The organism is Pantoea sp. C1E2 (genome assembly GCF_056491465.1).
This window is the reverse complement of the sequence record NZ_JBSZHT010000002.1, coordinates 3500017-3557687: the sequence shown is the minus strand read 5'-3', so window position 1 is coordinate 3557687 and position 57671 is coordinate 3500017. Positions and strand designations below refer to the sequence as shown.

Below are 57671 nucleotides of genomic sequence, written 5' to 3'. Positions count from 1 at the left end.
CCGAACAGCAACAAGCGGATTTTCTGCATGACTATCATCAGGCATTAATGCCTGCGTATCCCCCACGCAGCAACGGCCAGGTTCTGTTAGCTTTCCCACGCTTATTTATGGTCGCAGTGAGAACGCGTTAAAATCGCTGGAAGCGGATGCGCAAAATGGTGCGTCAGAGGTTGAAAAGGGCGCTCTGTTGCACCATTTATGGTTAACGCGCAGCGCCAAAACAGGAGAAGGCGATGAACGACCAACAGTTGCAGCAGCTCAGCCAGCGTATTGGTGAACAGCTGAAAAAACGCGAGGCAACGGTGACCGCGGCGGAATCCTGCACCGGTGGCTGGATTGCCAAAGTGTTTACCGATATCAGTGGCAGCTCAGCCTGGTTTGAGCGGGGTTTCGTGACCTACAGCAACGAAGCTAAACAACAGATGGTGAGTGTACAGGCTGATACTCTGGCCCAGCATGGCGCGGTGAGTGAGCAAACCGTGCGTGAGATGGCGCGGGGTGCCTGCAATGCCGCCGCCGCTGAGTTTGGCATTGCCGTGAGCGGTATTGCGGGGCCAGATGGCGGTTCGGCAGAAAAGCCGGTGGGTACTGTGTGGTTTGCCATTGCCGGACCTGGCGATCGTGTTCTGGCGCAGCGGCAGATCTTTGCCGGAGACCGTGACGCGGTGCGTCGGCAATCTGTCGCCTGGGCGCTGCAAACACTGCTTGATGAATTTCTGACAAATTAAACTTGATACTGTATGGTCATACAGTATAATTACCGGCAACAGAACGAGCAGGCACATAATGATGTCGGCTTACCCAGCATGATTAGGAGTGGAAATGGCGATTGACGAGAACAAACAGAAAGCTTTAGCAGCCGCGCTGGGCCAGATTGAGAAACAATTTGGTAAAGGCTCGATCATGCGCCTGGGTGAAGACCGTTCGATGGATGTAGAAACCATCTCGACCGGTTCACTGTCACTGGATATCGCGTTGGGTGCCGGCGGTTTGCCAATGGGCCGTATCGTTGAGATTTACGGACCAGAATCATCCGGTAAAACTACGCTAACACTGCAGGTGATTGCCGCAGCGCAGCGTAAAGGTAAAACCTGTGCCTTTATCGATGCGGAACACGCGCTTGACCCGGTGTATGCCAAAAAACTCGGCGTAGATATCGACAATCTGCTGTGTTCGCAGCCGGATACCGGTGAGCAAGCGCTGGAGATCTGTGATGCGTTAGCACGCTCGGGTGCCGTTGATGTGATCATCGTTGACTCCGTGGCGGCACTGACGCCGAAAGCGGAAATCGAAGGTGAAATCGGTGATTCGCACATGGGTCTGGCTGCACGTATGATGAGCCAGGCGATGCGTAAGTTAGCGGGCAACCTGAAGCAGTCAAACACGCTGCTGATCTTCATCAACCAGATTCGTATGAAAATTGGTGTGATGTTTGGTAACCCAGAAACCACCACCGGTGGTAACGCGCTGAAATTCTACGCTTCTGTTCGTCTTGATATCCGCCGTATCGGTGCGATTAAAGAGGGCGATGAAGTGGTCGGTAGCGAAACCCGCGTCAAAGTGGTGAAGAACAAAATCGCTGCACCGTTTAAGCAGGCTGAATTCCAGATCATGTATGGCGAAGGGATCAATACCTTCGGCGAGCTGGTGGATCTCGGCGTGAAGCACAAACTGGTTGAGAAAGCCGGTGCGTGGTACAGCTACAACGGCGATAAAATTGGTCAAGGTAAAGCGAACTCGACCAACTTCCTTAAAGAGAATCCAGCGATTGCCAACGAGATCGATAAGAAGTTGCGTGATCTGCTGCTGACGGGAGCGACAGCGACAGCAGGAGCCGCTGCAGCACAAACCCCTGCTGGTGACTACCAGGAAGCTAGCGAAACTAACGAAGATTTCTAAGATACCCAACGGGAGCAGCGATGCTCCCGTTTGCTTTTCCCTGTCAACACTTCCCCTGCTCGTCTTCTTGCTTTACCCTGCGCAACAGTCAGAACAAGGTACAACTCATGTCATCATCACCTTCTGCGGCTTCGGTGCCGACATTTTCTCGTTTGCTGGATCGTGCCATGCGTGTGTTATCACAGCGTGACCACAGTCGTGACGAATTGAAACGTAAGCTGCAACTCTCAAGTCAGCGAGCAGCTTATCTGAAGCAAGAAGAAAACGTGCCGATACCGGATGAGTTGCTGGAAAAGGTGCTCGACTGGTGCCAGGAAAGCGGCTGGCTGAACGATCAGCGCTTTACCGAACGTTTTATCCAAAGCCGGGCGCGCAAAGGATATGGTTCACAACGCGTGCGCATGGAGTTGCAACAGAAGGGCATCAGCCGCGATGAGATCAATCAGGCAATGATGGATACTGACGTGGACTGGAGCCAGTGCGCGGCTGATTTGGCTAAGCGTAAATTTGGTGAACCTCTGCCACAAACCTGGGCTGAGAAAAGCAAGGTACAGCGCTTTTTAATGTCTAAAGGCTTTATGATGGAAGATATTCAGGCAGTTTTCAGAAATATTGACGACTGAAAGGCGATGGGATTTTACTTCCCACTGAAGAAAATTTATCTTATTCCCACTTTTTGTTCCTCAATCAGCGGTAAACCTGCAGATGTGGTTTGCCCGCGAAAGGGAACGTTCGTTAGCGTGATTCCAGGAATTATATGAGCAAGAGCACTGCTGAGATCCGTCAAGCGTTTCTCGACTTTTTTCATAGCAAGGGACATCAGGTTGTAGCCAGCAGCTCCCTCGTACCGAATAACGACCCAACGTTGCTGTTTACCAATGCGGGAATGGTGCAGTTTAAAGACGTTTTCCTCGGTCAGGATAAACGCGATTATGCACGCGCAACCACGTCTCAGCGTTGCGTGCGCGCCGGTGGCAAGCACAACGATCTTGAGAACGTTGGCTACACCGCTCGTCACCACACCTTCTTTGAAATGCTGGGTAACTTCAGCTTTGGCGACTACTTCAAGAAAGAAGCAATTGCTTATGCCTGGGAACTGCTGACGGGTGAGCAGTGGTTCAAGCTGCCAAAAGAGCGTTTGTGGGTCACGGTTTATGAAACCGATGATGAAGCTTTCGAAATCTGGGCTAACGATGTTGGTGTACCGCGCGAACGCATCATCCGCATCGGCGATAACAAAGGCAGCGCCTACGCATCTGACAACTTCTGGCAGATGGGTGATACCGGCCCTTGCGGTCCATGCACCGAAATTTTCTACGATCACGGCGACCATATCTGGGGTGGCCCGCCGGGTAGCCCGGAAGAAGATGGCGATCGCTACATTGAGATCTGGAACATCGTTTTCATGCAGTTCAACCGTCAGGCCGACGGCACCATGGAACCTTTGCCGAAGCCTTCTGTTGATACCGGTATGGGCCTGGAGCGCATCGCCGCGGTACTGCAGCACGTTAACTCCAACTATGAAATCGATCTGTTTGCCAGGCTGATCAAGGCTGTTGCCCAGGTTACCGGTGCAACCGACCTCAACAATAAATCGTTGCGCGTCATCGCTGACCACATCCGTTCCTGTGCATTCCTGATCGCTGATGGTGTCATCCCATCGAATGAAAACCGTGGCTACGTGCTGCGCCGCATCATTCGTCGCGCAGTGCGTCATGGCAATATGGTGGGCGCTAAAGAGGCCTTCTTCTACAAGCTGGTCGCGCCATTGATTGATGTCATGGGCGATGCCGGTGAAGACCTGAAACGCCAGCAGAAGCATGTTGAAAATGCTCTGAAAAATGAAGAAGAGCAGTTCGCTAAGACGCTGGAACGCGGCCTGGCATTGCTGGATGAAGAGTTGGCCAATCTGCAAGGCGATACGCTGGATGGTGAAACGGTCTTCCGTCTGTATGACACCTTCGGTTTCCCGGCGGATTTGACTGCCGATGTCTGCCGCGAGCGCAATCTGAAGATTGACGAAGCGGGCTTTGAAACGGCCATGGAACAGCAGCGTCAGCGCGCACGTGAGGCCAGTGGCTTCGGTGCTGACTACAACAGCGTAATTCGCTTTGATGCTGCCACTGATTTTAAAGGTTATGAGCAACTGCAGGCTGAAGGCACCGTGCAGGCGCTTTTTGTTGACGGCAAGCAGGTCGAGCAGGTTGCTGCTGGTCAGGATGCGGTAGTGATTCTGGATCAGACTCCTTTCTATGGTGAGTCGGGTGGTCAGGTAGGCGATACCGGTGTGTTAACTGGGCAGAATGCTGAATTCAGCGTCCAGGATACACAGAAGTATGGCAAAGCCTTTGGTCATATCGGTAAGCTCAACAGCGGTGAGCTGCGTGTTGGTGACCGCCTCAATGCGCAAGTGGACGAAGAGCGTCGTGCACGTATCATCCTGAACCACTCGGCAACGCATCTGATGCATGAAGCGTTACGTGAAGTATTAGGCGATCACGTGGGCCAGAAAGGCTCGCTCAACAACGATAAATACCTGCGCTTCGACTTCTCTCATACTGAAGCGATGAAGCCAGAGCAGATTCGTACCGTTGAGGATATCGTTAATACCCAGATTCGTCGCAATTTACTCATTCAGACCGAAGTGATGGATCTGGATGAAGCGAAAGCGCGTGGCGCAACAGCGTTGTTTGGTGAGAAATATGAACAGCGTGTGCGCGTGGTCAGCATGGGCGAATACTCCGTTGAGCTGTGTGGCGGTACACACGCTGCGCGCACCGGTGACATCGGTCTGTTCCGCATTCAGTCTGAATCCGGTACGGCGGCAGGTGTGCGCCGTATTGAAGCGCTGACGGGTGAGGGCGCGATTGCTCAACTGCATGCACAAAGCGATCAGATATCTGAAATTGCTCAGGTGGTTAAAGCCAACAGCAGTAATCTGAATGAGAAGGTGCGCGGTCTGGTTGATCATGTTCGTGCGCTGGAAAAAGAACTGCAGCAGCTGCGCGATCAGCAAGCGGCGCAAGAAAGTGCCTCGCTCAGCAGTCAAGCGGTGGACGTGAAGGGCACCAAACTGCTGGTCAGCGAGCTCAGCAACGTTGAGCCGAAGATGCTGCGTACCATGATGGATGATCTTAAAAATCAGCTCGGCTCGGCCATCATTGTGCTGGCAACCGTTGCGGACGGTAAGGTTTCCCTGATTGCTGGTGTGACCAAAGACCTGACCGACCGTGTCAAAGCGGGTGAGTTGGTTGGCGAACTGGCCGCTCAGGTTGGCGGTAAAGGCGGTGGCCGTCCTGATATGGCTCAGGCGGGCGGCACAAACCCTGAGGCCCTGTCTGGTGCACTGGCTGGTGTGCCGGAGTGGGTGAGTAACCGACTGTAACGAATTAAAACTCAGCATCGTGAGCAGCGCCAGAATCCCCGTGTTCTGGCGCTTTTTAACGCGGTGTGCACCCGATAATGACAAAGTCCGGTTGATGTAGTGTATTTCGGCTAAACTAACTATCAGCAGAATGTATTGGCGTGGCGATGCACAATGGTGTATTTGTCATAGACATTGTTCAGCGTTATATGATGGATATGGCCGGGAGACCGAACAGGCCCGACTCTTTTAATCTTTCAAGGAGCAAAGAATGCTTATTCTAACTCGTCGAGTTGGTGAAACCCTCATGATTGGCGATGAGGTGACTGTAACGGTGCTGGGTGTTAAAGGTAACCAGGTCCGTATTGGCGTTAATGCGCCTAAAGAAGTTTCGGTGCATCGCGAAGAAATCTATCAGCGTATCCAGGCCGAAAAAACTCAGCAAACGAGTTACTAACGGATTCAGCGCCTCGCATCCAGCGAGGCGCTACCGCTTTTCTTCCCGCATTTCTCTTTTCTCCCTGCTTTGATCCCATTTTCTTTCTTCCCATTTTGCTAACTGCAACGTGCTTTCTCTGTTGATTAATCACTCTTTTTGTCGGTAAAACATCCTAATTGCGCGTCATTTGTGCAATCAAATCGATATCCGGAAAAAGTCGGGAAAAATTGTTTGACTTATAAGTGCGGGAAAGTAATATGTGCGCCACGCAGTGCCGATGAGCAGAAACAAGTTCAGAAGCACGGTTCGGAAGAACGCGTATGGTGAGGTGGCCGAGAGGCTGAAGGCGCTCCCCTGCTAAGGGAGTATGCGGTCAAAAGCTGCATCCGGGGTTCGAATCCCCGCCTCACCGCCATTTCCGATGCATCCATAGCTCAGCTGGATAGAGTACTCGGCTACGAACCGAGCGGTCGGAGGTTCGAATCCTCCTGGATGCACCATTCGGAAAACTGAAGTAAGAGTGAACGAGCAGTTCCTTTCATGGTGAGTTGTCAGCACCCTGCGTTGTACAAGAATTAACTCGATGCATCCATAGCTCAGCTGGATAGAGTACTCGGCTACGAACCGAGCGGTCGGAGGTTCGAATCCTCCTGGATGCACCATTCTTCGTATCATTCCCAGGTTGATTGCAGTAAGTCCATCGTAAGAAAATCTCTCAATGCATCCATAGCTCAGCTGGATAGAGTACTCGGCTACGAACCGAGCGGTCGGAGGTTCGAATCCTCCTGGATGCACCATTCTGCTTTCCGCACGCTACTCTCAGTGTGTTTCATTAGTCATATCAGTCAGACCCCAATGCATCCATAGCTCAGCTGGATAGAGTACTCGGCTACGAACCGAGCGGTCGGAGGTTCGAATCCTCCTGGATGCACCATCTCCTGTTCAAAACAATCAACGCCTGCTTTCTGAATTTACCTCCCATTTTTCTGCATCACGCAAAAACCACTTATATAACCGCCATTTATCCCCGGCATCGCCACCTGACCTTTTTCCGAAAACAAAAATAGCTAATGCTTTCAAAGCATTTGCTGTTAAGCACACCTGGCGACAACCTAAGCGCATTACGCTAAAGTAATGGCTCATTTTGTGGTGCTCGATGGAGTGACAATGTACGACCAATATGACGCCCTGATTTTCGATATGGACGGCACGATCCTGGATACTGAGCCGACACATCGAAAAGCCTGGCAGCAGGTGCTGAGCAGCTACGGTTTCACCATGGATGAGAAAAAAATGGTGAGCTTTAATGGCGCACCCACCTGGCAGCTGGCGCAGTACATTCTTGAGCAGAACAACGCTGAGCACGATCCACATCTGCTGGCCGCAGAGAAAACTGAGGCGCTTAAAGCGATGTTGCTGGATGACGTGCGCCCGTTACCGTTAATGGACGTGGTGAAAGCGTATCACGGTCGTCGACCAATGGCGGTGGGCACGGGCAGTGAACACAGCCTGGCAAAGGCTCTGCTGGAAGCGTTGGGTGTCTATCATCTGTTTGATGCCGTGGTCGGTGCGGATGATGTGCAGCGCCATAAACCTCAACCCGAGACCTTTTTACGCTGCGCCGAATTAATGGGCGTGGCACCTGAACGCTGTGTGGTGTTTGAAGATGCTGACTTTGGTGTTCAGGCGGCGCAAGCCGCGGGCATGGATGTGGTTGATGTCCGTTTACTGTGAATGAATTCCTGACCTATGGATCGTTATTCGGCAGTAGCTTTCTGAGTGCCACCCTGCTTCCGGGAAGTTCAGAGGCTGTGCTGATTGCTTTGCTGATCGCCCAAAAGGGTTCGATCTATGGATTGTTATTGGCCGCATCAGTGGGAAACACGCTGGGTGGCCTGACCAACATTATTCTTGGTCGCCTCATGCCGCCAAAAGGGCAGGGGCGATGGCATGACACAGCAATGACGTGGTTACATCGATTGGGACCTGCAGCACTGCTATTAAGCTGGCTGCCGGTAGTGGGCGACCTGCTTTGCGTGCTTGCAGGCTGGTTGCGCTTTGCCTGGCTGCCCTCGGTGCTGTTCCTCGCCATCGGTAAAACGCTGCGTTATATCGTTATCGCGACCGCCACATTACAAACAATGCAATGGTGGCATTGATTCGCACAGATTCGAGGCTACGGTTAACATTATGCTGAACAAAAATAAATTATTCGCACAGCGGGAGGTTAATGTGATCCCGGACGTATCAAAAGCACTTTCCTGGTTGGAAGCGCATCCCGACGCGTTAAAGGGTATCGGCCGTGGCATTGAACGCGAGACGTTGCGCGTCAATCCGAATGGCCACCTGGCAACGACCGGGCATCCTGAATCTCTGGGTTCAGCGCTAAAGCACAGTTGGATCACCACCGATTTTGCCGAAACGCTGCTGGAGTTCATCACACCTGTCGATCAAAGTATTGATCGTTCACTGGCATTCCTGCGTGATATTCACCGCCACACGGCGCGTGAGTTGGGTCAGGAACGCATGTGGCCGTTCAGTATGCCAGGTTATGTTGATGATGTTGATAGCATCGAGCTGGCGCAATATGGCAGCTCTAACATCGGCAAGATGAAAACGCTCTACCGTCAGGGGCTGAAAAATCGCTATAGCGCACTGATGCAGATTATATCTGGCGTGCACTATAACTTCTCGCTGCCACTGTCGTTCTGGCAGGAGTGGGCAGACGTTAAAGATGCGGAAAGCGGTAAAGAGACCATCTCTGCCGGTTATCTGCGTCTGATCCGCAACTACTATCGCTTTGGCTGGGTGATCCCATACCTGTTTGGTGCCTCACCGGCGATCTGCTCGTCCTTCCTGCAAGGTCGTGAAAGCAAGCTCCCGTTTGAAACAGACGGCAAGGGTACGCTGTGGCTGCCGTATGCGACTTCACTGCGTCTCAGTGATTTGGGATATACCAACAAGTCACAAAGCGGCCTGGGCATCACCTTTAACTCGCTCGACGGTTACGTTGCTGCGCTGAAAGCGGCGATCAAAACGCCGTCCGCAGAGTATGAAGCGATGGGAACCAAAGATGCAGACGGTAACTGGTTGCAGCTGAACACTAACGTGTTGCAGATTGAGAACGAATTGTATGCACCGATTCGTCCAAAACGTGTAACACGTTCGGGTGAAGCGCCTTCTGATGCGCTGTTACGCGGCGGGATCGAGTACATCGAAGTACGTTCTCTGGATATCAACCCGTTCTCCGCTATTGGCGTGGACGCTAATCAGGCGCGTTTCCTCGACCTGTTCCTGATCTGGTGTACCCTGGCGGATGCCCCTGAAATGAGTTCCGACGAACTGCTGTGCAGCCGTAAAAACTGGAACCGCGTGGTCATGGAAGGACGTAAGCCGGGACAGGTGATTGGCGTGGGTTGTAGCGACACAGAACATCCGCTGGTTGATGTGGGTAAGGCCCTGTTTGCCGACCTGCGTCGTGTGGCCGAAGTGCTCGACAGCAATTACGGCAGCACGCAATATCAACAGGTTTGCGATCAACTGGTGGCATCGTTTGATGATCCTGAGCTAACCTATTCAGCGCGCATTCTGCATGCCATCAAAGAAAATGGCTTGACCGGTGCAGGTGTGGCACTGGCTGAACAGTATCGCCATCTGCTGTGTGAAGAGCCGTTAGAGATTTTGACTGAAGATGACTTTAGTCGTCAGGCGTTGGAGTCGGTGCAGGCGCAGGAAAAGCTGGAACAGAGCGATACGCTGGATTTCGAAAGCTACCTGGCAGGTCGCGAAGGCTGAAAAAGAAAATGGCCACATCATTGTGGCCAAAATTAACATCTCTGTTGTCAGGGATGATGATAACAAATGCGCGTCTTTCATATATTCAGACGTTGGGCGAACGGAAAAGTTTCATCGTTTTAAAAAAAATCTCAAAACAGGAGGTGACGTATGCCACTACTGGATAGTTTTACTGTTGATCACACCATCATGGGCGCACCTGCCGTGCGCGTTGCAAAAACCATGAACACTCCGCATGGCGATACCATCACCGTTTTTGACCTGCGTTTCTGCCGTCCGAATATTGATATTCTGACTGAGCGCGGCATTCATACGCTGGAGCACCTGTTTGCCGGCTTTATGCGTAATCACCTCAACGGTGATGGCGTAGAAATCGTTGATATCTCGCCAATGGGTTGCCGCACCGGCTTCTACATGAGCCTGATTGGTGAACCTGACGAGCAGCGCGTAGCGAAAGCGTGGAAAGGGGCGATGGAAGACGTTCTGAAAGTGAAAGAACAGAGCCAGATCCCGGAACTGAATGAATACCAGTGTGGTAGCTACAAGCTGCACTCACTCGACGAAGCGCAGCAGATCGCGCGCAACGTGTTGGCGCATGACATTGGCGTGAACCGTAATGAAGATCTGAAACTGCCGGCAGAAAAGCTGAAAGAGCTGCACATCTAGTGCCTGCCTGAGCAGAAATGAAAACGCCGCGATGTTCGCGGCGTTTTTTTTGGCTTCAGGAACCGATGGAGGATTTCAGCGGATGATGCGGGGTAATGCGCACCTGCTTCACCATGTTGTCTTGGACGTCGAGGATATCAACATCGTACTTACCGATTTTCACTCGGGTATCAACCAACGGAATCTCTTCCAGCGCCTCCAGCAACATGCCATTAATGGTGCGCGCTTCATCTTCGGGTAACGTCCAGTTAAAGGCTTTATTGATTTCACGCACGTTGGCGCTGCCCTCAATCAATACTGAGCCATCATTCTGCGGCATCACTTCTTCCGCCAGCGAAGGAGACATGGACGTCGTAAAGTCGCCAACAATCTCTTCCAGAATGTCTTCAATGGTCACCAGCCCTTTGATGTCACCATATTCATCGACCACTAAGCCGGCTTTCTTCTTATTGCGCTGGAATTTTACCAACTGCACATTCAGTGGCGTGCCTTCCGGAACATAATAAATTTCATCAGCGGCGCGTAGCAGGCGGTCTTTGTTGAATTCTTTCTTCTCAGTCATCATGCGCCAGGCTTCACGCACACGCAGCATGCCAACTGAATCATCCAGTGAGTCGCGGAACAGCACAATGCGTCCATGTGGCGAGTTGCTCAGCTGGCGCACAATCGATTTCCAGTCATCGTTGATATTGATGCCGACAATTTCATTACGCGGCACCATGATGTCATCAACACTGACCTTTTCCAGATCCAGCACCGACAGCAGCATGTCCTGATTACGGCGTGACATCAGCGAGCGTGACTCATAGACGATGGTACGCAACTCTTCTTTACTCAGAGCAGAATTGATGGAGCCTTCCGTCTTGATACCGACCATGCGCATCAGAATGCGGGTGATGGTGTTAAGCAGCCAGACCAAAGGCAGCATCACATATTGGAGTGGAGCCAACAGTACGCTGCTCGGATAGGCAACTTTTTCGGGATAGAGCGCCGCAATTGTTTTCGGCAACACTTCGGCAAACACCAACACCACAAAAGTCAGGATGCCGGTTGCAATCGCGACGCCCGCATCGCCGTAAAGGCGCATGCCGACAATGGTGCCCAACGCGGAAGCGAGAATATTGACGAGGTTATTGCCAATCAAAACCAAACTGATGAGACGATCGGGACGACGCAGTAGTTTCTCAACCCGGCGTGCGCCACGGTTACCGGTTTTGGCTTTATGGCGCAGTTTGTAACGATTGAGCGTCATCATGCCGGTCTCTGAACCGGAGAAGTACGCAGAGACCAGCACCATGATGACCAGCGTAACGATCAGCGTGGTGGTTGAAACATGTTCCAACGCAAGAATTCCTTTAGTGAGAAGTGAGCAGGTGCTGTAAAACGCGACTGCCGAAGTAGGCCATGGTTAGCAGCAGTGCGCCGCCGCAGTTAAACCAGACGACACGGCGGCCGCGCCAGCCTTCATGGTAGTGTCCCCAGAGCAGAACGATATAAACAAACCAGGCAAGGATGGAAAGCACCGCTTTATCGACGTTCTCAGCGCTGAACAGGTTGTGCATAAAGAACAGCCCGGTGCACAGCACCAGCGTCAACAGCACCACACCAATCTGCGTGATATGAAACATTTTGCGCTCAATACTGAGCAATGGCGGCATATCCTGGGTGAAAGCCAGTTTCTTGTTTTTTAACTGGTAATCGATCCATGCCAGCTGCAGCGCATAAAGTGCAGCGATAATCAGCGTGGCATAGGCAAACAGTGACAGGCCGATATGGACCATCATGCCCGGCGTGGTTTCCAGATGGGTAATAAAGGCATTCGGCACAAAGGTAGCGAAGGCGAGGTTAATCAAAGCAAAGCCGTACACAATCGGCAGCAGTAACCACCCACGATTACGCGAAGCCACAATAGTCATGATCGCGCAGATCAATAAACTCACCAGCGAACCAATATTCAGCAGACTGAGATTTTGTCCGTTGTCGACGGCAAAAATGCGTTGCTGCAGTGCAACTGCATGGGCAATCAGTGCCACGCAAGCTGAAAGCACGGCAAAACGACGCCAGCCACCGTTGCGTTTCAGCAGGCTAGGAATAATCAATGCAAGACTGAGGGAGTAGGCGAAAAGCGCCAAGATCGCGAAAACGAACATAGATCCTTTCAGGTGTCGGTCAGATAAGGAAAAAACCAGTATAGCGTCAGCTGCATCAGGCTCCAAACGATCTGACGGTCAATTGCAGAGATCGCTGAGGCTTCGTGCTATAATCCGCCGCATTGTGCCGCCCAGGCGGCCTCGCTACGGTCTTAAGTGAGAGAGCATGTTTGATAATTTAACCGATCGTTTGTCGCAATCCCTGCGCAACATCAGCGGCCGCGGAAGGCTGACCGAAGACAACATTAAAGACACCTTGCGTGAAGTGCGCATGGCATTACTGGAAGCGGACGTTGCGCTGCCGGTCGTGCGCGACTTCATCAACCGCGTAAAAGAAGCGGCAGTGGGTCAGGATGTAAACAAAAGCCTGACGCCTGGTCAGGAATTCATAAAAATTGTTCGTAACGAGTTGGTTACGGCAATGGGCGCAGAAAATAACGCGCTGAATCTCAACGCCCAGCCACCGGCTGTGGTGCTGATGGCAGGCCTGCAAGGTGCCGGTAAAACCACGAGCGTGGCGAAGCTGGGTAAGTTCCTGCGTGAAAAGCACAAGAAGAAAGTGCTGGTGGTTTCTGCCGACGTTTATCGCCCGGCGGCGATCAAACAGCTGGAAACCCTGGCGCAGCAGGTTGGCGTGGACTTCTGTCCCTCCGATTTGAGCCAAAAGCCTGTCGACATCGTTAAGAGCGCGCTGAAAGAAGCGAAGCTGCAATTCTATGACGTGCTGCTGGTGGATACCGCCGGTCGTTTGCACGTCGATGAAGCGATGATGGACGAAATCAAACAGGTACACGCCGCGATCAATCCGGTAGAAACCCTGTTTGTCGTCGATGCCATGACCGGTCAGGATGCGGCAAACACGGCAAAAGCCTTTAATGAAGCGCTGCCGCTGACCGGTGTGATTCTGACGAAAGTGGATGGTGATGCGCGCGGTGGTGCGGCACTGTCGATTCGTCACATTACCGGCAAGCCGATTAAATTTATGGGTATGGGTGAGAAGACGGAAGCACTGGAAGCGTTTTATCCAGACCGTATCGCCTCACGCATTCTCGGCATGGGCGACGTACTGTCGCTGATCGAAGATATTGAGAGCAAAGTTGACCGCGAACAGGCGGAGAAACTGGCGAAGAAACTCAAAACCGGTGATGGTTTTGATCTCAACGACTTCCTTGATCAACTGAAGCAGATGCGCAACATGGGCGGTATGGCCAGCCTGATGGGCAAGTTGCCGGGCATGGGCCAGTTGCCAGACAACGTGAAGTCACAGATGGATGACAAAGTGCTGGTGCGTATGGAGGCCATCATCAATTCGATGACCACCAAAGAGCGTCAGAAACCGGAAATCATCAAGGGCTCACGCAAGCGCCGTATTGCCACCGGTTCAGGTATGCAAGTGCAGGACGTTAACCGTTTATTGAAACAGTTCGACGACATGCAGCGCATGATGAAGAAAATGAAGAAGGGTGGCATGGCCAAAATGATGCGTGGCATGAAAGGCATGATGCCGCCCGGATTCCCTGGTCGCTAAGGCGACTGGCATATAGCCAGAAAATTGACACGCTCAGGTTGCTTTTTTCGCCAAAATGAGTAAAATTTTCGGGCTTTTTATATTGCGCTCGGGTTCCATCCCTCGATGGAGCCCGAGCGCTTTATTAACTAATGAGGATGTTATGGTTACAATTCGTTTGGCACGTCACGGCGCTAAAAAGCGTCCGTTCTATCAGGTCGTCGTTACTGACAGCCGCAATGCGCGTAATGGTCGTTTCATCGAGCGCGTAGGTTTCTTCAACCCGATCGCTTCTGGTCAGGCTGAAGGTCTGCGTCTGGATATGGACCGTATTGAGCACTGGGTTGGCCAGGGCGCAACGCTTTCTGATCGCGTTAACGCGCTGATCAAAGAAGCAAAAAAAGCAGCTTAATCTGTCACGGTGGTTAGCATGAGCATTAAACCTGCCGCACCGCCTCTCGTTAACCCAATCGTATTGGGCAAAATGGGGGCCGCTTACGGCATTCGAGGTTGGCTCAAAGTGTTTTCCTCCACTGAAGACGCTGAAAGCATCTTCGACTACCAACCCTGGTTCATCCAGCGCGCCGGTAAATGGCAGCAGGTCGAACTGGAAGGTTGGAAGCACCACAATCAGGACCTGATCATCAAAGTCAAAGGCATTGACGATCGGGACGCTGCGGCACAGTTAACCAATTGCGAAATCACGGTTGACTCCACGCAGCTGCCAGCGCTGGATGACGGTAATTACTACTGGAAAGACCTTATGGGTTGCAAAGTGGTAAACCTCGACGGCTACGAAATGGGCAAAGTCATTGATTTGATGGAAACCGGTTCGAACGACGTTCTCGTCGTTAAGGCAAACCTGAAAGATGCATTCGGTGCTCAAGAGCGGTTAATCCCGTTTCTTGATGAACAGGTTATCAAGAAAGTCGATCTCTCTACTGGCACGATTGAAGTAGATTGGGATCCTGGTTTTTGATCTCCGGACAATCCGGTAACGTAACGGCGAACGCGATGTGGATTGGTGTTATTAGCCTGTTTCCAGAGATGTTTCGCGCTATTACCGAGTACGGGGTAACTGGCCGGGCAGTAAAAAATGGCCTGCTCAACATTCAAAGCTGGAGTCCTCGTGACTTCGCTCACGACCGGCACCGTACCGTGGATGAACGTCCTTACGGCGGCGGACCGGGAATGTTGATGATGGTGCAACCCTTACGGGATGCAATCCACGCAGCGAAAGCGGCGGCGGGAGAAGGTGCCAAGGTGATTTATCTTTCACCTCAGGGTCGCAAACTGGACCAACAGGGCGTTTGCGAACTGGCGACCAACCAGAAGTTGATTTTGGTATGTGGTCGTTATGAAGGGATTGATGAGCGCGTGATTCACACTGAGATTGATGAAGAATGGTCAATCGGTGATTACGTACTCAGTGGTGGTGAGCTACCAGCAATGACATTGATTGATTCAGTCGCCCGGTTTATTCCCGGCGTATTGGGCAAGCAAGCGTCAGCCGATGAGGATTCGTTCTCTGAAGGGTTGCTGGATTGCCCGCACTACACCCGACCTGAAGTGTTAGAAGGGATGGAGGTTCCGCCAGTATTACTGTCGGGCAACCATGCCGATATTCGCCGCTGGCGCCTGAAACAGTCGCTGGGCCGTACCTGGCTAAGAAGACCTGAACTTCTGGAAAACCTGGCTCTGACTGAAGAGCAAGCACGGTTGCTAAATGAGTTCCAACGGGAACATCAGCAGCAACAAAACCATCAGGTGGAAGAGTAATCTTCCCTGACTATCAGTTTACCCAGGATATAGAGATTTAATTATGAGCAACATTATCAAGCAACTTGAACAAGAGCAGATGAAGCAGGACGTACCTTCATTCCGTCCGGGTGATTCCGTGGAAGTGAAAGTATGGGTCGTTGAAGGTTCTAAGAAGCGTCTGCAGGCATTCGAGGGCGTGGTTATCGCTATTCGTAACCGCGGTCTGCATTCTGCATTCACTGTTCGTAAGATTTCAAACGGCGAAGGCGTTGAGCGTGTCTTCCAGACTCACTCTCCGGTAATTGACAGCATTTCTGTCAAACGTCGTGGTGCTGTGCGTAAAGCCAAACTGTACTACCTGCGTGAGCGTACCGGTAAGTCAGCTCGTATCAAAGAGCGTCTGGGCGCGTAAGCAACATCCCAAAGTTAATAGCAAACAAGGGGTTGGCCTAAGGGCCAGCCCCTTTTTTTATGGGCGTTTTCTAAGGAACATCGCGATACAAGGTTTCTGTCTGTTCAGTTGGAAGCAAATGGGGTGTAGGGGTAAGTCATTTCATACTTTTCAAAATCGCGGTGTTGTAAAAGATGCCTGAGGGATCCTGAAATATCATTACTAGCCTGAATTGAGTGACATTGTCAGAGAGATGTCAGGTGCTAAAATTCATTGCTGTAATTTAATGTGTACACTTTGATTGCTTTGGGTTTCCATATTTAATTGGTTAAGGTAATGTTTTTACTGTGTTTATATTTATTTTCTTAGTGCTAGTAATATTATTGGTAATAAATGTGTACACGTGTGGATTGCATCCATTACAGACTGTGGTAAAGTAAGCGCCATCCTCAGTGAGGATCCCAAACCGCATATACGAGTTAAAAAGGATCGCCATCATGCAGAAAGACGCGCTGAACAATGTGCATATCGCCGACGAACAAATTTTGATCACTCCGCAAGAGCTGAAGGCTAAGTTCCCGCTCACTGCGGCGCAGGAAGCGCAGATTGCTGCTTCTCGCCAGACCATTGCCGATATTATTGCTGGCCGCGATCCGCGCCTGCTGGTGGTCTGTGGTCCTTGTTCAATTCACGATACCGAAGCCGCACTGGAATATGCTCGTCAGCTGCAAACTCTCTCTGCACAGTTGAAGGATCAGCTGTATATCGTTATGCGCGTTTACTTTGAAAAACCTCGTACCACCGTTGGCTGGAAGGGGCTTATCAACGATCCTTACATGAATAATTCATTTGATATGGAAGCCGGGCTTCACATCGCGCGTCAGCTGCTGGTGAACCTGGTGGAAATGGGCCTGCCGCTGGCAACGGAAGCGCTGGATCCTAACAGTCCGCAATATCTCGGCGATCTGTTTAGCTGGTCTGCAATCGGTGCCCGTACTACCGAGTCACAAACGCACCGCGAGATGGCTTCAGGTTTATCAATGCCTGTCGGCTTCAAGAACGGCACTGATGGCAGCCTGGGCACCGCGATCAACGCCATGCGTGCCGCAGCGATGCCACACCGTTTCGTTGGCATCAATCAGGCGGGGCAGGTTTGCTTGTTACAGACTCAAGGCAACCCGGATGGCCATGTGATCCTGCGTGGTGGTAAAGCACCTAACTACGGTCCTGAAGATGTTGCGCAGTGTGAAAAAGAGATGCTCAAAGCGGGACTGCGTCCGGCCTTAATGATAGATTGCAGCCATGGTAATTCTAATAAAGACTATCGCCGTCAGCCTGGCGTAGCCGAATCGGCTATTGCGCAGATTAAAGATGGAAACCGTTCCATTATTGGCCTGATGCTTGAAAGCAATATTCACGAAGGCAACCAGTCTTCTGAACAGCCACGTAGCGAAATGAAGTACGGTGTTTCCGTCACTGATGCCTGCATCGACTGGGAAACCACGGAAACCTTGCTGCGTGAAATCCATCAGGATCTGCAGGGAGTGCTGTCGGCGCGTCTGTCACACGAGGAATAAAGAGTCATGGTGGCTGAACTGACCGCGCTACGCGATCAAATTGATGAAGTCGATAAAGCCCTGCTTGGGCTATTAGCTAAACGTCTTGAGCTGGTAGCCGAAGTAGGTGAAGTCAAAAGCCGTTATGGTTTGCCGATTTATGTGCCAGAACGTGAAGCCAGCATGTTGGCTTCACGTCGTCAGGAAGCAGAAACACTCGGTGTTTCGCCGGATTTGATCGAAGATGTCTTGCGTCGTCTGATGCGTGAGTCTTATGCACATGAAAACGACAAAGGCTTTAAAACACTCTGCCCAACACTACGTCCGGTGGTGATTGTCGGTGGGCGTGGCCAAATGGGTCGTTTGTTCGAAAAAATGCTCAACCTGTCAGGTTACCAGGTACGCATTCTGGATAAGGGCGATTGGGATCGTTCTGAAGAACTGCTCAAAGATGCGGGCATGGTGATCATCAGTGTGCCTATTCATCTGACGGAGCAGATCATCGCTGAACTGCCAACGCTGCCGGAAGATTGTATCCTGGTTGATTTAGCATCGGTGAAGAACCGTCCACTACAGGCGATGCTGGCGGCGCATACTGGCCCGGTGCTGGGCTTGCATCCGATGTTTGGCCCGGATAGCGGCAGTCTGGCGAAGCAGGTAGTGGTGTGGTGTGATGGCCGTCAGCCGGAAGCTTACCAGTGGTTCCTGGAGCAGATTCAGGTTTGGGGCGCGCGCTTGCACCGCATTAGTGCCGTCGAGCATGACCAAAACATGGCATTTATTCAGGCGCTGCGGCACTTTGCTACCTTTGCTTATGGTCTGCATTTGGCAGAAGAGAACGTCAATCTGGATCAGCTGCTGGCGCTGTCCTCGCCGATTTATCGTCTGGAACTGGCGATGGTTGGCCGACTGTTTGCTCAGGATCCGCAGCTTTACGCCGACATCATCATGTCTTCGGAGAGCAATCTGGCGCTGATTAAGCGTTATTACCAGCGCTTTGGTGATGCGATTAAATTGCTGGAGCAGGGTGATAAACAGGCGTTCATCAAGAGTTTTGAAGGTGTCGCGCATTGGTTTGGTGATTACGCTCAACGCTTCCTGGTGGAAAGCCGAAGCATGTTGCGTTCGGCGAACGACAGCCGGCAATAGAAGAAAAGGCATCCGCAAGGATGCCTTTTTCACTTACAGTCGCGGTTCAACCGGAACAACATTTTCACCCGGATAGCAGCCGAGCACTTTCAGAGAAAGCGTCAAATCTCGCAGCTCTTTCAACGCCAACTGCATGTTCTCTGATTGCAGATTGCCCTGCACGTCGATGTAAAACATCTCTTCCCATGGATTACCGTTGATTGGGCGGTTTTCCAGTTTGCTCATAATCAGATTGTGATTACGCAGCACCAGCAGAGCCTCAACCAGCGCACCGGCCTGCTGACCGGTAGCCATAATCAATGTAGTTTTGGCTGGCACCTGGCCAGAAACCTCAATCGGCTTACGCGCCAGCACAATGAAACGCGTGTGGTTCTGTTGCTGGTTGGCTAGATTCCGTTCCAATACCTGCAGACCATACAACTCTCCGCCCGCCTCGCTGCCTAATGCCGCCACTTTTGGTGAATTCATCGCCGCGACCTTTTCCATTGCGGCAGCGGTGCTCTCGGTATATTCGATTTTCCACTGCGGGAACCGATTGATGAACTGGCTGCACTGCTGGAATGGCTGAGGATGGCTATAAACCGTTTCAATTTGTTGTAAGTCGGTATTGCCGTTAACCAACACACAGTGCTCGATAGGGATGGTCAGCTCGCCGACGATCGAGAGCGTCGTTTGCTGCAGCAGATCATAGACGTCGTTAATTGAGCCGGAGCTGGTGTTCTCGATCGGCATCACGGCGTAATCCGCCTGACCACTCTCCACCTGATGAATAATGTCATGGAATTTCAGACAGCCCATCTCAACCATGGAATCAAAATGACGTGTGGCGTATTTACGTGCCGCGAGGTGAGAGTAAGACCCCTTAGGACCCAAAAACGCGATGCGCGGCGCGTGCGCGTGCGGATGGTTTAAGTTTTTCTGCAGCAGCGCTTGCTGAGTCAGCACTGAATCTTCAATCACCAGTTGGAACAGGCGGGTAATGTAGTGTGCATCTAGTTGATGCTTCTTACCGAGTGAGATCAGATTTTCCAGCAGTGCGCGTTCACGCTCAACATCGCGAATTGGGCGATGGGTCGCGAGCTTTGCTTGCGCCACTTCAACCGCCAGCGATCGGCGTTCAGATAGCAGCGTTAACAGCTTTTCATCAACGGCGCTGATCTTATCGCGTAACGCCAGCAGCGGATTTTCGGGGTTCATAGGGCTCACCTGTAAAATGTCCAATAAAAAAGCCTCCCGTTTGGGAGGCTTTGTTGTTCGTCTTCGCATTCATTTTCACATGACGAATCGCCTCCCAATCAGGGGAAGGTAAAAAAGAATGCGAAGAAGAACGGTAGATGTTTCATGTGTGTTATCCAGCGATAAAGTGGATTGAGAGTAACCGCAGTGATTTAAAGCTGTCAATAAAAAACGCGCCCGCAGGCGCGTTACTGGAAAAAGGTTGTTTATCCCGCAGGAGTGAAATCTTTCATACTGCTGGTTGCGCGGCGCGCTTCAGGTTTGTGCTGCGCCTTATTAAGTTGTCGCTCCAGCTTGGCAATCAGATCGTTGATAGCCGTGTACATATCTTCGTGTTTCGCGCTGGCGACCAGCGTGCCGTTCGGTGTGTTAATGGTGGCATCAGCCACGAATTCTTTCGGCTCTTTCGATAACACGATGTGCGGATTTATCAGGTGAGTTTGCCACTTTTCCAGCTTGGCGAGACGGTCTTCGACATGGTTGCGGATGGCCGCAGTGATTTCCATTTGTTTGCTGGTAATGTTCAGAATCATAGTTAAACCTCTCTGTCATTTCCGTCTGGGTAGGACCAGCATACCGCGTAAATCAGGAAAAAGTGTGATCTAGATCACATTGAAATGTCACTTTTTGTCAATGCCAATGAATTGTGAGAAAGGCTTATAAAATCGAGGAAAATGCTTGAAGGGCAGGGATGAAAAGAGCAAGATTGATGAGTTAACCGCAGCGAATAATCAGCAATCTGGCTGAATTTTCGGCAAAAAAAAGCAGCCATTAAGGCTGCTTTTTTATTGGTAGTAAAATCAGGACTGATTATTTGTCGCGATGATCTTCGCTACCTTGTCCGCTTCTGCGGTTAACTGCAGCTGGCGGTAAGCATTTTCCATCAGCGGCAGTGCTTTGTGCGTCGCTTCGGTATCTGGGAAATCTTTCATCATCCCTTCAACACGGTTAACAACGGCGACATAGGCCCCACGCTTGGTATAGAATTGCGCCACCGAGAGTTCATACTTCGCCAGACGCTCTTTCAGGTAGGCTAAACGCTTCTGCGCATCATCAGCATATTGGCTGTTTGGATAACCGCGCAGCAGCTGTGAGAAGTCACGGAAAGCATCACGAGCGTGCGTCGGATCACGATCAGAACGATCGATACCGAAGAAGCCCTGCAGTGCAGAATCATCCAGCGCCATATCCGTCAGACCTTTCATATAAATGACGTAGTCGATGTTCGGATGGGTTGGATTGAGACGCATAAAGCGTGCAATAGCGGCTTGCGCCAGTGGCAGATCGGCATTTTTGTAATACGCGTAGATCAAATCCAGCTGCACTTGCTGCGAGTAAGGGCCAAATGGATAGCGGTTATCCAGTGCTTCCAGTTGCTTAATCGCCGCTTTAAAGTTACCGTCCTGCAGCTTTTGCTGGGCTGTAGCATAAATTTCAGACGGCGGGCTGTCCGGGACGGGATCCGATGAGCCGGAACAGCCCACCAGAGCCAGGCTCAGGCTCAATGTGGCAGCAGCCACCAGATGTTTCATACGCGTCATGACGAAATGATTATCCTCAAAGTGTTGTAGCGGAAGCTGTCCGTATAGCTCCCGGTTATGACCTGGTACGATAGCACATTATATTAAACGGCATCGCCGTGAAAACCCAACGTTAACGAAGAAGCTGTATATGGCACAACAAGTTCAACTCACCGCAACGGTGTCCGAAGCACAGCTTGGACAACGCTTAGATCAGACTTTGGCGGAATTGTTCCCTGATTATTCACGTTCCCGCATAAAAGAATGGATTCTCGAGCGTCGCGTCAGCGTCAACGGCACCATCATCGATAAACCGAAAGAGAAAGTTTTCGGCGGTGAGCAGGTGTCTATCGATGCTGAAATCGAAGAAGCGCAGCGCTGGGAAGCGCAAAACATTCCACTGAACATCGTCTATGAAGATGACGATATCCTGGTGATCAACAAGCCGCGTGGCCTTGTGGTGCATCCCGGAGCCGGTAATCCTGATGGCACTGTATTAAATGCGCTGCTTTATCATTATCCACCGATTGCCGATGTACCGCGTGCCGGGATCGTCCATCGCCTCGATAAAGACACGACCGGATTAATGGTGGTGGCGAAGACTGTCCCTGCTCAGACGCATCTGGTTGAAACGCTGCAGCTGCGTGAAATCACCCGTGAATATGAAGCGGTTGCGATCGGCACCATGACGGCGGGCGGCACGGTTAACGAACCGATGGCGCGTCACTCCACCAAGCGTACGCATATGGCGGTACACCCTATGGGTAAACCTGCTACAACGCATTACCGCATTATGGAGCATTTCCGTGCTCATACGCGTCTGCGACTGCGTCTGGAAACCGGTCGTACCCACCAGATTCGTGTGCACATGGCGCATATCAATCATCCTCTGGTGGGTGATCCGCTCTACGGTGGCCGTCCGCGTCCGCCTAAAGGTGCATCGGATGCGTTCATCACCGCGCTGCGTGGTTTTGATCGTCAGGCTCTGCATGCCACCATGCTGCGTCTCTACCATCCCATCACCGGGATTGAGATGGAATGGCATGCGCCATTGCCGCAAGACATGGTCGATCTGATTGATGCGCTGAAAGCCGATACCCATGAGTTCCGCGATCAGATGGATTGGCTATGAGTGAGTGGATCATTCCTGACTGGCCTGCACCGCAGCGCGTTCAGGCATGTTCCACCTTGCGTCATGGCGGTGTTAGCACTGCGCCTTGGGATTCGCTGAATCTTGGGGCACACGTTGGCGATGCTGAAACGCATGTCTTGCAAAATCGTCAGTATTTGAGGGATAAGTTGCTGCCCGCCGTGCCGCAGTGGCTGAATCAGGTACATGGACAGGATGTTGTCCGTTTACCTGCAGAAGATGCGATACCGAATGCAGATGCGGCCATCACTCGCGAAACCGACGTAGTTTGCGCTGTCATGACCGCGGATTGCTTGCCGGTGTTGTTCTGCAGTTTTGATGGCAGTGAAGTGGCCGCTGCCCACGCCGGCTGGCGTGGTCTGTGTAACGGCGTGCTTGAACAGACATTGCAGCAGTTTCAATCTCCGGCCAGTGAGATCCACGTCTGGCTTGGACCCGCCATCGGCCCTGAGGCATTTGAAGTCGGTGCGGAGGTGCGTGAAGCCTTTATGGCGCACGATGCACAAGCCGATGCGGCTTTTCGTCCAGCAGGTAACAAATATTTTGCAAATATCTGGCAGTTAGCGCGTCAGCGCCTTCAGGCCGCCGGGGTGCATTCTATCAGTGGTTCACAGCGTTGCACCTTCACCGAAGCCGATGATTTTTTCTCCTACCGACGCGATGGAATCACCGGGCGTATGGCAACTTTGATTTGGCTGAGATAACCTTACGCCGCAAGACGATCCAGTAGCGTATTTTTTGTTCGCAATACAGCTCATTAAACTTGAAAAATTTGAGGCATGACCTCATTTAATCTCCAGTAGCATTTTGACCTGTATTGGAGGAATCATGCGTCTGGATCGTCTTACTAATAAATTCCAGTTGGCCCTTGCCGATGCTCAGTCCCTTGCCCTGGGACATGACAATCAATTCATTGAACCCCTTCACTTGATGAGCGCGTTGCTCAATCAGGAAGGCGGATCGGTGCGTCCGTTGCTTAGCGCAGCCGGTGCCGATGTGGCTGGTCTGCGTACCAGCATCGAACAAGCTATCAACCGACTGCCGCAGGTGGAAGGTACCGATGGCGACGTACAGCCTTCAGCCGATCTCATTCGGGTACTGAACCTGTGCGACAAACTCGCGCAAAAGCGCGGTGACAACTTTATATCATCTGAATTATTTGTTCTGGCGGCCCTCGACTCTCGTGGTTCGCTGGCGGACATATTGAAGTCTGCTGGTGCAACCACCGAAAAACTCACTAAGGCCATCGAGCAATTACGGGGAGGAGAGAACGTGAACGATCAAGGGGCTGAAGATCAGCGCCAGGCTTTAAAAAAATACACCATCGATCTGACTGAGCGTGCCGAACTTGGCAAGTTAGACCCGGTGATTGGTCGTGATGAAGAAATTCGTCGTACCATTCAGGTGTTGCAGCGCCGTACCAAAAACAACCCGGTATTAATTGGGGAGCCCGGCGTGGGTAAAACCGCGATTGCCGAAGGGTTAGCGCAGCGCATTATCAACGGTGAAGTGCCAGAAGGCCTGAAAGGCCGCCGCGTGTTGGCCCTGGACATGGGTTCGCTGGTGGCGGGCGCTAAATATCGCGGTGAATTCGAAGAACGCCTGAAAGGTGTGCTGAGCGATCTGGCAAAACAGGAAGGCAACGTCATTCTGTTTATCGACGAGCTGCATACCATGGTCGGTGCGGGTAAAGCCGATGGCGCCATGGATGCCGGTAACATGCTGAAACCTGCATTAGCGCGCGGTGAGTTGCACTGCGTCGGTGCTACCACGCTGAATGAGTATCGCCAGTTCATCGAAAAAGATGCGGCGCTGGAGCGTCGTTTCCAGAAAGTCTTTGTGGCTGAGCCGAGTGTTGAAGACACCATTGCTATTCTGCGTGGCCTGAAAGAGCGCTATGAGTTGCACCACCATGTGCAAATTACGGATCCAGCGATTGTGGCTGCGGCAACGCTGTCGCATCGCTATATCTCCGATCGCCAGCTGCCAGATAAGGCCATTGACTTGATCGATGAAGCGGCATCGAGCATTCGTTTGCAGATGGACTCGAAACCGGAGTCGCTGGATCGTCTGGAACGCCGCATTATCCAGTTAAAGCTGGAACAGCAGGCACTGAAGAAAGAGTCGGACGATGCCAGCATCAAACGTCTGGAGATGCTGGAAACGGAACTCGATCAGAAAGAGCGTGAATATGCTGAGCTGGAAGAAGAGTGGAAAGCGGAAAAAGCCTCTTTAACTGGTACGCAAAATATTAAGGCGGAACTGGAGCAAGCTCGTCTGGCGATGGAACAGGCGCGACGCGTTGGCGACCTCGGTCAAATGTCTGAGTTGCAATACGGTAAAATTCCGGAGCTGGAAAAGCAGCTCACTATTGCGACGCAGTCCGAAGGTAAAACCATGAAGCTATTACGTAACCGCGTAACAGATGTGGAAATTGCCGATGTGCTGGCACGCTGGACCGGTATTCCAGTGGCACGAATGATGGAAGGTGAACGCGATAAACTGCTGCGGATGGAACAAGAGCTGCATGCGCGCGTGATTGGCCAGAACGAGGCGGTTGATGCGGTATCGAATGCGATTCGCCGTAGTCGTGCGGGTCTGTCCGATCCTAATCGTCCAATTGGCTCGTTCCTGTTCCTTGGACCTACCGGTGTCGGTAAAACCGAGCTGAGTAAAGCGCTGGCTAACTTCCTGTTCGACAGCGACGATGCCATGGTGCGTATTGATATGTCCGAGTTTATGGAAAAACACTCGGTATCGCGTTTAGTCGGTGCACCTCCGGGCTATGTGGGTTATGAAGAAGGCGGTTATCTGACAGAAGCAGTACGTCGCCGTCCTTATTCAGTGATTCTGCTGGATGAAGTAGAGAAGGCTCATCCCGATGTGTTCAACATCTTATTGCAGGTGCTGGATGATGGGCGTTTAACCGATGGTCAGGGGCGTACGGTAGATTTCCGTAATACCGTGGTCATTATGACCTCTAACCTTGGATCGGATCTGATTCAGGAGCGCTTCGGTGCGTTGGACTATCCGGAAATGAAAGATATGGTGATGACGGTGGTGGGTTCGCATTTCCGCCCAGAGTTCATTAACCGTATTGATGAGGTTGTGGTGTTCCATCCGCTTGGCGAACAGCACATTGCTTCAATCGCGCAGATTCAGTTGCAGCGGTTGTACAAACGTCTGGATGAACGCGGCTACCAATTGCATATCACGGATGCAGCGCTGAAGCTGTTGGGTGAGAATGGATATGATCCGGTATACGGTGCACGTCCATTGAAACGCGCTATTCAGCAGCAAATTGAAAACCCGCTGGCGCAGAAGATTCTTTCTGGTGCTTTTGTTCCGGGGAAAACCATCGAAATGGATGTTAAAGACGACATCATTGTCGCGCATCAGTAATTCGAAATGATGAAAACGGGCCTTCGGGCCCGTTTTTTTTGCCTGTTTGATGCGAATTCGTTGTTAATTTCAGCGTATCGACCGAAAAGTGAGCGGTCGTGCAAAAACTTCAAATTAACGCTTGTCAGCTCATCAGAAATCCCTATACTGCGCCACCACTGAGACGGCAAAGCGGCAACGCAGACGACTCAGCAGGGAGTGAAGAGATTCACCCCGCCAGATAAAACGCTGAAAAAAGTGTTTGACTCTGAAGGAGAGAGGCGTAATATACGCCACCTCGCAACAGCAAGTTAAAACGCTGATTGCACTGCTCTTTAACAATTTATCAGACAATCTGTGTGGGCACTCGCAGGATTGATATCAACGTCTCCGGACGTAAAAAATATCAAGTCTCACGAGTGAACACATAATGAAATTCATTATGACGTTTTACAGATGAGCATCGCTGAACTTGTTTCAGCAAATCAAACTTAAATTGAAGAGTTTGATCATGGCTCAGATTGAACGCTGGCGGCAGGCCTAACACATGCAAGTCGAACGGTAGCACAGAGGAGCTTGCTCCTTGGGTGACGAGTGGCGGACGGGTGAGTAATGTCTGGGAAACTGCCCGATGGAGGGGGATAACTACTGGAAACGGTAGCTAATACCGCATAACGTCTTCGGACCAAAGTGGGGGACCTTCGGGCCTCACACCATCGGATGTGCCCAGATGGGATTAGCTAGTAGGTGGGGTAATGGCTCACCTAGGCGACGATCCCTAGCTGGTCTGAGAGGATGACCAGCCACACTGGAACTGAGACACGGTCCAGACTCCTACGGGAGGCAGCAGTGGGGAATATTGCACAATGGGCGCAAGCCTGATGCAGCCATGCCGCGTGTATGAAGAAGGCCTTCGGGTTGTAAAGTACTTTCAGTGGGGAGGAAGGCGTTAAGGTTAATAACCTTAGCGATTGACGTTACCCGCAGAAGAAGCACCGGCTAACTCCGTGCCAGCAGCCGCGGTAATACGGAGGGTGCAAGCGTTAATCGGAATTACTGGGCGTAAAGCGCACGCAGGCGGTCTGTCAAGTCGGATGTGAAATCCCCGGGCTCAACCTGGGAACTGCATTCGAAACTGGCAGGCTAGAGTCTTGTAGAGGGGGGTAGAATTCCAGGTGTAGCGGTGAAATGCGTAGAGATCTGGAGGAATACCGGTGGCGAAGGCGGCCCCCTGGACAAAGACTGACGCTCAGGTGCGAAAGCGTGGGGAGCAAACAGGATTAGATACCCTGGTAGTCCACGCCGTAAACGATGTCGACTTGGAGGTTGTTCCCTTGAGGAGTGGCTTCCGGAGCTAACGCGTTAAGTCGACCGCCTGGGGAGTACGGCCGCAAGGTTAAAACTCAAATGAATTGACGGGGGCCCGCACAAGCGGTGGAGCATGTGGTTTAATTCGATGCAACGCGAAGAACCTTACCTACTCTTGACATCCAGAGAACTTAGCAGAGATGCTTTGGTGCCTTCGGGAACTCTGAGACAGGTGCTGCATGGCTGTCGTCAGCTCGTGTTGTGAAATGTTGGGTTAAGTCCCGCAACGAGCGCAACCCTTATCCTTTGTTGCCAGCGGGTTATGCCGGGAACTCAAAGGAGACTGCCAGTGATAAACTGGAGGAAGGTGGGGATGACGTCAAGTCATCATGGCCCTTACGAGTAGGGCTACACACGTGCTACAATGGCGCATACAAAGAGAAGCGACCTCGCGAGAGCAAGCGGACCTCATAAAGTGCGTCGTAGTCCGGATCGGAGTCTGCAACTCGACTCCGTGAAGTCGGAATCGCTAGTAATCGTAGATCAGAATGCTACGGTGAATACGTTCCCGGGCCTTGTACACACCGCCCGTCACACCATGGGAGTGGGTTGCAAAAGAAGTAGGTAGCTTAACCTTCGGGAGGGCGCTTACCACTTTGTGATTCATGACTGGGGTGAAGTCGTAACAAGGTAACCGTAGGGGAACCTGCGGTTGGATCACCTCCTTACCTGAAGATACCTTCCCGCGTAGTGCTCACACAGATTGTCTGATAGAAAAGTAACGAGCAGAAAAAACCTCTACAGGCTTGTAGCTCAGGTGGTTAGAGCGCACCCCTGATAAGGGTGAGGTCGGTGGTTCAAGTCCACTCAGGCCTACCAAATTTCTTCTCATGCTGCGTTAAAGCGCCGCTCGTATAGTGAACTATACGTCGCGATCCTTTGCCCTGCCTGAAAAGAAATGACCGTTTGTCAAAAAACGGGACTCCTGGTGAGTGGTAGTAGTGGTCTCTGCAGTAACTGTATGGGGCTATAGCTCAGCTGGGAGAGCGCCTGCCTTGCACGCAGGAGGTCAGCGGTTCGATCCCGCTTAGCTCCACCATTACAGTGACTCAAAACAATACTTCAGAGCAGACCGGCAACGGTAGGCTGCGAAGTATTATGCTCTTTAACAATCCGGAACAAGCTGAAAATTGAAACGACACGTCGCGTTCATTCTCCGTAATAAGAATGAATAAACGATGTGTTCGAGTCTCTCAAATGCTTGCAGTCTGCAGCGTTGTAAAACGCCTGTGGGTTGTGAGGTTAAGCGACTAAGCGTACACGGTGGATGCCCTGGCAGTCAGAGGCGATGAAGGACGTGCTAATCTGCGTAAAGCGTCGGTAAGGTGATATGAACCGCTACAGCCGACGATGTCCGAATGGGGAAACCCGGTGCACTCTGTGCATCATCGCAACATGAATACATAGTGTTGCGAGGCGAACCTGGGGAACTGAAACATCTAAGTACCCAGAGGAAAAGAAATCAACCGAGATTCCCCCAGTAGCGGCGAGCGAACGGGGAACAGCCCAGAACCTGAATCAGTTTGTGCATTAGTGGAAGCGTCTGGAAAGTCGCAGGGTACAGGGTGATACTCCCGTACACAAAAATGCACTTGCTGTGAGTTCGAAGAGTAGGGCGGGACACGTGGTATCCTGTCTGAATATGGGGGGACCATCCTCCAAGGCTAAATACTCCTGACTGACCGATAGTGAACCAGTACCGTGAGGGAAAGGCGAAAAGAACCCCGGCGAGGGGAGTGAAACAGAACCTGAAACCGTGTACGTACAAGCAGTGGGAGCCTCTTTTATGGGGTGACTGCGTACCTTTTGTATAATGGGTCAGCGACTTATATTCTGTAGCAAGGTTAACCGTATAGGGGAGCCGCAGGGAAACCGAGTCTTAACTGGGCGTTAAGTTGCAGGGTATAGACCCGAAACCCGGTGATCTAGCCATGGGCAGGTTGAAGGTTGGGTAACACTAACTGGAGGACCGAACCGACTAATGTTGAAAAATTAGCGGATGACTTGTGGCTGGGGGTGAAAGGCCAATCAAACCGGGAGATAGCTGGTTCTCCCCGAAAGCTATTTAGGTAGCGCCTCGTGAACTCATCTTCGGGGGTAGAGCACTGTTTCGGCTAGGGGGCCATCCCGGCTTACCAACCCGATGCAAACTGCGAATACCGAAGAATGTTATCACGGGAGACACACGGCGGGTGCTAACGTCCGTCGTGAAGAGGGAAACAACCCAGACCGCCAGCTAAGGTCCCAAAGTCATGGTTAAGTGGGAAACGATGTGGGAAGGCACAGACAGCCAGGATGTTGGCTTAGAAGCAGCCATCATTTAAAGAAAGCGTAATAGCTCACTGGTCGAGTCGGCCTGCGCGGAAGATGTAACGGGGCTAAACCATGCACCGAAGCTGCGGCAGCGACACTATGTGTTGTTGGGTAGGGGAGCGTTCTGTAAGCCGTTGAAGGTGTGCTGTGAGGCATGCTGGAGGTATCAGAAGTGCGAATGCTGACATAAGTAACGATAAAGCGGGTGAAAAGCCCGCTCGCCGGAAGACCAAGGGTTCCTGTTCAACGTTAATCGGAGCAGGGTGAGTCGACCCCTAAGGCGAGGCTGAAAAGCGTAGTCGATGGGAAGCAGGTTAATATTCCTGCACTTGGTGTTACTGCGAAGGGGGGACGGAGAAGGCTAGGTTATCCGGGCGACGGTTGTCCCGGTTTAAGCATGTAGGCGGAGAGTTTAGGTAAATCCGGACTCTTGTTAACGCTGAGGTGTGATGACGAGTCACTACGGTGATGAAGTAACTGATGCCCTGCTTCCAGGAAAAGCCTCTAAGCTCCAGGTAACACGAAATCGTACCCCAAACCGACACAGGTGGTCAGGTAGAGAATACCAAGGCGCTTGAGAGAACTCGGGTGAAGGAACTAGGCAAAATGGTGCCGTAACTTCGGGAGAAGGCACGCTGGCGCGTAGGTGAAGGGACTTGCTCCCCGAGCTGAAGCCAGTCGAAGATACCAGCTGGCTGCAACTGTTTATTAAAAACACAGCACTGTGCAAACACGAAAGTGGACGTATACGGTGTGACGCCTGCCCGGTGCCGGAAGGTTAATTGATGGGGTTATCCGCAAGGAGAAGCTCTTGATCGAAGCCCCGGTAAACGGCGGCCGTAACTATAACGGTCCTAAGGTAGCGAAATTCCTTGTCGGGTAAGTTCCGACCTGCACGAATGGCGTAATGATGGCCAGGCTGTCTCCACCCGAGACTCAGTGAAATTGAAATCGCTGTGAAGATGCAGTGTACCCGCGGCAAGACGGAAAGACCCCGTGAACCTTTACTATAGCTTGACACTGAACATTGAGCCTTGATGTGTAGGATAGGTGGGAGGCTTTGAAGCGTGGACGCCAGTCTGCGTGGAGCCAACCTTGAAATACCACCCTTTAATGTTTGATGTTCTAACGTAGGCCCGTGATCCGGGCTGCGGACAGTGTCTGGTGGGTAGTTTGACTGGGGCGGTCTCCTCCTAAAGAGTAACGGAGGAGCACGAAGGTTGGCTAATCCTGGTCGGACATCAGGAGGTTAGTGCAATGGCATAAGCCAGCTTGACTGCGAGAGTGACGGCTCGAGCAGGTGCGAAAGCAGGTCATAGTGATCCGGTGGTTCTGAATGGAAGGGCCATCGCTCAACGGATAAAAGGTACTCCGGGGATAACAGGCTGATACCGCCCAAGAGTTCATATCGACGGCGGTGTTTGGCACCTCGATGTCGGCTCATCACATCCTGGGGCTGAAGTAGGTCCCAAGGGTACGGCTGTTCGCCGTTTAAAGTGGTACGCGAGCTGGGTTTAGAACGTCGTGAGACAGTTCGGTCCCTATCTGCCGTGGGCGCTGGAGAATTGAGGGGGGTTGCTCCTAGTACGAGAGGACCGGAGTGAACGCACCACTGGTGTTCGGGTTGTCATGCCAATGGCATTGCCCGGTAGCTAAGTGCGGAAAAGATAAGTGCTGAAAGCATCTAAGCACGAAACTTGCCCCGAGATGAGTTCTCCCTGACTCCTTGAGAGTCCTGAAGGGACGTTGAAGACTACGACGTTGATAGGCCGGATGTGTAAGTGCAGCGATGCATTGAGCTAACCGGTACTAATGACCCGTGAGGCTTAACCTTACAACGCCAGAGGCGTTTTTGAGAAGACGCAGTAGATTTTCAGCTTGTTCAGAGATTGGTTCGCGTGGTTACGGAAGTAACGGCGCGGATGAAACAGAATTTGCCTGGCGGCTTTAGCGCGGTGGTCCCACCTGACCCCATGCCGAACTCAGAAGTGAAACGCCGTAGCGCCGATGGTAGTGTGGGGTCTCCCCATGCGAGAGTAGGGAACTGCCAGGCATCAATTAAGTGAAGAAGCCCTGAACAGTAGTTCAGGGTTTTTTTACGTCTGAAGTCAGGGGTTATGACGCCTGAAATTCAGCCAGCCCGGCAAAAATCTCCCCCATTACCGACTCGTTTTCAGCCAGTTTTCGACAAAGTCAACCACGTTAACCGTCTGATTAATATCAATAAACGGAAGATTAACCGCGACTTTCACATCGCTGGTCTGAACGATGATGAATTCATCCAGTAAATCCAAAAGTTCACCTGTGACACCCCGCCTCCGCAGCGCGATTCTGATTACAGGTTCACCTCACAATCCTTCAGCCAATGTTGAAAAAATCAGCAGTAATTTCACTCTAAAATCCCTTTTTAATCACATTTTCCAACCTCAGACCTGAATCAATTCACGAAACAGACCATTACATGCTTTACTCAATCCTTTGGCATTAATTTATCGCAAGGAAACGAGGTAAGACATGACCAACTCACAACAACAAAAAGTGGCACTATCCGAATCAACGATAGACAGTAAACAGCGCATCTGGGCGATAGTAGGTGCCTCATCGGGCAACCTGGTCGAATGGTTCGACTTTTATGTTTACTCCTTTTTCTCACTCTATTTCGCTCATGTGTTTTTCCCGACAGGCGACACCACTACTCAGTTACTTCAAACCGCAGGCGTTTTTGCCGCTGGATTTCTGATGCGTCCCATCGGCGGCTGGCTGTTTGGCTATATCGCTGACCGCCATGGACGAAAAAACTCAATGCTGATTTCCGTCTGCATGATGTGTCTGGGATCGTTGGTGATCGCTTGCTTGCCGGGTTACGGTGAAATTGGTGTTGCGGCACCGATTATCCTGCTGCTGGCGCGTATGTTTCAGGGGTTATCGGTGGGAGGAGAGTACGGGACCAGCGCCACTTACATGAGTGAAGTCGCCTTAGAGGGCCGCAAAGGTTTTTATGCTTCATTCCAGTACGTGACACTGATTGGCGGGCAGCTATTAGCGGTTCTCACCGTAGTGGTACTGCAACAGCTCCTCAGTGACGAAGAATTGCGCAGTTGGGGCTGGCGGGTTCCCTTCTTCCTCGGTGCCGTGTTGGCAGTCGTGGCACTGTGGCTGCGTCGCTCACTGAATGAAACCTCTGAGAAAAAGAACCGGGAACATAAGGATGCGGGCAGCGTTATGGGTTTACTGCGTAATCATTCACGCGCATTCCTGATGGTATTGGGATTTACTGCCGGTGGTTCACTGAGTTTTTATACCTTCACCACGTATATGCAGAAGTATCTGGTCAATACGGCGGGGATGGATGCACGCAGCGCCAGCGGATTGATGACAGCCGCATTATTCGTGTTCATGCTGATTCAGCCGATCGTGGGGGCGCTTTCAGACAAGATCGGTCGTCGATCCTCGATGATGATCTTCGGCGCGGGTGCAGCGATCTGTACCGTACCGATCCTGATGATGCTGCAAAATGTGCAAAGCGGTTGGGCCGCATTTGCACTGATCATGCTGGCGCTGATTATCACCAGCTTCTATACCGCCATCAGTGGCATTCTGAAAGCGGAAATGTTCCCACCGGAAGTCCGCGCGCTGGGTGTTGGCTTATCTTATGCGGTGGCTAATGCGATCTTTGGTGGCTCGGCAGAATATGTCGCTTTGCTGCTGAAGAAAGAGGGAATTGAAACCAGCTTCTTCTGGTATGTATCCGCAATGGGAGCTTTAGCATTCCTTATTTCGCTTATGCTGCATCGCAAAGGAAAGGGCATTGCGCTGTGATTACTGGCTCAAATTCCACAATGCAACGCCAGTCGCGGCTCCAGCCACATCATAGCTAAGATCTTTCCAGCTCCAGCCGCTCCCCGAAGAGCGGCTGTCATACAACTCTTTTCCCACGCCAAAACTCAGCGAGAACAAAAAACCAAAACGTAGGTTTTGCCCACGGCCCTGATGTTGATGTTGGGATATTTCGCTGCCAGCAGCGGCAAGTGCGGCAGAAGAGAAGAAGTGTTCGGCTTTGTCCTTACCGGTCCAGTTATCCTGCGCAACATGCGCACATCCACTACAGAGTAAAGTCATGCAGAGGATGAGCGCACGCATTGGCTACAGTAAACGGCTGATCAAGCGATCAATACGGATACGGCGCAGACGGCGAATTAGCTTACGGACTTTTGCTGGGTAATCAGAAATGCTTTCTAATTCGCGGAAGTGTTGAACCGTCGTGGTATGTTCGCGAATCAGCGCTAACTCTTTCTCGCGCTGCTCGGCCAGCTCATTCTTAGGATCGTGGATCAGCACCGCATTTTCCAAATCCAATCGCCATGCGCGTGGATTAAGGTTATTGCCGGTAATCATCATCCACTCGTCATCAACCCAGATACCTTTCAGGTGATAACTGTTTTCGCCATCCTTCCACAGACGCACGGTCAACTGCCCATTGTTGACGTAATACTGCAAGCGGCTCAGGAAGCGTCGCAGGTTGATCTCATACAAATAGGGCAGTGCGCCAATAATCTTAAACGGCTGCTCAGGTGGGATATAGAAATCGTTGGCGGTTTTATCGCCCACGATAATCTCCACTTCTTTCCCCTGACGCAGCAGATGGATTAGATTACGCACCAGGATCGCAGGCAGGTTGAAATAAGGCGTACAGAGCGTAAGTTTACGCTCGGCGCAAGGCATCAAATGGAAGATGGTTTTGTTAAGCAGGCTGCGCTTGCCAAGGCCCACCAGCGGCGTGACCGCCAGTGACTCATTATCGGTATTACCCGCGAACTGATAGTTAAAACTGCGCAAATCCTGACGGAACTGGCGCGTCTCGTTTTTGATCTCAGGGCTGGAAGGGCGCTCGCTTTGGTCGAGGCGATTAACCGCATCTGACTGCTTAAGATTTTCGCAAATCCACGCGTACATGGTGTCAGCCAGGTGTGGATTACGGATCAACTGGTAACGATCGTAGCGATATCTTTCATGCTGATGCAGATAAACATCATTCAGGCTGGCACCGCTGTACAGCAAGGTGTCATCAATGATGAAGCCTTTAAGATGCAGCACGCCAAGCGCTTCCCGGGTATTAACGGGAATTCCGTATACCGGAATGGCAATGTCCGGATGCTGTGCCGCCATCTCGCAATACCAATCAGCGTTGGTCAGCCCACGAGCAGCGCCAATTCGACCACGCTGCGCGCGATGCCAATCCACCAGAATACTGACATCCAGCTCTGGCCGCACCTGACGCGCTGCATATAGGGCCTGCATGATGGCTCGCCCGCCGTCATCGTTCTCAAGATAGAGCGCGGGTATGCAGATGCGTTTCTCAGCAGCCGCAATTTTCGTCAGCAGGGTTTCACGGAACTCGGCAGGCGAGTATAGCGTGGTCACATCCGACACGGATTGTGACAGTTTAGGCAGCTGTGCGAGGTGTTGTTGGTGTTTATTGCGTTTAAATTTAGACAACATCACAGTGCACTTCTTCTCTGTTCATTGCATGGCCTTTTGCCATCAAATCATGATCCTAACGGTAAATAATAACACCAACCGGCCTGATAAGGAGGATTTTTACCTTTCTGTACAGGATATCATCACCCCTCACCGAGCGATAAATTCAGACTGACAATGCCATCATCCAATTGAATATTCACACGAAAATTCAGTTTTCGAGCCAGTGTAATCATGCCCGTGTTGTGTGGCATGGTGATACCGTTCAATTGTTGCAGACCATGATCGCGCGTATAGCGGATCATCTTTTCCAGCAAACGTCTGCCCATCCCAAGTCCTTTCAGATCAGAACGTACCAGCACCGAAAATTCCGCATCAATATTATCAGCATCTGAAATCGCACGCGTGACACCAATAATCTCGTCTTTACCCTCATGCTGCCGCACGGCAACAATCGCCATTTCACGGTCATAATCAATTTGGGTCATGTTGGCGAGATCTTCATGGGTAAACTCATTGATTTCGCTGAAATAACGGTAATAGAGGTCTTCCTTCGTTACCTGAGCGATAAACGCGCGCAACTGTGGTTCATCTTCGGGCAAAATTGGGCGGAACAGGCAATACTGACCATCTTTCAGTTGTACCCGCTCTTCAAGGTGGTGCGGGTAAGGGCGAATCGCCAGGCGCGCTTCGTTATCACCAGTAAATGGTGCAAGTTGCAGTGTGACATCCAGCAAGGTGAACTTGTTAGCTGATGCCAGCAACGGGTGAATATCAAGCCGCTGAATCTCCGGGCAATCCACCACCAGGTTTGAAACCTGCACCAACAGTTGACTCAGGCCGGCAATATCGAGTGGACGCAACGCGCTGCGGCTGCGAACTTTACCGCTCTTCATCGCCTGAATCACCAGATAGCGTGCCAGCGTCATGTTGAGCGGCGGCAGTGCGACAGCCGCCTGTTTGTCAGCCTGCCACTCTACGCCGCCTTCACCCAACATAATGATCGGACCAAACAGCGGATCTTGTTCCACCACCACGCGTAATTCCTGCGCACCTGCGCGATTCGCCATGCTTTGTACCAGCAATCCATCAATTCGGGCTTGCGGATGGGTGTGGCGCACGCGATCAAATATCGCTTCAGCAGCTTGCTCAACCTCCTCTCGACTGCGCAGATACAGCATCACGCCTTGAACTTCAGATTTGTGTGGAATATCCGGCGATCGCAGCTTGAGCGCCACCGGATAGCCAATCTGATCGGCGATAGTGGCGGCCTCACGACTGTCACCTGCAATCCAGGTGGGCAGCGTAGACAAACCATATGCTTGCAACACCGGCTGCACTTCGTGGGTATCCAGCGTGTTGATCCCCTGATCCAGCGCTTGTTGAATCAGCTGGTGCGCCTGCGCGCTATTTTGCGTCAGACCAATGGGCAAGGCGGGGGTTTCACGCAGTTGCTTCTGGTTACGGCGATATTCGACCTGGTGCATAAACGCGGTCACAGTGCCTTCCGGTGTACGCCAGGTGGGGATTCCAGCTTGAGTGAAAGCGCGACGCGCTACTTGTGAGGAGTATTCACCGCACCAGTTTGTTAATAGCGTCACCTGTTTTCCGCGAGGGTGTTTCGCCACCGCCGCAATAATTTGCTCAGCCGTTTCGCTGGCAGGAGATACGGCGCTGGGAGCATGGATGATCATTAAGGCATCCAGTTCATGGCTATTCAGCAGCTGCTCAATGCAGGCAACGTAGCGAGACGGGGTGGCGTCATCCTTTAAATCCAGCGGATTACCGCGCCCGACGCCCTCTGGCAATAACGCAGCGAGCGCCATTAACGTCTCATCACTGAGCGTGGCCAGCTTGCCGTTGCGGGCATACAGCTCATCCAGCGCCAATGCGGCCGGAGCGGCGCCGTTGCTGATGATCATCAAACGGTCCCCGCGCAGGGGGCGCATATGGCTCAGCGATTCCACCGCTGAAAACAGCTCATGAGTATCCTGCACGCGCAGCAACCCCGCGCGTTGGATCGCGGCATCCCATGCCGCATCCAGCCCGCTGAGTGTACCGATCATCGCCTGTGCCTGATGGCTGCGACCGCTTTTGATTACCAGAATCGGTTTATTGCGTGAGGCGCTACGTGAGGCCGAAACAAAGCGGCGTGCATCGCTGAGGTGTTCCAGATAGAGCAGGATGGCGCTGGTTTTGCCGTCGCGCGCCAGGAAATCCAGCAGGTCATCGACATCAATATCCAGGCTATCGCCCAATGCGATAAACCAGGAGAAGCCGAGATTGCGTTGTTGTGCCCAATCGAGAATGGTATTGGAAACGGCCGCGGATTGAGAAATAAAGGCAATGCGCCCTTTGGCGATAGGCACCGGCGAGAAACTGGCGTTCAATCCTTGCCAGGGTGCCAGCAATCCCAAACTGTTCGGGCCGAGCAGGCGAATTTGCCACTGGCTGGCACAGGCCTTCAACTCTTCCAACTGACTGGCTGGCGCGGAAAGAATGATGCAGGCTTTGCAGCCTTTTTCACCCAGCTGTTGCAGCAGATCCAAATTTCGTTTGGCGTGAGTACAAATAATGGCGAGATCGGGCGCGAAGGGCAGGCTGGCAATATCTGGCCAGGCGAGTACGCCGCTCACGGCTTTATACTTCGGCGTCACCGGCAGCACGGGACCATTAAACCCGCCAGCCAGCAAATTACGCATCATAAAGTAGCCGGCGCGCCCTGGTGTAACGGACGCGCCAATTACCGCAATTGATTTAGGTCGTAACAGTGCTTCCAGTCCGCGTTGGCTCATCATCCACTCCCGACATCAAGATTGGCATGATTGTAAACGCTTTTTACTCTGCTTGCCGATTCGCCGATCGCAGGGTTTAGATTTCGCTATCTGTTATGGCTTCGCGGTAATGCACAGGATGATGCGGTTTCCCTGCCAGATAAGCGTGGCGGAAATGCTCAAAATGCTGCTGCAGCGCACTGGCTGCCTCGACATCGCCAGCCTGCTCCAGCAGCGCGGCGGCCACTTCGGCGGTACAGTGCTGACCCTCGCCATGCGCTTCACGCAGCGTGTAGCGTGACGGCGTCGAGACATTAAGTGACATCACCGGGAAAGCATCCAGCCAGGGACTTTTGCGAAACATCTTGCGCGCTTCGGTCCAGGTTCCATCCAGCATAATAAACAGCGGCGGTTTTCCGGTGAGCGGTGGCGTGGTGAGCACTTCACGGCCCGCATCGGCGTACGAACCCGGGAACACCACCAGTGGCTGATAGTCGGCAGTTTTCACTGCGGCCAGCATCGCTTCATCAGGTTCAGTGCGTGACCAGCCAAACGCCAGCGTATCAGGCAGGATATCGGCGATCAGTCGTCCAGTGTTGCTGGGTTTCATCGGTTCGGTATCGAACATCACCAGGCAAAAACGGCTGCGTGCTTGCTGCGGTTGCAAGGTCGCGCACAGGCAGTTTTTTTGCGGCAGAAGACAACGCTGGCAGCGCACGACTCGGTTACCGCGGGCAAGAAACGGACGCGTGGCGCGCGCTAAACGTTGCGCACGTAAGCGCAGGACGGCATTTTCAGACATAGAATCGCAGGCAGGAAAAAACGCCATTTTAATGTAAGGCAAACCACAAGGCCAGCACGCGGCTGGCCTTAATGACTACAGTGATTCGTCGAGCCACTCATTGAAGGGCGCTTTAGGCATTGCGCCATTGAGCATGTCGACCATCTCGCCGTTTTTAAACAGCATAATGGTAGGAATACTGCGAATGCGGAAGCGAGAACTGAGTGCTGGTTCGGCCTCAGTATTCACCTTCACAAAGCGCACTTTCCCGCGACGCTCATCGGCAACGTCTTTAAACACCGGCGCGAAGTTGACGCACGGACCACACCAGGGCGCCCAGAAGTCGATGACCACGGGTAAATCGTCCTGCAAATATTTATCCAGGGTGGCAGCAGTGGCATTCACCACTTCACCGTTAAATAACTCGTCGCCGCAGCGGCCACACTTGGCGCCATCGGCGATACGCGCTTCTGGAACGCGGTTGGTTGCCTGACAGGAGGCACATACAGTATTCATCGTCACCTCTAACCGGACCTGTAAATATGATGATTGCCGAACATTATGAAAAGGTTGAGTGCTATGCTCAATCTGGATTGCCCAATAGGTTCAATAGTTGATAGCTAAGCACCTACACATCAGGTAATCTTCGCGCTCTCAATGCAGGAGGAACAAATGAACGACGAATTTAAAGGCAAAAGCGGCAAGGTAAAAGTGATGTATGTACGTGATGAGGATGGCGGTCAGAAGCCAAATCCCCGTACCGGCAAAGGCGGCCGTCCTGCTGCGCGCCAGGAAGATAATCGTCGTTCTGGTCCTCGCAGTGCACGTAATGAAGAAGGTGGCCGTAGCGGTGGCGCACGTGGTGACGGTGCGGGTCGTGGTACCCCGGCACGTGATGCACGCAATGCAGATCGCGGTCGCAGCTTTGGTGGTCGAGACAATCGTGCTGATGACAACCGCAGCTTCGGTGATTCTCCATGGCGCACCGTTTCTCGTCCGCCAGTGGCTGATGACAGCCAGGTTGATGATGAGGCAAGCAACAAGCCGGTGATCGACCCGGAACAAATTCGCCGTCAGCGTCAGGAAGAGACGCGCGTTTACGGTGAAAATGCCTGCCAGGCGCTGTTCGCCAGCCGTCCGGAAAGCATCGTGCGCGCCTGGTTTGTCCAGAGCGTCACGCCACGCTTCCGCGAAACCCTGCGTTGGTTAGCGGCAAACCGTAAAGCCTACCACGTGGTGGAGGATGCCGAGCTGACCAAAGCGTCAGGCACCGAACACCATGGCGGCGTGTGCTTCATTATTAAGAAGCGCATGGGCATGGAAGTGTCCGAGTGGCTGAAAAAAGCCGATACCAAAGATTGCGTGCTGGCACTGGAAGATGTGAGCAACCCGCACAACCTCGGCGGCATCATGCGTAGCTGCGCACACTTCGGTGTGAAAGGTTTGCTGGTGAATGATGCTTCACTGCTGGAGTCGGGCGCGGCAGTGCGTACCGCAGAAGGCGGCGCAGAGCACGTGCAGGCGATCAGTGGTGAAAGCTTTGCCAGCGGTCTTGAAGCCTTCCGCAAAGCGGGTTACACCATCGTGACCACCTCCAGCCATGAAGGCACGCCGCTGGCGAAAGCCGAGTTGCCAGCCAAAATGGTCCTGGTACTGGGACAAGAGCGTGAAGGTCTGTCCGACAGCGCCTTCCAGCAGGGCGATATCAGCCTGTCGATTGGTGGTACTGGCAATGTTGAGAGTCTTAACGTCTCCGTTGCAACCGGCATTTTGCTCGCCGAATGGTGGCGTCAGAACGCATAAATGAAAACGGGCCGAAAGGCCCGTTTTTGTATCTACTGTTTAGTGCGCGCCACCGCCGCCACCGCCCGCACCAAATGGTGGACGAGCAAACCACACCAAGACCAGCAGGATTAAAAACACCCCCGCCGATGCCCAGAAGATCTCGTTCGCCGAGATAATCAGGCCCTGATTAGTAATTTGCTGCGCGATATAAGCGGATGCCTGCTGCTGCGTCATGCCCATGCTTTGCAGTTGATCATACATCTGCTGCGAATTGGAATTGAACGGGTTCACCGATTCAGACAAATAACTGTGGTGCATCGATTCGCGGTCAGTCCACATGGTGGTGGTGATCGAGGTCCCGATAGAACCCGCCAGCGTACGCACAAAGTTCGACAAGCTTGATGCCGCCGCCATACGCTCAGGCGGTAAACCCGACAGCGTAATGGTGGTCAGTGGCATAAAGAAGCAGGCCACGGCAAAGCCCTGGATAAACTGCGGCCACGCCGATGCGCCAAAATCCATCCCCGGCTCAAACGTGTAGGCGCGCCAGTAGAAGCACACCGCATACATGATAAAGCTGAAGGTCACCAACCGCCGCATATCCAGCTTGTGGGCGAAGCGGCCAATGATTGGCGACAGGATCACCGGAATAATCCCCACCGGCGCGGATGCCAATCCGGCCCAGGTGGCAGTGTAGCCGTATACCTCCTGCAATAGCTGCGGCAGCAAAACAATGGAGCCGAAGTAGAGCATGTAGGCCAGGCTTATTGATAAACAACCTATGGTGAAGTTGCGCTTTTTAAATAGCGACAGATCGACGATAGGGTGATCGTCGGTCAACTCCCACACCAGTAGCACCACCAGGGCCGTCACCGCCACCACAGTGAGAACGATAATCTCTGTAGAGCTGAACCAATCCAGCTCCTTACCCCGATCCAGCATCACCTGCAGTGAACCAATGCCCACCACCAGTAACACTAAGCCCACCATATCAATCGGGCGGATTTCCGTTTTGGTTTCACGTCCCCGGAGGGTCTGCAAGGTCAGGGCTACAACCACAACCCCAATCGGCACGTTGATAAAGAAGATCCAACCCCAGTGATAGTTATCACTGATCCAGCCACCCAGAATCGGACCGCAGATCGGTGCCACGATCACCGTCATCGCCCACAGCGAGAGCGCCACGCTGCGCTTCGCCGGAGGATAGTTGTTGAGCAGTAAACTCTGTGACAGCGGAATCAGCGGACCGGCCACCACACCTTGAATGATGCGGAAGAAGATCAGCATCTCAAGGCTTTCTGACATGCCGCAGGCCCATGAGGCCAGCACGAACAGAATGGTCGACCAGGTAAAGAGCTTCACTTCCCCGATGCGTTTGGCTAACCAACCGGTAATCGGGATCGAGATGGCGTTTGCCACCCCGAAAGAGGTGATCACCCAGGTGCCCTGCGAATTCGAGGCACCGAGGTTACCGGCGATCGTCGGGATCGCCACGTTAGCAATGGTGGAGTCGAGTACCTGCATAAACGTCGCCAGTGATAAGGCGATGGTCATCAGGACTAACGGCGCACCCTCAAGCGGTTTTTGTGCCATGACAGCCTCCCGCGGAATTAGTCGGCGTTGGCACGAACGATGTCAGTAATCAGCTTGTTAACCGGCGCGAGGTCGATTGCCAATGCGTTACTTTCATAAGCCGCTTGTGGGCGTACGCTACTGGCCAGCGTGGCACCGTCTTTGTTCTGGGTATCCACTTTCACTAACGTGGAGAGACCAATACGCAGCGGATGTTCGGCCACTTGTTTTGGATCCAGTTCAATACGTACCGGTAAACGCTGAACCACTTTGATCCAGTTACCGGTGGCATTCTGCGCCGGCAGCAGAGAGAAGGCGCTGCCGGTACCCATATCCAGACCCACCACTTTGCCGTGATACTCCACGTCAGCACCGTAAATATCGCTGATCACGGTGGCAGACTGGCCAATGCGCACGCCGGAAAGCTGAGTTTCTTTGAAGTTGGCGTCAATCCACAGGTTTGTCGCCGGAACAACGGCCAGCAGCGGCGTGGTGGTGGCGATTTGCGAACCCACTTGCACATTGCGGCGCGACACATATCCGTCCATTGGGCTACGGATATCGGTGCGCTGCAGTGCCAGCCAGGCATCACGCAGTTCAGCTGCACTCTGTTTGACGGCCGGTTGTTCTTCCAGGTCGGTCTTCAGGATCATCGCCTGATTCGCGTTGTACTGTTGCACCGCGACATCCAACTGCGCTTTCGCTGTCGCAACCGCATCACGCGAGTGCTGCAGCTCTTCACGACCAATCAGATTTGAGGCACCCAGCGGCTCACGACGTTTCAGGTCAGCTTCAGCCTGATCCAGCGCGGTTTGCTGCAGCTTGATGGTGGCCTGATACTGCTTGCCATTGATCATCAGCTGATGGGTTTGACGCACGCTGGTGGCCAGCGCAGTCTGTGCTTTTTCAAACGCCTGCTCTGCATCGGTTTTGTCCAGCGACACCAGAATGTCGCCTTTTTTCACGAAGTCAGTGTCATCGAACCACACTTTATTCACGCTGCCGGAAACCTGTGCCATCACCTGCACCTGGTTACCTGCCACATACGCATCATCGGTTTCCTGGAAATGGCGCAGCACCAAATACCAGTAAGCCAGATACGCCACGCCAATCAGTACAAACACGATAGCCAGCAGGATCAGCACACCTTTGCGCTTCTTCTTTTTATTCGCTGGCTGTTGCGGGCTTTGGGCTTCCGCTGTCGCACTCATGTTGTTCTCCACGTTTTCCATTTGGTCGGGATGTGTCGGTCCATCAACACGGATGCCCGAGTCGAAAAAGCCAGCGCTTTAGACGCTGGCCGGATAAAAGGGAATTAAAATAGCGATTTCGGAAGGTGATTGTGTCGCACTTCTTGCTATTAACGCGACAGGGAAGAGATAACCTGATCTTCGTCCATTTTATCGAGGCGGTTAAGCAGCTTGCGCGTGATGGCTTCCAGCTGATCCTGCTCAGAGGTAGAGAGCGAAGACCACAGGTACTGCAGGCTCTGATGCTGTGGTGGTAACAGAAGACGTAAGAATTCATTACCTTTTTCAGTCAGATGCAGATGCAGGCAGCGACGGTCGTTCTCACTCTCACGGCGCTCGATCCAACCACGTTTTTCCAGCTCATCGGCAATACGCGTTGCATTAGTGCGTGAAGAACCCAGCGCAGAACTCAGTTCTGATGGCTGGATACTCTGGTTTTCCTGCGCATCAAGTGTGATCAGCGCCATGAATAAGGTCTCGTTAATTCCCTGCGCCTTCAACATCTTGTTGCGGTTATCCAGCAGTTTTCCCTGCATATGCATGCACAGACGAGTCAGGATGATTTCCTGCAACGGAAAATCTTTATGGCGGTTAGCACGGATGTTCAGCATCTGTTCAATGGGAGTAAACGAACTTTCCATTTTAAAAAAAACCTCTTAGTTGCAACTGGTATAGTAAGGATGGTGACAGATTAAGCGTAGTCATATTTTCCGCCAGTGATTGTTCGCACGATCACATTGTCAACATCTGGCGTTCCAGGTCGTTCCGTAACCCTGGGCGCTTCGCCCTGACAACGTGCCATGCAGGATGGTTACATTGTCATCAATTCACATCATGAAATATTTTTAAGAAAAAATAATTTCGCGAGAAAAAATAACTCTGGTGAATAACTGTGCTGCTAACCATAACAAACTCAATCATCAATGAATAGTCTCACTCATGTGATTGGGCTGGTCTTTACGTTTTCTAAACACTTTAACTGAAAGTATTACGCCGCTAAATCAATGGGTTAATTAACTTAAATGTAACATTTCGGCAGGAATACCGTACCCGCTAAAATGATGAATTGCATTCGTTGAGAGGATTTAACCCCAGAAAGAGCTGAGATGAGTCTCGGCGTAGCAGCATTCATAGCGGACGAAAAACGTAGATAATCATTTATGGGTAATAGTAACCCAAAAAATTATTTCAATGGTGTGTTAATTGACAGGACGTACCAGTGCGCTATAACGCACGAAAAGTGTGGGGATTGTAGATAAGAGCGACCAAAAGGCCGCTCTGTAAGGGTAAGGAGATTACTTCGCCGCTGCCTGTGCGTCGGAAATCCACTTATCGAACTCAGCCTGATGGCCTTTGATCCAGCCATCGACGTGACGATTGATGTCAGCTTCAGAAGCCTGACCCGCATGCATCGCCGCATTTTCTGAGTTGATATCGGTGATTGGCAATTTCATCTCAGCAAACAGTTTCGCCGCTGCCGGGTTTTTCTCAGCCCAGGCTTTGTTGGCCACAATATGCATGGTGTTCACTGGGAAACCGTAGTTCTTACCGTTTGGCAATTTGGTATCCACTTTGCTCTGCTCGCCCGGCAGGGAAGAGAACGGCACCTGCAGCCATACCACATCCTTGCCTGGCTTCAACACATCGCTCAGCCAGTAAGGTGTCCAGGTGTAATAAAGGATAGGTTTACCTTGCTTATAACGCGCCAGCGTATCGGCCACCATCGCCGAGTAGTTACCCATATTGGCAGTCACCGTATCAGCCAGGCCATAGGCTTTGTTCTGGTGGTTGATCACGGCTTCACAGCCCCAGCCCGGCGTACAGCCGGTCATGTCGGCTTTGCCGTCACCGTTGCTGTCGAACAGTTTGGCGATTTTAGGATCTTTAAGCTGCTCAATGTTGGTGATGTGATACTGCTCAGCGGTTTTCTTATCGATCAGATAACCCTGGGCAGCGCCGCCAACGTAGGTGCCTTCACGGTAAAACTTGTTGTCGCCACCGGCAGCTTTATACATGTCGTCATGCAGTGGCTTCCAGTTAGCGGCGACAAAGGTGGCATCACCGGCCGCGATGGTGGTGTAAGCCACGTTGTAATCGACTTCACCCGGCTTCTCAACGGTGTAGCCCAGTTTCTCCAGCGCGCGGCTGACAATCAGCGTCTGGAAGGTTTCCTCAGCGATGGTGCTCTGCAGAGGTTTAACGGTAATGCCTTTACCCGGCAGGTCGGCGGCGGACACGTGCGTCGCGGCGAACGTCGTCAGGACGGCGGCGAATAGAGCTGTCTTGCGCATAGTCATTCCTTATTTTACGTGTTGCGTCGGAGACGGACGGCCACGCTGGGCCGTCCATAGAAATCAGGCTTTTTTACTGAAGGGGCGCATCAGCAGGCCAATTGGACCAGTGTTGTACCAGTGACGATTGCCACGGCTGCGGCTATCTCGGGCGACGGATTGCGTCAGACGATCAAGAATAATCGCCAGAATCACGATACCGACACCGCCGACGGTTGCCAGACCCATGTCCAAACGACCGATACCGCGCAACACCATCTGACCCAAACCGCCTACGGCGATCATGGATGCAATTACCACCATCGACAGCGCCAGCATCAGCGTCTGGTTCACACCGGCCATGATGGTCGGCATCGCCAGCGGCAGCTGCACTTTGAACAGCATCTGACGCGGGCTGGCACCAAAGGATTCACTTGCTTCGATCAAATCGGCGGGCACCTGCTTAATGCCAAGAATGGTCAGACGCACCATCGGTGGCAGCGCAAAGATAATGGTCACCACCACGCCCGGCACGTTGCCGATACCAAACAGCATCACAATCGGCACTAAATATACGAAGGCCGGCGTGGTCTGCATCGCATCCAGCAACGGACGAATAATGCGTGCCGCGCGTTCACTGCGCGCCAGCCAAATTCCCAGCGGCAGGCCGATGATGATGCAGAACAGCAGGGCGGTCAGCACCAGCGCCAGTGTCACCATCGCTTGAGACCATGCGCCAATGGCACCAATCGCAATCAGCGAGATGAGTGTCGCAATCCCCATCGCAGGGCTGGCAATCTGCCAGGCAATCAGCGCGAACACCACAATCGCCACTGGAGCAGGCATGCCAAGCAGCATCTGCTGGAATGCACTGAGGATGTAATCCACCGGCACACGAATACCCTGGAACACCGGGCGGAAATGACTGACGACCCAGTCAATGCCTTCGGTTACCCAGCTGTCGAGCGGGATCCAGGTTTTATGGAATGGATCCATGATATTGAAATGCTCAGGTGCAGGAGCAGGCGCGCTGTTGAGCCAGTCACTGCTGCTTGCTGCACTGCTGGCGGCATCATGTCCGCCGCTGGCCGCTGAAGGATCGCCCCAGGCATCAGCGGAACCGCTGCCTGCACTGCTGGCGGCATCATGTCCACCATTGGCGGCAGAAGTAGCACCACTGCTACTGGCGCTGCTGTCTGCGGGTGCGGTGCTGCCGCCCCAGGGATCGCTACTGCTGGCTGCCGCGCTTGAATCTGTCGTCGCGGGTTGCTGGGTGGTCTGGCTGGCGCTATCCCACGGATTGCTGGTTTGTTCACTCATGACTGGGCTCCTTCACGATCTAAAGCGCGCAAAAGCATGCTTTTGGAAATGATACCGACGTATTGATTGTCTTCGCCGACCACTGGCACCGCGCAGGGTGCTTGTGCAACGTGGGAGAGCAAATCGTTCAGTGAGGTATCCGCAGGAACCGCTAACGGCGTCTCAAGCAGGGCGTTATCCAGACCTTCACCTGCAGCCAGTGCCGCTTTTAATGAATCGGTGGAGACCACGCCGACAAACTTCTGTTTTTCCAATACATAGCCATATTCGCGATCCTCATCCTGCAGCAACTTGATGGCGGAACGCGGGCCAAAACCGGGCGCTTTACGAATCAGTGCACCAGCGCTACGACGAGCAATATCTTTGGCGCTAAACACATGGCTAATATCGACACCTCGGAAGAAGGTGCGCACATAATCATTGGCGGGATTATTGAGAATTTCATCCGGCGTGCCGACCTGTACCACTTCACCGCCCTGCATAATGGCAATGCGATCGCCAATACGCATGGCTTCGTCGAGATCGTGGGAAATAAATACGATGGTACGCTGATGTTTCGCCTGCAGTTTGACTAATTCATCCTGCATTTCGGTACGAATCAGTGGATCGAGCGCGGAGAAGGCTTCATCCATCAATAAAATATCCGGATTGATCGCCAATGCGCGGGCTAATCCAACGCGTTGGCGCATACCGCCAGAAAGTTCATCAGGGTAGGAGTGAGCATAATTCTCAAGCCCTACCTGACGTAATGCTTCCAGCGCTTTTTCCTGACGCTCTTGCACATCGACGCCCGCTAATTCCATGCCAAAAGCGGCATTATTCAGCACCGTCATATGCGGCATTAAGGCGAAAGATTGGAATACCATGCTGATCTTATTTCTGCGCACCTGACGCAGTTCAGCATCCGATATTTTAGCAATATCGACACCGTCAATAATCACCTGGCCGCGAGTGGGCTCTATCAGACGATTGAGAAGGCGAACCATGGTGGACTTGCCTGAACCTGACAGCCCCATGATGACGAAGATCTCGCCTTCTTCAATGGCCAGACTGGCATCTTTAACACCGACTGAAAGACCGGTTTTGGCAAGAATACTCTCCTTGCTTTCTCCTTTCTCAATCAGCTTAAAGGCCTTTTCTGGGTGATCCCCAAATACCTTATATAAATTCTTTACTTCAAGTTTAATTGCCATGCAGTAATTAAATTCCCGGTTAAATGTTTGACTATTTCTTGTTGTGGTCTCGATTAAATTTAAGCGCCCTATAACCTAGCATAGTGAGAATATCTGACAACCCTAAATGGGAATATTGACGCGAATGGCATAGCTCAGATCGGCGATAATTCCAGTGCTCACAAGGGATGAGGCTGAATCAATTTTTTCTGAATTTTTTGTGAAATTAACCCGGTTTCACAGTAAATGATCGATGAAACGGGAATAAATTGCGTTTAAGTGGGCGATATATTGGACAAATAGATGGCGCTAAAATGACAAAATAATGAAGTCAAAAAGGTGAAATAACCGGAAAATATTGAGCAGTGATGCGGGGGAATATCAGGGCGTGACGGGAGCGAGCCACAACGCGCTCCCGCGGAGATTTATCAGTTAGAAATTCCAGTCTTCATCTTCGGTTTCCACCGCTTTCCCCATCACATACGAGGAGCCAGAGCCGGAGAAGAAATCGTGGTTTTCATCGGCATTCGGCGACAAAGCAGAAAGAATCGCCGGATTCACCGTGGTGAGTTCTGACGGGAACAGTGCTTCGTAGCCCAGATTCATCAACGCCTTGTTAGCGTTGTAATGCAGGAAGGTTTTCACTTCTTCTGCCCAACCCACGTCGGCATACAAGGCTTCGGTGTACACCACTTCATTTTCATACAGCGCCAGCAGTAGATCGATGGCAAATTGCTGCAACTCTTCGCGGCGCGCATCATCGACTTTTTCGAGTGCTTTCTGGTACTTGTAACCGATGTAATATCCGTGCACCGCTTCATCGCGAATAATCAAACGAATCAGGTCAGCGGTGTTGGTTAATTTGCCACGGCTTGACCAGTACATCGGTAGCCAGAAACCGGAGTAGAACAGGAATGATTCCAGGAATACGCTGGCGATTTTCTTCTTCAGCGGATCTTCGGCGCGATAGTGCTCCAGCACAATCTTCGCCTTGTTCTGCAACGCTTCGTTTTCTTCACTCCAGCGGTATGCCGCATCGACATCGGCGGTGTTGCACAGCGTGGAGAAGATCGAACTGTATGAACGCGCATGCACCGCTTCCATAAAGCTGATGTTCGATAGCACCGCTTCTTCATGTGGCGTGATGGCGTCTTCCATCAGGCCCGGCGCGCCGATGACGTTCTGGATAGTGTCGAGCAGCGTCAAACCGGTAAATACGCGGATGGTCAGCTGCTGTTGCTGGTGGTCCAGCGACTGCCACGCTGGCAGGTCGTTCGACAACGGCACTTTTTCCGGCAGCCAGAAGTTGCTGGTCAGACGGTTCCACACTTCGAGATCTTTGTCGTCCTGGATTCGGTTCCAGTTAATCGCTTGAATTTGTTTAAGTTGCATAGTTTTCATCACAATGAGCAGGAGACACAGCCCTGGACTTCGGTGCCTTGCAGCGCCATCTGGCGCAGACGGATGTAATAGAGTGTTTTGATGCCTTTCTTCCACGCATAAATTTGCGCTTTGTTGATGTCACGTGTGGTGACGTCATCGCGGAAGAACAGCGTCAAAGACAGGCCCTGATCGACGTGCTGCGTGGCTTCGGCGTAGGTATCAATAATCGCTTCCGGACCAATCTGGTACGCATCCTGATAGAGATCCAGATTCTCGTTGGTCATAAAGGGTGCCGGATAGTAAACGCGGCCGGTTTTACCTTCTTTACGGATCTCAATACGCGACACGATCGGATGAATACTCGATGTGGCATGGTTGATGTACGAGATCGAACCGGTTGGCGGCACCGCCTGTAAGTTCTGGTTAAACAAGCCGTGTTTCATCACCGATTCGCGCAATGCCTGCCAGTCTGCCTGCGTCGGCAATGCAATGCCTGCATCGGCAAAAATCTGTGCCACACGCGCGGTGCGCGGCAGCCAGGCGCGATCCACATACTTATCGAAGTAGTGGCCGTTGGCGTACTGAGACTGCTCAAAGCCATCAAAACTCTGTTTGTGTTCTTGAGCCAGCAGGTTCGACGTGCGCACCGCATGATAAGTCACGCAGTAGAAGTAGAGATTAGTGAAATCCAGCGCTTCTTCCGAGCCATAAGCCATGCCTTCACGCGCCAGGTAGCCATGCAGGTTCATCTGACCCAGGCCCACCGCGTGTGAACGGCGATTACCTTCGGCAACCGACGGCACCGAGTTGATCTCACTCATCTCTGAAACCGCCGTCAATGCGCGCACTGCGGTTTCAACGGTTTGCGCCAGATTGCGGGAATCCATGGCATGCGCGATGTTAAGCGAGCCGAGATTACAGGAGATATCCTTACCCACGCGGCGATAGTTGAGATCGTCATAGAATTCGCTGGCGCTGTTAACCTGCAAAATCTCTGAGCACAGGTTGCTCATATTGATGCGACCGGCAATCGGGTTATGACGGTTCACGCTGTCTTCGTACATGATGTACGGATAGCCTGACTCAAACTGAATTTCTGCCAGCGTCTGGAAGAAATCACGCGGCTTGATGTAAGTCTTACGGATACGATCGTCGGCCAGCATCTCTTCATACAACTCGCTGATGCTGATATCACCGAACGCCTTGCCGTAAATGCGCTCAACGTCGTAAGGCGAGAACAGCGCCATATCGCGATTCTCTTTCGCCAGCTGGAAGGTGATATCCGGGATCACCACGCCCAGCGACAGCGTTTTGATACGGATCTTCTCGTCAGCGTTTTCGCGTTTGGTATCGAGGAAGCGGAAAATATCGGGGTGATGCGCATTTAGCCACACCGCGCCCGCGCCCTGGCGTGCACCGAGCTGATTGGCGTAAGAGAACGCATCTTCCAGCATCTTCATTACCGGAATCACGCCAGAAGACTGGTTTTCGATACGCTTAATCGGCGCACCGGATTCACGCAGGTTAGAGAGCAGGAACGCCACGCCGCCGCCGCGTTTTGACAACTGTAGCGCCGAGTTCACCGCACGCCCAATCGATTCCATATTGTCTTCGATGCGCAGCAGGAAGCACGAGACTAACTCGCCGCGCTGCTGCTTACCGCAGTTGAGGAAGGTTGGGGTGGCAGGCTGGAAGCGGCCACTGAGCATTTCTGCCAGCAATTCGCGTGACAGCGATTCATTGCCACGTGCCAGCGTCAGCGCCACCATGCAGGCGCGCTGCTCGAAGGTTTCGAGATAGCGTTTACCGTCGAAGGTTTTCAGCGTGTAGCTGGTGTAGAACTTCCACGCACCGAGGAAGGTGTGAAAACGGAAACCCCAGGCGTCGGCCTCATCGTGCAGCTGGCACAGGAAATTGAAGTCGTACTGATTCAGCACCGTGGCTTCATAGTAGCCTTCCTCCACCAGATAACGCAGGCGGTCGCCAGCAGAGGCAAATTGTACGGTGTTGGGCTGCACGTGCTGCAGGAAGAACTGGCGCGTAGCCTCGTGATCTTTCTCGAACTGAATGCGGCCATCGGCGTCATACAGGTTCAGCATCGCGTTGAGCGCGTGATAATCCAGCTGCGTGCTGTTCAGGGTGTCTGTCGTTGCCAAAATTGGGTTACTCCCGCTTTTACATTAGCGATATCGTCGGGGGTTCCCATCAGCTCAAAGCGGTAGAGATAAGGAACCTGACATTTCTGCGCAATGATGTCGCCTGCCAGGCAATAGCCTTCACCAAAGTTGCGGTTACCGGCAGCAATCACCCCGCGGATACCGCGTCGGTTAGCGTCATCATTGAGGAATTGAATCACTTGTCTGGGGACTGCCCCTCGCGCACTGCCGCCGCCGTAGCTCGGCACCACAAGAATAAAGGGCTGATCAATATTGAGGCGCTGCTTGCCATCAATCGGTATGCGGCAAGCAGGCAGTCCCAGACGAGTGATAAATCGGTGCGTGTTTTCCGACTGGCTAGAGAAGTACACCAGTGGGAACATCGCTTATCCCCCGACAGCAGCGAGCTGGCGCAAGCTGGCAATTTTGTCAGGGCGGAAGCCGCTCCAGTGGTCATCATGCGTCATGACAACAGGCACCTGGCGATAACCGAGGGATTTGAGGTTATCAATGGCTTCTGGTTGGGTATCGAGGTTGATCAGCTGATAGTCGATACCTTTACGGTCCATGGCATTCTTCGTCGCGTTGCACTGGACACAATTGTTTTTAGTGTAAATAATAATGCGCATGATTCGTATTTCCCTTTGATTGCGGTCTGGATGCGAGATACGAAGCAAAATCCTGTTTGCAGCGAACTTCGTCCTTGACGACATCTGGTAGCGAGTTGATGGGTTGAATACTAGATGTAGTGCTCGTGACGGTCAAGCCCACCAGATATAGGGATTTTGTATTTTAATCTTCGGATAATCGCTAACACCAGAAATCATGCGCCTTCCAGGCCCGAAAATTTTTTTGTAAAGGCGAGGGAGGTAAAATTTAGGTCAAATTTTGTACGCTTTCATTTGCGGCAGGCACAAAAAAGCCCCGCAATCGCGAGGCTCTCTTTAAACGCTAATGACGGTTAACGGCGCGACATCAACAGCGCACCTAGCACCAGACCCACAGCTGCACCGACACCTACGCCATGCCAGGGTTTATCATGCACATAGGCATCGACCTGATGACTGGCGTCACGCGCTGCCTGAGAAACACGGCTGTTGCCGCTGTTCAGTTTTGCGCGGGTCTGCTTCAGCAGCGACTGTGCTTTACTGCGTGCGCTATCCACTTCATCTTTGGCTTCGCTGCCATAAGATTTAAGTAATGCTTCGAGCGAATCTGCCAGCTCATTCACATCCTGATTAATATCAATGTCATCGTTTTTGCTTACTCGATTAAACATTTTTTCGCTCCCTTTGATTTAACAAGTAATACTTAGTGTAGACGAAACGTGACTAAACGCAGGCGTATGCCAGGCTTTAGGGAAATTCCGAATGTCCTGCATGTCGGGCTGTTGTAAGGTTGCGGGGCTGTGAGAAGAGAGGAGCAAGCATGTATTTACGTCCGGATGAGGTAGCGCGCGTACTGGAAAAAGCAGGGTTCGAAATGGACACCCTGACGCCGAAAATCTACGGTTATCGTCGTGGTGAAAGTTATGTCTACGTCAATCGCGAAGCGCGCATGGGCCGCACCGCATTGATCATTCACCCTACGCTGAAAGAGAAAAGTCAGCACTTTGCCGATCCCGCCTCAGAAATGAAAACCTGCGATCACTACACGCAGTTCCCGCTTTATCTGATGGGTGAATCCCAGGAACACTACGGTATTCCTCACGGTTTTAGCTCGCGTATTGCGCTTGAGCGCTATCTACAAGGCGTATTTGGCGCCTGATGTGGTGCCCCGTTAGCGCGGGGCCGCACACCCTCGTTTAAAAACCCTTACCCTTTGCCACGTTGCAAATTGACACGCTGGCGCGTATAACCCTGTGTCCATATAGATGTTCAGACGTCCATACGGATAAAAACCATGCAACAGCAGGAAACACCCTCGCAGGAAAACTTCAAGCGCACCATGAAAGTGCGGCATCTTGTGATGCTGTCATTGGGCGGTGTGATCGGCACCGGACTGTTCTTCAATACCGGCTATATCATCTCGACAACGGGTGCGGCGGGCACGCTGCTGGCTTACCTGATTGGTGCGTTGGTGGTGTGGCTGGTGATGGTGTGCCTTGGCGAACTGGCCGTGGCGATGCCGGAAACCGGTGCCTTCCATGTCTATGCTGCGCGTTATCTCAGCCCGGCAACCGGCTATACCGTGGCATGGCTTTACTGGCTGACGTGGACGGTGGCGCTCGGCTCCAGCCTGACGGCCGCAGGATTCTGCATGCAGTACTGGTTCCCGACCACGCCCGTGTGGCTGTGGTGCCTGGTGTTCTGCATCGCCATCTATATGCTGAATATCGTCTCCACGCGGTTCTTCGCGGAAGGGGAGTTCTGGTTTTCCATCATCAAAGTGGTCACCATCATTGCCTTTATCATTCTTGGTGCGGGCGCGATGTTTGGCTTTATCCCGATGAAGGATGGCAGTGCCGCGCCAGGCCTGAGTAACCTGACCGCCTCAGGTTGGCTGCCGCACGGCACCTTGCCGATTCTGATGACTATGGTGGCGGTGAACTTCGCCTTTTCAGGGACTGAGCTGATTGGTATCGCCGCAGGGGAGACCGAACAACCGCAAAAAGCCCTGCCGCTGGCGATCCGCACCACCGTGGCACGATTGATCATCTTCTTTATTGGTACGGTATTCGTGCTGGCGGCGTTGATCCCAATGGATCAAGCGGGCATCGTTAAAAGCCCGTTTGTGCTGGTGTTCGAGAAGATCGGCATTCCCTACGCGGCCGATATCTTCAATTTCGTGATCCTCACTGCGATCCTCTCCGCCGCTAACTCGGGCTTGTATGCATCGGGACGGATGCTGTGGTCGCTGGCGAATGAGAACACCCTGCCGCGCTGCTTTGCGCGGGTGAACCACCGTGGCGTCCCGGTATTGGCGCTCACCATCAGTATGCTGGGCGGCTTACTGGCCCTGTTCTCCAGCGTCATTGCGCCGGATACGGTGTTTGTCGCGCTGTCAGCCATTTCTGGCTTTGCTGTGGTGGCGGTGTGGCTGAGTATCTGTGCCTCGCATTACGTGTTCCGTCGTCGCCATCTGGCGGCGGGCGGTACGCTGAAAGATCTGGCATATCGTGCGCCACTTTATCCGCTGACGCCGATTCTTGGTTTCCTGCTGTGCCTGCTGGCGTGTGTCGGCCTGGCGTTCGATCCGTCACAGCGTATTGCGCTGTGGTGTGGCATTCCGTTTGTGCTGTTCTGCTATGGCGCATACCATGTGACGCATCGACGTAACCTAAAGGCTCAGGAGGCCAACGATGTCGCTTAACCCGGTAGCGCAGGCGCTAACCCAACACGACACACTGATTCTGGATGGCGCACTGGCCACTGAGCTTGAAGCGCGCGGCTGCAATCTGGCCGATGCGCTCTGGTCTGCCAAAGTGCTGGTGGAGAACCCTGAGCTGATTTATCAGGTGCATTACGACTATTTTGCTGCCGGCGCCAATGTGGCGATTACTGCCAGCTATCAGGCCACGCCGCAGGGTTTTGCGGCGCGTGGATTGGATGAGGCGCAAGCGCTCACGCTGATTGCTCAGAGCGTGAAACTGGCACAGCGTGCGCGTGATGATTATCGTGCTGCGTCAGGCAGTACAGCAGCGCTGCTGGTGGCGGGTTCCGTGGGTCCTTACGGTGCCTATCTTGCCAATGGAGCAGAGTATCGTGGTGATTACGCGTTGCCAGAGGCGGAGATGAAAGATTTCCATCGCCCACGCGTCAAGGCGCTGTTGGACGCAGGCGTGGATCTGCTGGCGTGTGAAACGTTGCCGTCGTTTGCCGAAGCGCAGGCGCTGGTGAGTTTGCTGGCCGAATTCCCGGACAGCAGCGCCTGGTTCTCCTTCACGCTGCGTGATGCGCAACACATCAGCGACGGCACGCCATTAAGCCAGGTCGTTGAACTGGTCAATGCGGCATCGCAGGTGGTAGCAATTGGCATTAACTGTGTGGCGCTGGAGAGTGTGACACCCGCGCTGCAAACCCTGCAGGCGCTGTGTGCGAAGCCGCTGCTGGTCTATCCCAACTCCGGCGAGCAGTACGATGCCAGCAGTAAAACCTGGCACTCGGCGCCATCGGGCTGCACGCTGCAGGATAAATTCCCTGAGTGGCAACAAGCGGGCGCACGGCTGATTGGCGGCTGTTGCCGTACCACACCGCAGGATATCGCGGCGATTGCCGCCTGTTGTCAACCGCAATAAAGGCCAGAAAAGCAGCACTGATAGCGCGATTGAGGCGAGTGAAAAGCAGGATAGGGCAGTTTAGACTGTCCTATCTGATTCTATAGCGGACCTGCCATGAACCTGCGACACCTTCTTCCTGCCACTGCATTGCTGCTGAGCGGCTGTGCCACCATCGTCGGCACGGAAACGCAGCCGGTAAAAATCGATTCTGTGCCGCAAGGCGCGCGTTTCACCGTGCAGGATGAAACCGGCCGCGCGGTGGCGCAGGGTTACACGCCACAAACCGTCCAGCTGGCGAAATCCACCGGCAATTACTTTGGTAAAAAACACTATCAGGTGATGCTGGAGAGCCCGGGCTATGTGCCGGTGACGCTGCCAATCGAGGCCAGCGCCAACCTCTGGTATCTGCTGGGCAACATCCCGTTATTGGGCTTCCCCGGCTGGCTGCTGGTCGATCCGTTCTATGGCGGCATGTATGACCTGAAACCAGAGCATCCGCAGCCACGCATGAACGTGGTGGGTGCGCGCGGCGGGTAAATTAAATCCAGATAGCGGCGCGATGTATCGCGCTTGCTTGACAGGCGCGCGTACAATGCACCGCTTTGCTTAGAGCCAGCTTTTCATTACTGTGCTGTTGGCTTCAACATCGCATTACCGGACTTATGCTGCGCCAGATATTGCTGCTGGAAAATGCACATACGAATGGTATTGCGATACTCGCCATTGATGAAAAACTCGTGCTTCAGCACACCTTCCACTTCAAATCCTAACTTGGTGTAGATGTGAATCGCTTTCTCATTCTCCTGATCGACAATCAGATAGAGTTTGTAGAGATTCAGCACCGAAAAGCCGTAATCCATCGCTAATTTAGCAGCCTTAGTGGCCAGACCTTTACCTTGCTGTGTCGGATCGATAATGATCTGAAATTCAGCGCGACGGTGTACGTGATTGATCTCGACCAGCTCCACCAATCCGGCTTTTTGCCCGTCATGTTCAACCACAAAGCGGCGCTCAGTTTGATCGTGGATATGTTTGTCATACAGGTCTGAGAGTTCGACAAACGCTTCGTACGGCTCTTCAAACCAGTAACGCATTACGCTGGCATTGTTATCGAGCTGATGCACAAAACGCAGGTCTTCCCGCTCCAGCGGACGTAATTTCACCGTCATATTGATGTTCCCTCTGCTCATAAACGGCTGAAAGCGGCGCGCTGTATCGCGGTCAGTTTAAAGACCAGCAATATATTGCGCCGCGATAGGACGAAGTTAATTTACCCTTTCAACAATCCGACCCAATGCCATATGGGCCGCGCGGTCGCACATGTGATCGATCACATCGGGATCGTGACTCACTAGCACCATGGTCAACCCGTCATTCTGCTTCAAATCATTCAGCAGATTCAGAATTTCCGCCTGCACTGACATATCCAGTGCTGAGGTTGGCTCATCCAAAAGCAGGATCTTCGGCTCCAGCAGTAGCGCGCGCACGATCGCCACGCGTTGACGCTGCCCGCCGGAAAGCTGATGCGGATAACGATCCGCCAGTGCCGGATCCAGCCCAACATGGCGGAAACCGTCGTTGATGCGGTCGTCGATATTATCGCGCTTTAGCATCTTCAAAGGTTCTGCCAGCGTGCGGCGCAGGCGATGACGTGGATGCAGTGAGGCATAGGGATCCTGAAACACCATCTGCACATCACGTCGCAGCGGGCCAGTAAAGGCTTTACCTGGCTGCACATCGGTGCCTGCCAGCTGCATGCTGCCGCTCCAGAAGGGATTCAGTCCGGCCATCACCCACAGCAACGATGACTTGCCGCAGCCCGATGGTCCCACCAAACCGAAACATTCGCCCGCCGCCACCTGCAAG

51 protein-coding genes, 7 tRNA genes, 3 rRNA genes and 1 other annotated feature (2 of these 62 only partly in view) are annotated in these 57671 nt (G+C 52.6%); of the genes, 36 read left to right on the top strand and 25 right to left on the bottom strand.

Translation table 11 applies throughout. The annotated features are described in order from the left end of the window. The 15 genes from tam to luxS all read left to right on the top strand — a co-directional run. Positions 1–131, top strand: the 3' end of a protein-coding gene (gene tam / locus ACXI0A_RS17020) for a trans-aconitate 2-methyltransferase (RefSeq protein ID WP_476147575.1). The gene continues 646 nt to the left of window position 1, outside the view; 131 of the gene's 777 nt are visible here — the last part of the coding sequence; its start codon lies beyond the left edge, outside the window; the stop codon is at positions 129–131. Between the two features lie 102 nt (positions 132–233). After that, a complete protein-coding gene (pncC, locus tag ACXI0A_RS17015; RefSeq protein WP_224933374.1) occupies positions 234–728 on the top strand; it encodes a nicotinamide-nucleotide amidase in 495 nt (164 codons plus the stop codon). 94 nt (positions 729–822) lie between these two features. Then, a complete protein-coding gene (gene recA, locus ACXI0A_RS17010) occupies positions 823–1899 on the top strand; it encodes a recombinase RecA (protein WP_224933373.1) in 1077 nt (358 codons plus the stop codon). A gap of 107 nt (positions 1900–2006) precedes the next feature. After that, positions 2007–2522 carry a RecX family transcriptional regulator gene (locus tag ACXI0A_RS17005; RefSeq protein WP_476147578.1) on the top strand — a complete coding sequence of 172 codons (516 nt, stop codon included), beginning with the start codon at positions 2007–2009 and terminating at the stop codon, positions 2520–2522. Positions 2523–2656: 134 nt separating this feature from the next. Continuing rightward, positions 2657–5284, top strand: coding sequence for an alanine--tRNA ligase (gene alaS, locus ACXI0A_RS17000; protein ID WP_476147580.1), 2628 nt, complete (start codon positions 2657–2659; stop codon positions 5282–5284). 250 nt (positions 5285–5534) lie between these two features. Further along, positions 5535–5720, top strand: a complete 186-nt coding sequence (csrA, locus tag ACXI0A_RS16995; protein ID WP_004155916.1) for a carbon storage regulator CsrA — start codon at positions 5535–5537, stop codon at positions 5718–5720. Positions 5721–6024: 304 nt separating this feature from the next. Continuing rightward, positions 6025–6117 (top strand) — tRNA-Ser (locus ACXI0A_RS16990). 8 nt (positions 6118–6125) lie between these two features. Next, positions 6126–6202, top strand: a tRNA-Arg gene (locus ACXI0A_RS16985). An 85-nt stretch (positions 6203–6287) separates the two neighbouring features. Continuing rightward, positions 6288–6364: transfer RNA gene (locus tag ACXI0A_RS16980), tRNA-Arg, on the top strand. 58 nt (positions 6365–6422) lie between these two features. After that, positions 6423–6499: transfer RNA gene (locus ACXI0A_RS16975), tRNA-Arg, on the top strand. Positions 6500–6559: 60 nt separating this feature from the next. Continuing rightward, a tRNA-Arg gene (locus ACXI0A_RS16970) sits at positions 6560–6636 on the top strand. Positions 6637–6869: 233 nt separating this feature from the next. Continuing rightward, positions 6870–7436 carry a fructose-1-phosphate/6-phosphogluconate phosphatase gene (gene yqaB, locus ACXI0A_RS16965; protein ID WP_476147582.1) on the top strand — a complete coding sequence of 189 codons (567 nt, stop codon included), beginning with the start codon at positions 6870–6872 and terminating at the stop codon, positions 7434–7436. After that, a complete protein-coding gene (locus ACXI0A_RS16960; protein WP_100703645.1) occupies positions 7433–7861 on the top strand; it encodes a YqaA family protein in 429 nt (142 codons plus the stop codon). Before yqaB ends, ACXI0A_RS16960 begins: the two co-directional genes overlap by 4 nt. 31 nt (positions 7862–7892) lie before the next feature. Continuing rightward, entirely contained in the window at positions 7893–9497 is a 1605-nt protein-coding gene (gene gshA, locus ACXI0A_RS16955; RefSeq protein WP_224933369.1) for a glutamate--cysteine ligase, read from the top strand. Positions 9498–9647: 150 nt separating this feature from the next. Next, positions 9648–10163 (top strand): S-ribosylhomocysteine lyase, encoded by a 516-nt coding sequence (gene luxS / locus ACXI0A_RS16950; RefSeq protein ID WP_039330800.1) that lies wholly within the window; start codon positions 9648–9650, stop codon positions 10161–10163. Positions 10164–10218: 55 nt separating this feature from the next. On the opposite strand, the gene ACXI0A_RS16945 is transcribed toward luxS, so the two are convergent. After that, a complete protein-coding gene (locus tag ACXI0A_RS16945; protein WP_224933368.1) occupies positions 10219–11505 on the bottom strand; it encodes an HlyC/CorC family transporter in 1287 nt (428 codons plus the stop codon). Between the two features lie 13 nt (positions 11506–11518). Further along, positions 11519–12313: a cytochrome C assembly family protein gene (locus ACXI0A_RS16940; RefSeq protein WP_224933367.1), complete on the bottom strand. Its 795-nt coding sequence runs from the start codon at positions 12311–12313 to the stop codon at positions 11519–11521. A gap of 166 nt (positions 12314–12479) precedes the next feature. Between ACXI0A_RS16940 and ffh the strand changes: the two genes are divergently transcribed. The 7 genes from ffh (at position 12480) to tyrA (ending at position 18677) form a co-directional block, all read left to right on the top strand. Further along, positions 12480–13841: a signal recognition particle protein gene (ffh, locus tag ACXI0A_RS16935; protein WP_224933366.1), complete on the top strand. Its 1362-nt coding sequence runs from the start codon at positions 12480–12482 to the stop codon at positions 13839–13841. A 142-nt stretch (positions 13842–13983) separates the two neighbouring features. Next, positions 13984–14232 carry a 30S ribosomal protein S16 gene (rpsP, locus tag ACXI0A_RS16930; RefSeq protein WP_039330808.1) on the top strand — a complete coding sequence of 83 codons (249 nt, stop codon included), beginning with the start codon at positions 13984–13986 and terminating at the stop codon, positions 14230–14232. Positions 14233–14250: 18 nt separating this feature from the next. Continuing rightward, entirely contained in the window at positions 14251–14799 is a 549-nt protein-coding gene (rimM, locus tag ACXI0A_RS16925) for a ribosome maturation factor RimM (protein WP_224933365.1), read from the top strand. Positions 14800–14834: 35 nt separating this feature from the next. Next, the gene (trmD, locus tag ACXI0A_RS16920) at positions 14835–15599 is read left to right on the top strand and encodes a tRNA (guanosine(37)-N1)-methyltransferase TrmD (protein ID WP_202404642.1); all 765 of its coding nucleotides are present in this window, start codon (positions 14835–14837) and stop codon (positions 15597–15599) included. Positions 15600–15642: 43 nt separating this feature from the next. Next, positions 15643–15993, top strand: coding sequence for a 50S ribosomal protein L19 (rplS, locus tag ACXI0A_RS16915; protein ID WP_034822234.1), 351 nt, complete (start codon positions 15643–15645; stop codon positions 15991–15993). A 476-nt stretch (positions 15994–16469) separates the two neighbouring features. Then, positions 16470–17549, top strand: a complete 1080-nt coding sequence (locus ACXI0A_RS16910; RefSeq protein WP_476147587.1) for a 3-deoxy-7-phosphoheptulonate synthase — start codon at positions 16470–16472, stop codon at positions 17547–17549. A gap of 6 nt (positions 17550–17555) precedes the next feature. Further along, a complete protein-coding gene (gene tyrA, locus ACXI0A_RS16905) occupies positions 17556–18677 on the top strand; it encodes a bifunctional chorismate mutase/prephenate dehydrogenase (protein WP_476147589.1) in 1122 nt (373 codons plus the stop codon). Positions 18678–18710: 33 nt separating this feature from the next. Here tyrA and pheA read toward each other — a convergent pair whose 3' ends face one another. The 4 genes from pheA to bamD all read right to left on the bottom strand — a co-directional run bounded on the left by pheA (position 18711) and on the right by bamD (position 21454). Beyond that, on the bottom strand, positions 18711–19874 hold the full coding sequence (gene pheA / locus ACXI0A_RS16900; RefSeq protein WP_224933363.1) for a bifunctional chorismate mutase/prephenate dehydratase: 1164 nt from the start codon (positions 19872–19874) through the stop codon (positions 18711–18713). 22 nt (positions 19875–19896) lie between these two features. Beyond that, positions 19897–20021: a sequence feature (Phe leader region), on the bottom strand. Further along, a complete protein-coding gene (gene pheL, locus ACXI0A_RS16895) occupies positions 19973–20020 on the bottom strand; it encodes a pheA operon leader peptide PheL (protein ID WP_100703679.1) in 48 nt (15 codons plus the stop codon). Its footprint overlaps the feature before it by 48 nt. A 98-nt stretch (positions 20022–20119) precedes the next feature. Next, complete coding sequence (raiA, locus tag ACXI0A_RS16890) at positions 20120–20446, bottom strand: ribosome-associated translation inhibitor RaiA (protein WP_034822244.1); 327 nt, start codon at positions 20444–20446, stop codon at positions 20120–20122. 267 nt (positions 20447–20713) lie between these two features. Further along, positions 20714–21454: an outer membrane protein assembly factor BamD gene (gene bamD / locus ACXI0A_RS16885; protein ID WP_100703654.1), complete on the bottom strand. Its 741-nt coding sequence runs from the start codon at positions 21452–21454 to the stop codon at positions 20714–20716. A gap of 130 nt (positions 21455–21584) precedes the next feature. On the opposite strand from bamD, the gene rluD reads away from it, so the two are divergent. From rluD to rrf, 8 genes are all read left to right on the top strand, one after another. Further along, positions 21585–22565 (top strand): 23S rRNA pseudouridine(1911/1915/1917) synthase RluD, encoded by a 981-nt coding sequence (gene rluD, locus ACXI0A_RS16880; RefSeq protein ID WP_224933362.1) that lies wholly within the window; start codon positions 21585–21587, stop codon positions 22563–22565. Continuing rightward, a complete protein-coding gene (yfiH, locus tag ACXI0A_RS16875) occupies positions 22562–23287 on the top strand; it encodes a purine nucleoside phosphorylase YfiH (protein WP_476147592.1) in 726 nt (241 codons plus the stop codon). The genes rluD and yfiH overlap by 4 nt, the downstream gene beginning before the upstream one ends. A gap of 124 nt (positions 23288–23411) precedes the next feature. After that, complete coding sequence (clpB, locus tag ACXI0A_RS16870) at positions 23412–25985, top strand: ATP-dependent chaperone ClpB (RefSeq protein ID WP_476147594.1); 2574 nt, start codon at positions 23412–23414, stop codon at positions 25983–25985. Positions 25986–26457: 472 nt separating this feature from the next. Further along, positions 26458–28000: ribosomal RNA gene (locus ACXI0A_RS16865) — 16S ribosomal RNA — on the top strand. A 74-nt stretch (positions 28001–28074) separates the two neighbouring features. Then, positions 28075–28151 (top strand) — tRNA-Ile (locus tag ACXI0A_RS16860). A 144-nt stretch (positions 28152–28295) separates the two neighbouring features. Further along, a tRNA-Ala gene (locus tag ACXI0A_RS16855) sits at positions 28296–28371 on the top strand. A gap of 201 nt (positions 28372–28572) precedes the next feature. Beyond that, a 23S ribosomal RNA gene (locus ACXI0A_RS16850) occupies positions 28573–31479 on the top strand. 103 nt (positions 31480–31582) lie between these two features. Beyond that, positions 31583–31698, top strand: a 5S ribosomal RNA gene (gene rrf / locus ACXI0A_RS16845). The 16S, 23S and 5S rRNA genes sit together here with 2 tRNA genes alongside, the layout of an rRNA operon. Positions 31699–31804: 106 nt before the next feature. Here rrf and ACXI0A_RS16840 read toward each other — a convergent pair. Further along, on the bottom strand, positions 31805–31939 hold the full coding sequence (locus ACXI0A_RS16840) for a hypothetical protein (RefSeq protein WP_476147595.1): 135 nt from the start codon (positions 31937–31939) through the stop codon (positions 31805–31807). 220 nt (positions 31940–32159) lie between these two features. Between ACXI0A_RS16840 and ACXI0A_RS16835 the strand changes: the two genes are divergently transcribed. Then, positions 32160–33464, top strand: a complete 1305-nt coding sequence (locus ACXI0A_RS16835; protein WP_476147597.1) for an MFS family transporter — start codon at positions 32160–32162, stop codon at positions 33462–33464. Here the strand turns inward: ACXI0A_RS16835 and ACXI0A_RS16830 are convergent, their stop codons facing one another. The 5 genes from ACXI0A_RS16830 to trxC all read right to left on the bottom strand — a co-directional run bounded on the left by ACXI0A_RS16830 (position 33465) and on the right by trxC (position 39194). Next, positions 33465–33785, bottom strand: a complete 321-nt coding sequence (locus tag ACXI0A_RS16830; protein WP_200577682.1) for a YfiM family lipoprotein — start codon at positions 33783–33785, stop codon at positions 33465–33467. It abuts the gene before it with no gap. A 3-nt stretch (positions 33786–33788) separates the two neighbouring features. Further along, the gene (gene pssA, locus ACXI0A_RS16825; RefSeq protein WP_476147598.1) at positions 33789–35147 is read right to left on the bottom strand and encodes a CDP-diacylglycerol--serine O-phosphatidyltransferase; all 1359 of its coding nucleotides are present in this window, start codon (positions 35145–35147) and stop codon (positions 33789–33791) included. 119 nt (positions 35148–35266) lie between these two features. After that, a complete protein-coding gene (locus tag ACXI0A_RS16820; protein ID WP_476151018.1) occupies positions 35267–37918 on the bottom strand; it encodes a GNAT family N-acetyltransferase in 2652 nt (883 codons plus the stop codon). A gap of 76 nt (positions 37919–37994) precedes the next feature. Next, the gene (locus ACXI0A_RS16815; RefSeq protein ID WP_476147599.1) at positions 37995–38699 is read right to left on the bottom strand and encodes a DTW domain-containing protein; all 705 of its coding nucleotides are present in this window, start codon (positions 38697–38699) and stop codon (positions 37995–37997) included. A 75-nt stretch (positions 38700–38774) separates the two neighbouring features. Further along, the gene (gene trxC / locus ACXI0A_RS16810; protein WP_224930378.1) at positions 38775–39194 is read right to left on the bottom strand and encodes a thioredoxin TrxC; all 420 of its coding nucleotides are present in this window, start codon (positions 39192–39194) and stop codon (positions 38775–38777) included. Between the two features lie 156 nt (positions 39195–39350). Here trxC and ACXI0A_RS16805 point away from each other — a divergent pair, with 156 nt between their 5' ends. Continuing rightward, positions 39351–40481, top strand: a complete 1131-nt coding sequence (locus ACXI0A_RS16805; protein WP_224930380.1) for a tRNA/rRNA methyltransferase — start codon at positions 39351–39353, stop codon at positions 40479–40481. A 39-nt stretch (positions 40482–40520) separates the two neighbouring features. On the opposite strand, the gene emrB is transcribed toward ACXI0A_RS16805, so the two are convergent. The 11 genes from emrB to ACXI0A_RS16750 all read right to left on the bottom strand — a co-directional run bounded on the left by emrB (position 40521) and on the right by ACXI0A_RS16750 (position 52865). Further along, entirely contained in the window at positions 40521–42056 is a 1536-nt protein-coding gene (emrB, locus tag ACXI0A_RS16800; protein ID WP_224930383.1) for a multidrug efflux MFS transporter permease subunit EmrB, read from the bottom strand. Positions 42057–42073: 17 nt separating this feature from the next. Next, a complete protein-coding gene (emrA, locus tag ACXI0A_RS16795; RefSeq protein ID WP_476147602.1) occupies positions 42074–43246 on the bottom strand; it encodes a multidrug efflux MFS transporter periplasmic adaptor subunit EmrA in 1173 nt (390 codons plus the stop codon). A gap of 149 nt (positions 43247–43395) precedes the next feature. After that, the gene (mprA, locus tag ACXI0A_RS16790; RefSeq protein ID WP_224930387.1) at positions 43396–43926 is read right to left on the bottom strand and encodes a transcriptional repressor MprA; all 531 of its coding nucleotides are present in this window, start codon (positions 43924–43926) and stop codon (positions 43396–43398) included. Between the two features lie 654 nt (positions 43927–44580). Next, on the bottom strand, positions 44581–45576 hold the full coding sequence (gene proX, locus ACXI0A_RS16785; protein WP_224930390.1) for a glycine betaine/L-proline ABC transporter substrate-binding protein ProX: 996 nt from the start codon (positions 45574–45576) through the stop codon (positions 44581–44583). A gap of 63 nt (positions 45577–45639) precedes the next feature. Continuing rightward, positions 45640–46875, bottom strand: coding sequence for a glycine betaine/L-proline ABC transporter permease ProW (gene proW, locus ACXI0A_RS16780; protein ID WP_224930392.1), 1236 nt, complete (start codon positions 46873–46875; stop codon positions 45640–45642). Then, a complete protein-coding gene (gene proV, locus ACXI0A_RS16775) occupies positions 46872–48068 on the bottom strand; it encodes a glycine betaine/L-proline ABC transporter ATP-binding protein ProV (protein ID WP_476147604.1) in 1197 nt (398 codons plus the stop codon). The genes proW and proV overlap by 4 nt, the downstream gene beginning before the upstream one ends. Before the next feature lie 411 nt (positions 48069–48479). Further along, on the bottom strand, positions 48480–49439 hold the full coding sequence (gene nrdF / locus ACXI0A_RS16770) for a class 1b ribonucleoside-diphosphate reductase subunit beta (protein ID WP_224930395.1): 960 nt from the start codon (positions 49437–49439) through the stop codon (positions 48480–48482). 8 nt (positions 49440–49447) lie between these two features. After that, positions 49448–51586: a class 1b ribonucleoside-diphosphate reductase subunit alpha gene (nrdE, locus tag ACXI0A_RS16765; protein WP_476147606.1), complete on the bottom strand. Its 2139-nt coding sequence runs from the start codon at positions 51584–51586 to the stop codon at positions 49448–49450. Next, positions 51565–51969, bottom strand: coding sequence for a class Ib ribonucleoside-diphosphate reductase assembly flavoprotein NrdI (nrdI, locus tag ACXI0A_RS16760; protein WP_084936498.1), 405 nt, complete (start codon positions 51967–51969; stop codon positions 51565–51567). Before nrdI ends, nrdE begins: the two co-directional genes overlap by 22 nt. A gap of 3 nt (positions 51970–51972) precedes the next feature. Continuing rightward, complete coding sequence (locus tag ACXI0A_RS16755) at positions 51973–52215, bottom strand: redoxin NrdH (protein WP_038645282.1); 243 nt, start codon at positions 52213–52215, stop codon at positions 51973–51975. Between the two features lie 332 nt (positions 52216–52547). Beyond that, positions 52548–52865, bottom strand: a complete 318-nt coding sequence (locus tag ACXI0A_RS16750) for a DUF883 family protein (protein WP_224930400.1) — start codon at positions 52863–52865, stop codon at positions 52548–52550. A 149-nt stretch (positions 52866–53014) separates the two neighbouring features. On the opposite strand from ACXI0A_RS16750, the gene ACXI0A_RS16745 reads away from it, so the two are divergent. From ACXI0A_RS16745 to ACXI0A_RS16730, 4 genes are all read left to right on the top strand, one after another. Next, positions 53015–53353 carry a DUF2002 family protein gene (locus ACXI0A_RS16745; RefSeq protein WP_224930403.1) on the top strand — a complete coding sequence of 113 codons (339 nt, stop codon included), beginning with the start codon at positions 53015–53017 and terminating at the stop codon, positions 53351–53353. Between the two features lie 135 nt (positions 53354–53488). Then, a complete protein-coding gene (gene mmuP / locus ACXI0A_RS16740; RefSeq protein WP_476147609.1) occupies positions 53489–54898 on the top strand; it encodes an S-methylmethionine permease in 1410 nt (469 codons plus the stop codon). After that, positions 54888–55823, top strand: coding sequence for a homocysteine S-methyltransferase (mmuM, locus tag ACXI0A_RS16735; protein WP_476147610.1), 936 nt, complete (start codon positions 54888–54890; stop codon positions 55821–55823). Before mmuP ends, mmuM begins: the two co-directional genes overlap by 11 nt. Before the next feature lie 96 nt (positions 55824–55919). Continuing rightward, entirely contained in the window at positions 55920–56342 is a 423-nt protein-coding gene (locus ACXI0A_RS16730; protein ID WP_224930412.1) for a hypothetical protein, read from the top strand. Positions 56343–56428: 86 nt separating this feature from the next. On the opposite strand, the gene speG is transcribed toward ACXI0A_RS16730, so the two are convergent. Together speG and ACXI0A_RS16720 are read right to left on the bottom strand one after the other, a co-directional pair. Then, positions 56429–56974 (bottom strand): spermidine N1-acetyltransferase, encoded by a 546-nt coding sequence (gene speG, locus ACXI0A_RS16725; RefSeq protein WP_224930417.1) that lies wholly within the window; start codon positions 56972–56974, stop codon positions 56429–56431. Between the two features lie 96 nt (positions 56975–57070). Next, a protein-coding gene (locus ACXI0A_RS16720; RefSeq protein WP_476147613.1) for an ATP-binding cassette domain-containing protein crosses the window boundary here: on the bottom strand, positions 57071–57671 show its 3' portion. It continues 74 nt past the right edge of the window; 601 of the gene's 675 nt are visible here — the last part of the coding sequence; the start codon falls outside the window, past its right edge; the stop codon is at positions 57071–57073.

Excerpts from the sequence above, each read along its gene's own strand:
- ACXI0A_RS16820 (WP_476151018.1), bottom strand. The coding sequence starts at position 37,918 with ATGAGCCAACGCGGACTGGAAGCACTGTTACGACCTAAATCAATTGCG.
- nrdF (WP_224930395.1), bottom strand. The coding sequence starts at position 49,439 with ATGCAACTTAAACAAATTCAAGCGATTAACTGGAACCGAATCCAGGAC.
- emrB (WP_224930383.1), bottom strand. The coding sequence starts at position 42,056 with ATGGCACAAAAACCGCTTGAGGGTGCGCCGTTAGTCCTGATGACCATC.
- proV (WP_476147604.1), bottom strand. The coding sequence starts at position 48,068 with ATGGCAATTAAACTTGAAGTAAAGAATTTATATAAGGTATTTGGGGAT.
- ACXI0A_RS16745 (WP_224930403.1), top strand. The coding sequence starts at position 53,015 with ATGTATTTACGTCCGGATGAGGTAGCGCGCGTACTGGAAAAAGCAGGG.
- recA (WP_224933373.1), top strand. The coding sequence starts at position 823 with ATGGCGATTGACGAGAACAAACAGAAAGCTTTAGCAGCCGCGCTGGGC.
- ffh (WP_224933366.1), top strand. The coding sequence starts at position 12,480 with ATGTTTGATAATTTAACCGATCGTTTGTCGCAATCCCTGCGCAACATC.
- ACXI0A_RS16830 (WP_200577682.1), bottom strand. The coding sequence starts at position 33,785 with ATGCGTGCGCTCATCCTCTGCATGACTTTACTCTGTAGTGGATGTGCG.
- ACXI0A_RS16750 (WP_224930400.1), bottom strand. The coding sequence starts at position 52,865 with ATGTTTAATCGAGTAAGCAAAAACGATGACATTGATATTAATCAGGAT.
- ACXI0A_RS16730 (WP_224930412.1), top strand. The coding sequence starts at position 55,920 with ATGAACCTGCGACACCTTCTTCCTGCCACTGCATTGCTGCTGAGCGGC.
- luxS (WP_039330800.1), top strand. The coding sequence starts at position 9,648 with ATGCCACTACTGGATAGTTTTACTGTTGATCACACCATCATGGGCGCA.
- pheA (WP_224933363.1), bottom strand. The coding sequence starts at position 19,874 with ATGAACCCCGAAAATCCGCTGCTGGCGTTACGCGATAAGATCAGCGCC.
- trxC (WP_224930378.1), bottom strand. The coding sequence starts at position 39,194 with ATGAATACTGTATGTGCCTCCTGTCAGGCAACCAACCGCGTTCCAGAA.
- gshA (WP_224933369.1), top strand. The coding sequence starts at position 7,893 with ATGCTGAACAAAAATAAATTATTCGCACAGCGGGAGGTTAATGTGATC.
- speG (WP_224930417.1), bottom strand. The coding sequence starts at position 56,974 with ATGACGGTGAAATTACGTCCGCTGGAGCGGGAAGACCTGCGTTTTGTG.
- yqaB (WP_476147582.1), top strand. The coding sequence starts at position 6,870 with ATGTACGACCAATATGACGCCCTGATTTTCGATATGGACGGCACGATC.
- emrA (WP_476147602.1), bottom strand. The coding sequence starts at position 43,246 with ATGAGTGCGACAGCGGAAGCCCAAAGCCCGCAACAGCCAGCGAATAAA.
- pncC (WP_224933374.1), top strand. The coding sequence starts at position 234 with ATGAACGACCAACAGTTGCAGCAGCTCAGCCAGCGTATTGGTGAACAG.
- ACXI0A_RS17005 (WP_476147578.1), top strand. The coding sequence starts at position 2,007 with ATGTCATCATCACCTTCTGCGGCTTCGGTGCCGACATTTTCTCGTTTG.
- ACXI0A_RS16910 (WP_476147587.1), top strand. The coding sequence starts at position 16,470 with ATGCAGAAAGACGCGCTGAACAATGTGCATATCGCCGACGAACAAATT.
- ACXI0A_RS16940 (WP_224933367.1), bottom strand. The coding sequence starts at position 12,313 with ATGTTCGTTTTCGCGATCTTGGCGCTTTTCGCCTACTCCCTCAGTCTT.
- rimM (WP_224933365.1), top strand. The coding sequence starts at position 14,251 with ATGAGCATTAAACCTGCCGCACCGCCTCTCGTTAACCCAATCGTATTG.
- tyrA (WP_476147589.1), top strand. The coding sequence starts at position 17,556 with ATGGTGGCTGAACTGACCGCGCTACGCGATCAAATTGATGAAGTCGAT.
- mprA (WP_224930387.1), bottom strand. The coding sequence starts at position 43,926 with ATGGAAAGTTCGTTTACTCCCATTGAACAGATGCTGAACATCCGTGCT.
- ACXI0A_RS16815 (WP_476147599.1), bottom strand. The coding sequence starts at position 38,699 with ATGTCTGAAAATGCCGTCCTGCGCTTACGTGCGCAACGTTTAGCGCGC.
- rpsP (WP_039330808.1), top strand. The coding sequence starts at position 13,984 with ATGGTTACAATTCGTTTGGCACGTCACGGCGCTAAAAAGCGTCCGTTC.
- alaS (WP_476147580.1), top strand. The coding sequence starts at position 2,657 with ATGAGCAAGAGCACTGCTGAGATCCGTCAAGCGTTTCTCGACTTTTTT.
- clpB (WP_476147594.1), top strand. The coding sequence starts at position 23,412 with ATGCGTCTGGATCGTCTTACTAATAAATTCCAGTTGGCCCTTGCCGAT.
- rluD (WP_224933362.1), top strand. The coding sequence starts at position 21,585 with ATGGCACAACAAGTTCAACTCACCGCAACGGTGTCCGAAGCACAGCTT.
- ACXI0A_RS16755 (WP_038645282.1), bottom strand. The coding sequence starts at position 52,215 with ATGCGCATTATTATTTACACTAAAAACAATTGTGTCCAGTGCAACGCG.
- bamD (WP_100703654.1), bottom strand. The coding sequence starts at position 21,454 with ATGACGCGTATGAAACATCTGGTGGCTGCTGCCACATTGAGCCTGAGC.
- proW (WP_224930392.1), bottom strand. The coding sequence starts at position 46,875 with ATGAGTGAACAAACCAGCAATCCGTGGGATAGCGCCAGCCAGACCACC.
- raiA (WP_034822244.1), bottom strand. The coding sequence starts at position 20,446 with ATGATTCTGAACATTACCAGCAAACAAATGGAAATCACTGCGGCCATC.
- ACXI0A_RS16835 (WP_476147597.1), top strand. The coding sequence starts at position 32,160 with ATGACCAACTCACAACAACAAAAAGTGGCACTATCCGAATCAACGATA.
- yfiH (WP_476147592.1), top strand. The coding sequence starts at position 22,562 with ATGAGTGAGTGGATCATTCCTGACTGGCCTGCACCGCAGCGCGTTCAG.
- proX (WP_224930390.1), bottom strand. The coding sequence starts at position 45,576 with ATGCGCAAGACAGCTCTATTCGCCGCCGTCCTGACGACGTTCGCCGCG.
- rplS (WP_034822234.1), top strand. The coding sequence starts at position 15,643 with ATGAGCAACATTATCAAGCAACTTGAACAAGAGCAGATGAAGCAGGAC.
- trmD (WP_202404642.1), top strand. The coding sequence starts at position 14,835 with ATGTGGATTGGTGTTATTAGCCTGTTTCCAGAGATGTTTCGCGCTATT.
- mmuP (WP_476147609.1), top strand. The coding sequence starts at position 53,489 with ATGCAACAGCAGGAAACACCCTCGCAGGAAAACTTCAAGCGCACCATG.
- nrdI (WP_084936498.1), bottom strand. The coding sequence starts at position 51,969 with ATGTTCCCACTGGTGTACTTCTCTAGCCAGTCGGAAAACACGCACCGA.
- csrA (WP_004155916.1), top strand. The coding sequence starts at position 5,535 with ATGCTTATTCTAACTCGTCGAGTTGGTGAAACCCTCATGATTGGCGAT.
- mmuM (WP_476147610.1), top strand. The coding sequence starts at position 54,888 with ATGTCGCTTAACCCGGTAGCGCAGGCGCTAACCCAACACGACACACTG.
- ACXI0A_RS16805 (WP_224930380.1), top strand. The coding sequence starts at position 39,351 with ATGAACGACGAATTTAAAGGCAAAAGCGGCAAGGTAAAAGTGATGTAT.